This window comes from Variovorax sp. GW821-FHT10C12, assembly GCF_059415405.1.
In genome coordinates, this window is the sequence record NZ_JBWKNE010000001.1 from 1,438,269 (window position 1) to 1,495,303 (window position 57,035).

48 protein-coding genes (1 of these 48 only partly in view) are annotated in these 57,035 nt (G+C 67.9%); 16 read left to right on the top strand and 32 right to left on the bottom strand.

From position 1 onward, the window contains the following. Positions 1-262: the 5' portion of a pyridoxamine 5'-phosphate oxidase family protein gene (locus tag AC07OH_RS06820; RefSeq protein WP_495300067.1), read on the bottom strand. 350 nt of this gene lie to the left of the window's left edge; only the first 262 of its 612 coding nucleotides appear in the window; the start codon lies at positions 260-262; the stop codon falls past the left edge of the window. Then, positions 259-1,434 carry an MFS transporter gene (locus AC07OH_RS06825; RefSeq protein ID WP_495300068.1) on the bottom strand — a complete coding sequence of 392 codons (1,176 nt, stop codon included), beginning with the start codon at positions 1,432-1,434 and terminating at the stop codon, positions 259-261. The genes AC07OH_RS06820 and AC07OH_RS06825 overlap by 4 nt, the downstream gene beginning before the upstream one ends. A gap of 78 nt (positions 1,435-1,512) precedes the next feature. On the opposite strand from AC07OH_RS06825, the gene AC07OH_RS06830 reads away from it, so the two are divergent. Together AC07OH_RS06830 and AC07OH_RS06835 are read left to right on the top strand one after the other, a co-directional pair. Continuing rightward, positions 1,513-2,394, top strand: coding sequence for a LysR substrate-binding domain-containing protein (locus AC07OH_RS06830; RefSeq protein ID WP_495300069.1), 882 nt, complete (start codon positions 1,513-1,515; stop codon positions 2,392-2,394). 78 nt (positions 2,395-2,472) lie between these two features. Next, positions 2,473-3,693 (top strand): MFS transporter, encoded by a 1,221-nt coding sequence (locus tag AC07OH_RS06835; RefSeq protein WP_495300070.1) that lies wholly within the window; start codon positions 2,473-2,475, stop codon positions 3,691-3,693. A gap of 10 nt (positions 3,694-3,703) precedes the next feature. Here the strand turns inward: AC07OH_RS06835 and AC07OH_RS06840 are convergent, their stop codons facing one another. Further along, on the bottom strand, positions 3,704-4,261 hold the full coding sequence (locus AC07OH_RS06840) for a methylated-DNA--[protein]-cysteine S-methyltransferase (RefSeq protein ID WP_495300965.1): 558 nt from the start codon (positions 4,259-4,261) through the stop codon (positions 3,704-3,706). A gap of 252 nt (positions 4,262-4,513) precedes the next feature. On the opposite strand from AC07OH_RS06840, the gene AC07OH_RS06845 reads away from it, so the two are divergent. Genes AC07OH_RS06845 through AC07OH_RS06870 form a run of 6 tightly spaced genes read left to right on the top strand, consistent with a single transcriptional unit; the run spans position 4,514 to position 11,689 of the window. Next, positions 4,514-5,116: a GspH/FimT family pseudopilin gene (locus AC07OH_RS06845; RefSeq protein ID WP_082817992.1), complete on the top strand. Its 603-nt coding sequence runs from the start codon at positions 4,514-4,516 to the stop codon at positions 5,114-5,116. After that, positions 5,113-5,718, top strand: a complete 606-nt coding sequence (gene pilV, locus AC07OH_RS06850) for a type IV pilus modification protein PilV (RefSeq protein ID WP_495300071.1) — start codon at positions 5,113-5,115, stop codon at positions 5,716-5,718. Before AC07OH_RS06845 ends, pilV begins: the two co-directional genes overlap by 4 nt. A gap of 11 nt (positions 5,719-5,729) precedes the next feature. After that, on the top strand, positions 5,730-6,722 hold the full coding sequence (locus AC07OH_RS06855; protein ID WP_495300072.1) for a PilW family protein: 993 nt from the start codon (positions 5,730-5,732) through the stop codon (positions 6,720-6,722). Beyond that, positions 6,719-7,324, top strand: a complete 606-nt coding sequence (locus AC07OH_RS06860) for a PilX N-terminal domain-containing pilus assembly protein (RefSeq protein WP_495300073.1) — start codon at positions 6,719-6,721, stop codon at positions 7,322-7,324. Before AC07OH_RS06855 ends, AC07OH_RS06860 begins: the two co-directional genes overlap by 4 nt. Positions 7,325-7,328: 4 nt before the next feature. After that, complete coding sequence (locus tag AC07OH_RS06865; protein WP_495300074.1) at positions 7,329-7,832, top strand: type IV pilin protein; 504 nt, start codon at positions 7,329-7,331, stop codon at positions 7,830-7,832. Positions 7,833-7,879: 47 nt separating this feature from the next. Then, positions 7,880-11,689: a pilus assembly protein gene (locus AC07OH_RS06870; RefSeq protein ID WP_495300075.1), complete on the top strand. Its 3,810-nt coding sequence runs from the start codon at positions 7,880-7,882 to the stop codon at positions 11,687-11,689. A 24-nt stretch (positions 11,690-11,713) separates the two neighbouring features. Here AC07OH_RS06870 and AC07OH_RS06875 read toward each other — a convergent pair whose 3' ends face one another. Then, positions 11,714-14,770, bottom strand: coding sequence for an FAD-binding and (Fe-S)-binding domain-containing protein (locus AC07OH_RS06875; RefSeq protein WP_495300076.1), 3,057 nt, complete (start codon positions 14,768-14,770; stop codon positions 11,714-11,716). Positions 14,771-14,779: 9 nt separating this feature from the next. Beyond that, complete coding sequence (locus tag AC07OH_RS06880; protein WP_495300077.1) at positions 14,780-15,487, bottom strand: GntR family transcriptional regulator; 708 nt, start codon at positions 15,485-15,487, stop codon at positions 14,780-14,782. A gap of 121 nt (positions 15,488-15,608) precedes the next feature. Between AC07OH_RS06880 and AC07OH_RS06885 the strand changes: the two genes are divergently transcribed. The 3 genes from AC07OH_RS06885 (at position 15,609) to AC07OH_RS06895 (ending at position 19,032) form a co-directional block, all read left to right on the top strand. Continuing rightward, positions 15,609-16,853 (top strand): pyridoxal-phosphate-dependent aminotransferase family protein, encoded by a 1,245-nt coding sequence (locus AC07OH_RS06885; protein ID WP_495300078.1) that lies wholly within the window; start codon positions 15,609-15,611, stop codon positions 16,851-16,853. Positions 16,854-16,986: 133 nt separating this feature from the next. Continuing rightward, positions 16,987-17,964 (top strand): Bug family tripartite tricarboxylate transporter substrate binding protein, encoded by a 978-nt coding sequence (locus AC07OH_RS06890; RefSeq protein WP_159276971.1) that lies wholly within the window; start codon positions 16,987-16,989, stop codon positions 17,962-17,964. Positions 17,965-18,267: 303 nt separating this feature from the next. Then, a complete protein-coding gene (locus tag AC07OH_RS06895; RefSeq protein ID WP_495300079.1) occupies positions 18,268-19,032 on the top strand; it encodes a fumarylacetoacetate hydrolase family protein in 765 nt (254 codons plus the stop codon). Here AC07OH_RS06895 and AC07OH_RS06900 read toward each other — a convergent pair. Next, positions 18,981-19,943: a LysR family transcriptional regulator gene (locus AC07OH_RS06900; protein ID WP_307590229.1), complete on the bottom strand. Its 963-nt coding sequence runs from the start codon at positions 19,941-19,943 to the stop codon at positions 18,981-18,983. The two genes, AC07OH_RS06895 and AC07OH_RS06900, sit on opposite strands and share 52 nt — an antisense overlap. 90 nt (positions 19,944-20,033) lie before the next feature. Here AC07OH_RS06900 and AC07OH_RS06905 point away from each other — a divergent pair, with 90 nt between their 5' ends. After that, on the top strand, positions 20,034-21,230 hold the full coding sequence (locus AC07OH_RS06905; protein ID WP_495300080.1) for an MFS transporter: 1,197 nt from the start codon (positions 20,034-20,036) through the stop codon (positions 21,228-21,230). Here AC07OH_RS06905 and AC07OH_RS06910 read toward each other — a convergent pair. Beyond that, on the bottom strand, positions 21,194-22,033 hold the full coding sequence (locus tag AC07OH_RS06910; protein ID WP_495300081.1) for a dienelactone hydrolase family protein: 840 nt from the start codon (positions 22,031-22,033) through the stop codon (positions 21,194-21,196). The two genes, AC07OH_RS06905 and AC07OH_RS06910, sit on opposite strands and share 37 nt — an antisense overlap. 156 nt (positions 22,034-22,189) lie before the next feature. Here AC07OH_RS06910 and AC07OH_RS06915 point away from each other — a divergent pair, with 156 nt between their 5' ends. Beyond that, positions 22,190-23,170 carry a GlxA family transcriptional regulator gene (locus tag AC07OH_RS06915; RefSeq protein WP_495300082.1) on the top strand — a complete coding sequence of 327 codons (981 nt, stop codon included), beginning with the start codon at positions 22,190-22,192 and terminating at the stop codon, positions 23,168-23,170. 27 nt (positions 23,171-23,197) lie between these two features. Then, a complete protein-coding gene (locus AC07OH_RS06920) occupies positions 23,198-23,725 on the top strand; it encodes a GNAT family N-acetyltransferase (protein ID WP_495300083.1) in 528 nt (175 codons plus the stop codon). A gap of 12 nt (positions 23,726-23,737) precedes the next feature. Here AC07OH_RS06920 and AC07OH_RS06925 read toward each other — a convergent pair whose 3' ends face one another. Continuing rightward, complete coding sequence (locus tag AC07OH_RS06925; protein ID WP_495300084.1) at positions 23,738-24,379, bottom strand: ABC transporter ATP-binding protein; 642 nt, start codon at positions 24,377-24,379, stop codon at positions 23,738-23,740. Between the two features lie 83 nt (positions 24,380-24,462). Here AC07OH_RS06925 and AC07OH_RS06930 point away from each other — a divergent pair, with 83 nt between their 5' ends. Continuing rightward, the gene (locus tag AC07OH_RS06930; RefSeq protein ID WP_495300085.1) at positions 24,463-28,962 is read left to right on the top strand and encodes a Mur ligase family protein; all 4,500 of its coding nucleotides are present in this window, start codon (positions 24,463-24,465) and stop codon (positions 28,960-28,962) included. A gap of 2 nt (positions 28,963-28,964) precedes the next feature. On the opposite strand, the gene AC07OH_RS06935 is transcribed toward AC07OH_RS06930, so the two are convergent. Further along, on the bottom strand, positions 28,965-29,513 hold the full coding sequence (locus AC07OH_RS06935; protein ID WP_495300086.1) for a hypothetical protein: 549 nt from the start codon (positions 29,511-29,513) through the stop codon (positions 28,965-28,967). After that, a complete protein-coding gene (locus AC07OH_RS06940; RefSeq protein WP_495300087.1) occupies positions 29,510-30,412 on the bottom strand; it encodes a LysR substrate-binding domain-containing protein in 903 nt (300 codons plus the stop codon). The genes AC07OH_RS06935 and AC07OH_RS06940 overlap by 4 nt, the downstream gene beginning before the upstream one ends. Before the next feature lie 134 nt (positions 30,413-30,546). On the opposite strand from AC07OH_RS06940, the gene AC07OH_RS06945 reads away from it, so the two are divergent. Beyond that, positions 30,547-31,233, top strand: a complete 687-nt coding sequence (locus AC07OH_RS06945) for an FMN-dependent NADH-azoreductase (protein ID WP_495300088.1) — start codon at positions 30,547-30,549, stop codon at positions 31,231-31,233. Between the two features lie 33 nt (positions 31,234-31,266). On the opposite strand, the gene AC07OH_RS06950 is transcribed toward AC07OH_RS06945, so the two are convergent. The 22 genes from AC07OH_RS06950 to AC07OH_RS07055 form a co-directional block, all read right to left on the bottom strand. After that, positions 31,267-32,172 carry an SDR family oxidoreductase gene (locus AC07OH_RS06950; RefSeq protein ID WP_062471360.1) on the bottom strand — a complete coding sequence of 302 codons (906 nt, stop codon included), beginning with the start codon at positions 32,170-32,172 and terminating at the stop codon, positions 31,267-31,269. A gap of 117 nt (positions 32,173-32,289) precedes the next feature. Then, entirely contained in the window at positions 32,290-33,228 is a 939-nt protein-coding gene (locus tag AC07OH_RS06955) for a glutathione S-transferase family protein (RefSeq protein ID WP_495300089.1), read from the bottom strand. Between the two features lie 32 nt (positions 33,229-33,260). After that, a complete protein-coding gene (locus AC07OH_RS06960) occupies positions 33,261-34,901 on the bottom strand; it encodes an isovaleryl-CoA dehydrogenase (RefSeq protein WP_495300090.1) in 1,641 nt (546 codons plus the stop codon). A 31-nt stretch (positions 34,902-34,932) separates the two neighbouring features. Then, complete coding sequence (locus AC07OH_RS06965; RefSeq protein ID WP_492677075.1) at positions 34,933-35,949, bottom strand: NADP-dependent oxidoreductase; 1,017 nt, start codon at positions 35,947-35,949, stop codon at positions 34,933-34,935. A 24-nt stretch (positions 35,950-35,973) separates the two neighbouring features. After that, a complete protein-coding gene (locus AC07OH_RS06970; RefSeq protein WP_082817985.1) occupies positions 35,974-36,444 on the bottom strand; it encodes a PaaI family thioesterase in 471 nt (156 codons plus the stop codon). A gap of 1 nt (position 36,445) precedes the next feature. Further along, positions 36,446-37,246, bottom strand: coding sequence for an SDR family oxidoreductase (locus tag AC07OH_RS06975; RefSeq protein ID WP_159276960.1), 801 nt, complete (start codon positions 37,244-37,246; stop codon positions 36,446-36,448). A 70-nt stretch (positions 37,247-37,316) separates the two neighbouring features. Then, the gene (locus AC07OH_RS06980) at positions 37,317-38,714 is read right to left on the bottom strand and encodes a DUF2252 domain-containing protein (protein WP_495300091.1); all 1,398 of its coding nucleotides are present in this window, start codon (positions 38,712-38,714) and stop codon (positions 37,317-37,319) included. Continuing rightward, positions 38,704-39,006 carry a Dabb family protein gene (locus AC07OH_RS06985; RefSeq protein ID WP_495300092.1) on the bottom strand — a complete coding sequence of 101 codons (303 nt, stop codon included), beginning with the start codon at positions 39,004-39,006 and terminating at the stop codon, positions 38,704-38,706. Before AC07OH_RS06985 ends, AC07OH_RS06980 begins: the two co-directional genes overlap by 11 nt. A gap of 21 nt (positions 39,007-39,027) precedes the next feature. Continuing rightward, entirely contained in the window at positions 39,028-39,267 is a 240-nt protein-coding gene (locus AC07OH_RS06990; RefSeq protein WP_489056765.1) for a hypothetical protein, read from the bottom strand. Between the two features lie 2 nt (positions 39,268-39,269). Then, a complete protein-coding gene (locus tag AC07OH_RS06995) occupies positions 39,270-41,123 on the bottom strand; it encodes an acyl-CoA dehydrogenase (protein ID WP_495300093.1) in 1,854 nt (617 codons plus the stop codon). Between the two features lie 18 nt (positions 41,124-41,141). Next, positions 41,142-41,621 carry a PaaI family thioesterase gene (locus tag AC07OH_RS07000; protein ID WP_390343895.1) on the bottom strand — a complete coding sequence of 160 codons (480 nt, stop codon included), beginning with the start codon at positions 41,619-41,621 and terminating at the stop codon, positions 41,142-41,144. Between the two features lie 2 nt (positions 41,622-41,623). Beyond that, positions 41,624-42,799 carry an acetyl-CoA C-acyltransferase gene (locus AC07OH_RS07005; RefSeq protein WP_070060672.1) on the bottom strand — a complete coding sequence of 392 codons (1,176 nt, stop codon included), beginning with the start codon at positions 42,797-42,799 and terminating at the stop codon, positions 41,624-41,626. Between the two features lie 43 nt (positions 42,800-42,842). After that, complete coding sequence (locus AC07OH_RS07010) at positions 42,843-44,318, bottom strand: M20 family peptidase (RefSeq protein ID WP_495300094.1); 1,476 nt, start codon at positions 44,316-44,318, stop codon at positions 42,843-42,845. Positions 44,319-44,346: 28 nt separating this feature from the next. Beyond that, a complete protein-coding gene (locus AC07OH_RS07015) occupies positions 44,347-46,449 on the bottom strand; it encodes a 3-hydroxyacyl-CoA dehydrogenase NAD-binding domain-containing protein (RefSeq protein ID WP_495300095.1) in 2,103 nt (700 codons plus the stop codon). Between the two features lie 237 nt (positions 46,450-46,686). Continuing rightward, positions 46,687-47,382, bottom strand: a complete 696-nt coding sequence (locus AC07OH_RS07020; protein ID WP_495300096.1) for an ABC transporter ATP-binding protein — start codon at positions 47,380-47,382, stop codon at positions 46,687-46,689. 1 nt (position 47,383) lies between these two features. Further along, positions 47,384-48,160 carry an ABC transporter ATP-binding protein gene (locus AC07OH_RS07025; RefSeq protein ID WP_070060676.1) on the bottom strand — a complete coding sequence of 259 codons (777 nt, stop codon included), beginning with the start codon at positions 48,158-48,160 and terminating at the stop codon, positions 47,384-47,386. Further along, positions 48,161-49,486: a branched-chain amino acid ABC transporter permease gene (locus AC07OH_RS07030; protein ID WP_495300097.1), complete on the bottom strand. Its 1,326-nt coding sequence runs from the start codon at positions 49,484-49,486 to the stop codon at positions 48,161-48,163. Between the two features lie 4 nt (positions 49,487-49,490). After that, complete coding sequence (locus tag AC07OH_RS07035) at positions 49,491-50,444, bottom strand: branched-chain amino acid ABC transporter permease (protein ID WP_062471309.1); 954 nt, start codon at positions 50,442-50,444, stop codon at positions 49,491-49,493. Between the two features lie 83 nt (positions 50,445-50,527). Beyond that, the gene (locus tag AC07OH_RS07040; RefSeq protein ID WP_139701582.1) at positions 50,528-51,769 is read right to left on the bottom strand and encodes a branched-chain amino acid ABC transporter substrate-binding protein; all 1,242 of its coding nucleotides are present in this window, start codon (positions 51,767-51,769) and stop codon (positions 50,528-50,530) included. A 201-nt stretch (positions 51,770-51,970) separates the two neighbouring features. Further along, positions 51,971-53,200: a branched-chain amino acid ABC transporter substrate-binding protein gene (locus tag AC07OH_RS07045; protein ID WP_495300098.1), complete on the bottom strand. Its 1,230-nt coding sequence runs from the start codon at positions 53,198-53,200 to the stop codon at positions 51,971-51,973. Positions 53,201-53,341: 141 nt separating this feature from the next. Continuing rightward, positions 53,342-54,985 carry a 3-(methylthio)propionyl-CoA ligase gene (locus AC07OH_RS07050; protein ID WP_495300099.1) on the bottom strand — a complete coding sequence of 548 codons (1,644 nt, stop codon included), beginning with the start codon at positions 54,983-54,985 and terminating at the stop codon, positions 53,342-53,344. 114 nt (positions 54,986-55,099) lie between these two features. Continuing rightward, a complete protein-coding gene (locus AC07OH_RS07055; RefSeq protein WP_495300100.1) occupies positions 55,100-56,986 on the bottom strand; it encodes a CocE/NonD family hydrolase in 1,887 nt (628 codons plus the stop codon). Between the last annotated feature and the right edge of the window lie 49 nt (positions 56,987-57,035).

Sequence of the window (57,035 nt, forward strand, 5' to 3'; positions counted from 1 at the left end):
GCAGGCTGTCGATGCGGTTGTTGCCACGCCGCTCGGGCAGCAGCAAGGTCCTCTCGTCCTGCACCGCGACGAAGCCCGGGGCGTCGCCGCGCGGCGAGGCGTCGAGCCCGCCGGGGCCGGTGGTCGCGAGCACCGCGAACGGCGATGCGGCGATCAGCGCCTGGTAGCTCGGGTGCAGGTACGGCACTTCCTTCTTGAGCGAGGCCTCGCCCGGCTGGCCGAACAGGGCTTCGAGTTGCGCGACGGTGTCGATGGTGGTCATGGGGCGATGTTCTCCTGGATCGGGGTGGGTGGCGATGCGCGTCGGACACAGGCGAGCGCCGCGATCGCCAGCAACAGCGCGGCACTGCCGTAGATCCACGGTGGCGAGGCAATGGGCAGCAGCACGCCGGCCAGCAAGGGCCCGGCGCCCGCGCCGATGTCGCGCCAGACCGCGCGGGCCGCGAGCGCCCGCACGCGCTCCGGTCCGGGCGTGCGACGCGCCACGATGGGTGGCAACAGCGGCAGCTGCAGCGCGCGCAGCACCACGATCAGCGCCGCGCAGCTCCACAGCCAGCCCAGGCCGAAGCCCACGAGCGCGAGCGACGTCACCAGCGACAGGCTCACGAGCAGGCGCTCGGCACCGAAGTGCTCCGCCATGCGCCCGCCCACCGGCCCAAGGAAGATTTCCGCGAGGTAGCGCAGCGCCATCAGCACGCCGGCCACGATCACCGCGCCGCCGGGCAGCAGGTCCTTGCCGAGGTACGACAGGCCCACGATGAACAGGCCATCGAGTGCCAGCCCTTCCATGAACGACCAGCCGTCCAGCGCGTTTGGCCGCTGGAAGCGCCGTGTCGGCGCAGCACTGTGATGCGGCTTCGATGGCAGCCGCCGGGTGACGCACAGCGCGAGCAACGACACCACCGCCAGCACGCCGAAGATCGCGCGCGGCCCGACCGTGTACGCCAGCAGCGCACCAAGCGGCAGCGCGAGCACCGGCCCGGTCGCGATGAAGGCGCGCGAACGCCCGCTGCGCCGTGCGGCACCGATCGGGTCGGCCGTGGCCAGCGCCTGCGTCGACAGGTTGAGCGCCGCGAAGCACAGGCCCCAGGTCAACCGCAGCGGCAACAGCGCCCAGAAACCCGAGAGCGTGGCGTAGCCCAGCCCGCAGCAGGCGGCGGCCACCACGGCCAGCGTGCAACTGGCCCGGTCGCCGTGGCGCGCATAGAAACGCGCCACCCAGCCGTAGCCCGCGATGCGCACCAGCCGGTTGGCCGCCAGCAACAGGCCGACCTCGGCCAGCGAGACGCCGAACTGCGACGCGTACATGGGCAGCAGCAGGTACAGCACCACGTCGGCCGGCAGCGAGAGGCCGAGCGCCATCGCGGCGTGGCGGGAATCCAAGTCGGTGGAACGGACGGGAACGGCGGGAGAAAGCGGTGGTGCAGCGGACATCGAGCCCGTATCGTGCCCGCTCGCGACGCCCGCCGACAAACGACATTCCCGCGCGGCATGCGTGAGAAAATCGCACGCATGCCGCTTCGCGAACCGCCCCTTCATGCCGTGCGTGCCTTCGTGGCGGCGGCCCGCCACCTGAGCTTCACGCGCGCCGCGGTCGAACTGCATGTGACGCACAGCGCGGTGAGCCGGCAGATCAAGAGCCTCGAAGCCTGCCTGGGCGTGGCACTGTTCGAACGCCGCATCCGGCAGGTCACGCTGACGCCCGAGGGCCAGCAGTTCTTCTCGGAGACCGAACCCGCGCTCGCGCAGATCCACGCGGCGGCCCGCGCGCTGCAGCTGCAGGGCCCGGCGCGCGCGGTGCGCATCAACGTGCGGCCCTCGTTCGCCGTGCGCTGGCTGATTCCCCGGTTGCCGTCGTTCGTGGAACGCCATCCCGATATCGAGCCGCAGGTCGTCACCAGCACCGTCATGCCCGAGCAGGCCACGGACAGCTTCGACATCGCCGTGCGCCGCGGCCTCGAGGGCTGGCCGTCGTCGATCCAGGTACGCCCTTTCCTCGAAGACGAAGTGCTGGTGGTCGGCGCGCCCGCGCTCTTCAAGGCGCAGCCGCTGCCCGACCTGCGCGCCCTCGCCTCGCATGTGCTGCTGTCGGCGCGCACGCGCAAGGACGACTGGGACAACTGGAAGAAGCAGGTCGGCGCACCGCGCGCGCGGCCGGCCGGGCGGCTGCAATTCGATCACCTGCACTTCGTGCTGCAGGCTGCCGTCGACGGACTGGGCATCGCGCTCGCGCCGACCTCGCTGGTGGCGCACGACCTGGCCTCGGGCCGGCTGCAGTCGCCGTTGCCTGGGATGCGGATGACGCTGGAGCGTTACTACTACGGGCTCGCGCCTGACGCGGCACCCGAGGCGGTGTGCGTGGCCGAGTGGTTCGAACAGATGAACGCAGGCTGAGGCTTCCACGTCCGCAAACGGCCAGCGGCGAAGGGGCGCGGCCCCGAGGATGCGGTCTTTCTCTTCGTGCCACGCCCCATGCCCTCGCCGCTTCCCCGTTCCTTCTCCCACCTCGCCTGGGCCAATCTCGCAGCCCAATCCGCCGAACAACTGAGCCTCGCGGCCGTGCCGCTGGTGGCCGTGCTCGCGCTCGGCGCCGGGCCGGGCGAGATCGGCTTCCTGGCGGCGGTACAGACGCTGCCCTTCCTGCTGGTCTCGCTGCCGATGGGCCTGCTCGCGGACCGCATGTCACGCCGTCGCTTGATGGTGTGGGCCGAGGGGCTGCGTGCGGTGTCGCTGCTGGCCTTGCTCGGCATGGTGCTGTCGTCGACGCTGGGCATCGGCGGGCTGGCCGTGCTCGGCTTCCTCGGCGCGGTCGGCACCGTGGGCTTCAGCGTCGCGGCGCCCGCGCTGGTGCCGGCCCTCGTGCCGCGCGACGCGCTGGCGCGCGCCAACGGGCGGCTGGAGCTGGCGCGCAGTGCCGCCTTCACGGCCGGGCCCGCGCTCGCAGGCGCGCTGGTCGCGTGGGCCGGTGCGTCGTCGGCTTTCGTGCTGGCGGCGGTGCTGTCGGTGGCGGCCGTGGGCCTGCTGCTGCGTCTGCACGAAGCGCCTCGCCCCGCGGCTCCGTCGCGCCATCCGCTGCGCGACGTGCACGACGGCGCGCGCTTCGTCTGGCAGCACGCTTTCCTGCGGCCGATGCTGATGACCGGCGCGGTCTTCAACATCTCGTGGTTCGTGCTGCAGGCGGGCTATGTGCCTTATGCCGTGCGCGTGCTGGGCCTCGGCGCGCAGGCCGTGGGCTTCACGCTCGCGATGTACGGCGCAGGCATGGTGGTCGGCGCGCTGCTGACTTCGCGCGTGACGGCGCGGCTGCCGTTCGGTCGCGCGATCCAGGTCGGGCCGGCGGTGGCGGTCGCTGCCGCCGCGACGATGGCGGCCACGCTCGTCGTGCCGACCGCCTCGCTGGCCGCGTTCTCGTTCTTCCTGTTCGGCGCGGGGCCGATGGTCTGGGTCATCACCTCGACCACGCTGCGCCAGAGCGTGACAGCCTCGGCGATGCTGGGTCGGGTGTCGGCGGTGTTCCTCACGGTGAACGCGGGCGCGCGCCCTGTGGGCGCGGCGCTCGGCGGCCTGGTCGGCGCCTTGTGGGGCGAGCCGGCCTGTCTGCTGCTGGCGCTCGCGGGCTTCGTGCTGCAGGCCGCGATCATCTTCGGTTCACGCATCGCAGGACTGCAGCAGTTGCCCGTGCCGGCGGCCTGAACGTTCAGGCTCAGAACAGCGAGCGCGTCCCGCTGGGCGTGGCGCCTTCGATGTCGAGCATGCGCAGCTTGGTCAACGCACCGCCGCCCGCCGAGAAGCCGCCCGGCTTGTTGCCCGCAGCCAGCACGCGGTGGCACGGCACGACCGGCGCGAAGGGGTTGTGGCCCATGGCCTGACCGACCGCGCGCGACAGGCCCTTGTCGCCGAGTTCTTCGGCCACCTCGCCGTAGGTGCGCGTCTGCCCCGGCGGAATGCGCCGCGCGATCGCATAGACGCGCTGATGGAATTCGGACACGCCGCGCATGTCGAGTTCGATGTCGCACAGGTCGTCGGTCGCGCCTTCGAGCAGCGCCTGCACACCCGCGATGGCGTGCTGCGCGCGCTGCGTTGGCGGGGCTTCCTCCAGATCAGGAAAGCGCCGATGCATGCGCGCACGCGTCGCGGCCTCGCCCCGCTCTTCGGGCAGCTGCACACCAACCAGCCCCTGCGGCCCCCAGGCCAGTGCGCAAACGCCGATGGCGGTCGGGAACAAGGCAAAGCCGGAATCGGAAGGGGATGCGGCAGTCATCGAAGCATTGTGATTCAAGGTTGAAAACCGAGGCGCGAGCACGGGCGCGAAGCCCACTTCCGCAGAAGAGAAAAAGTACCAGCCAAACACCCCGAAATACCAGACTTTCACTCGGCGCTTCGAGGCATTTCCGCTCATCCTTTCGAACGCACCGAACGTCGGCAAGCCGTTGTCGGACATGTACATCGCCCCCTAGTCTCGCGCCCAGAAGTTGTCGGCTGAAATTCCAAAACAACAGGGAGAGACATGCACATGAGGCCACGCGATTCTTCGCGGCCCGCGCGGCTGCGCGACCAGCGCGGACTGACCGCCATCGAGCTGATGGTCACGCTGGCGATCCTCGCGATCCTGATCGGCATCGCGGCGCCTTCGATGACGCGCTTCATCGTGCAATGGCGGCTGTCCAACGCCGTCAATGCCGTGACCGGTTCGCTGCGCATCGCGCGCACTGAAGCCATCGCCCGCGCAAGAGCCGTCGTCGTCTGCCAGTTGCGCGCTGGCACCGCGGTCGACTGCGAAACCGGCTCGGGCGGCAACGATCTAGCGGCCGGCTGGATCGTCTTCGTCAACAACGACCGCGACGGCGACTTCTCCTATTCCGAATCGACAGACGAGGTGCTGCTGCGGCAGGACGCACTGCCCGGCATCGCGAAGATCGCCCTCGGCAAAGCAGGCCGCTTCGTCTTCCTGCCCAACGGGCTGGTGAGTTCGGGAAGCAACAGCATCACGGTCGATGCCCCCGGCTTCGAAAAGTCCAGCACCACCCCATGGGCACGCAAGACGCTGTGCATCAGCAAGCCCGGGCGTATCCGCTACGCCGCGGATGGCGAAGACTGTTCGGGCAACGACGAATGAAGCGCCCTACACAACGCGGTGCCACCCTCCTCGAGGTGCTGGTCGCCATCGTCATCCTGGCCATCGGCCTGTTCGGCATGGCGGGGCTCACCTCGGCAGCCCTCAAGTACAACCAGTTCTCGCGCATGCGCGCCACCGGCCTGAGCCTGGTCACCGACTACGCGGAGCGCGCCCGCGCCAACCTCGCCGGCTTTGCCGGCTACGCCCACACCAAGGCCTACAACGCCAGTGCGCGCGCGGCGGCCTCCAAAGATCCGACGTCCCCGCGCGCTGCCTGCCTCGTCGACACGTCCAACCCCGCCAGCCCGCTCAACACCTGCGGCGCAGCCATCGCCACGTATGACCAGTCGCAGTGGCTCACCAACGTTGCAAACCGACTGCCGGGCGGCACGGCCTACGTCAGCACGGAGCTGCCCGACGTTGCATCGGGCGTGAACGGCCTGCCCGCCACGCGTGTGCTGAACATCTGGCTGATCTGGAGCGCCATCGAGGAAGGCGCCGGCTTCGGACGGAAGGAGCAATTGCAGCAACCCTGCCCCGCCGGCGCCAACATTGCGACCGGCGCTTCGGTGAACTGCATGTACTTCCGAATCACGCTATGAGCACTGCCCCCATGGTTCCTCGCCGCATGCGCCATCCGGCCCGCGGCTTCACGCTGATCGAACTGATGGTCGCGTTGACGATCGGGCTGGTGATCCTGGCCGCGGCCCGGTCTGTCTTCGCGACCTCCAGCCGCAGCAGCCAGCTGTCGGAGCTCGAGACGCAATTGAACGAGGACGGCATCCTCGCGCTCAACCTGGTCCAGCAGCAGCTCAAGCAGGCCGGCTATTCGCAGCAGCGCATCCCGAGCAGCGGCGCCACGGTGATGGGCAACTACGCCGGCCCTGCCGTGCGCGGCTGCGACGGCGGATTCACCGATGCCGGAGCCGCCTTCGACAAGCTTGCGTGCACCAAGGGCGACGGCAGCGACGCCATCGCCATCCGCTACGAAGCCACCATCGACAACACCATGCCCCAGCTCACCGACCCGACGCTGGCGACGAACTGCCTGGGCAACGCCATCAACCCCTTGACGCCTTCGCAGGTGGCGCCGCCCCCCACGCCGGCCCCCGGCATGCCGCTGCCGGGGGCCTACGCGCTGGCCGACAACCGCTACCTGGTGACCGGCTCAGGCATGGCACCCATGCTGTCCTGCCGCGGCATGGAGAAGCGCAACACCGGCAACGCCATCGGCTCGTCGCAACCGCTGCTCGCCAACGTCGAACACATGCAGATTCTTTACGGAGTGGCCAGCCGCCCCAGTGCGGAACTCGCGGCCACCTACGACCCGCTGCGCCACCAGATCGTCGACTACCTCGATGCCACCCATGTCGACGAACTGCCCGTCACCGGCACGCTGTCCGACAACACCGAAGACCGTTGGGGCCGTGTGCTGAGCGTGCGCGTGTGCCTGCTCATGCGCAGCGAACGGCCCGTGCGCGACGTGCCCGAAGGCGGCATGGCCTACAAGCAATGCGACAACACCGATGCGACCGGCACCGACGGCTACCTGCGCAGGACCTACACCACCACCGTCCTGCTACGCAACCGGGTGATCGCGCCATGAACACGAAGCCATTCCCTTCTGTGCACCACATCGCCGGCGCGAGCGAACGCGGCGTGGTCCTGATCGTCACGCTCGTCCTCGTCGTGATCCTGTCGCTGGTCGGCACCTTCGCGATCCGCAATGCCACGCAGAGCGAGCGCAGCGTGAACGGCATCCGATCGGCCGAAGTGGCCCGCGAAGCCGCCGAGACCGCGCTGCGCTTTTGCGAGCAGGTGGCCATCTTCGACGGCGACGACAAGGACTACACCGACTACGCCTCTGTCGGCATGCGCGCCCGGATCATCACGACCCCCATCGGCTCGGAGTTCGACGAAACCGCGGCATGGCGCAAGAAGGCCAGCTGGGTAGGCAACAGCGCGATCGTCGTTCCGAAGGCGTATGTCAACAAGAAGCCCACCGGCACCACGGTCGACGCCACGCCCCTGGAGATCGAACCGCGCTGCCTCATCCAGAAGATCGCCACCACCTCGACGCCCAAGCTGACCGGCTACCTGATCACCGCCCGGGGCTTCGCCAACAACGCTCGGTTCGAGAAGTCAACCGGCGTCGCCACCCAGGGCGCGGAAGCATGGCTGCAGTCCGTGCTGACACGCGACAAATGACTTCATGACCTTCATCGCCATGACACACCTGCCTTCCGGTTCCTCTCGCTCCCGCCGCGGCTTCACGCTGATCGAAGTCATGGTCGTCGTCGCGATCATTGCCATCCTCGCGGCCGTCGCGCTGCCGAACTACCAGGAGTACGTGCGCCGCTCCAAGCGCGCGGAAGCCCAGGGCATCCTGATGGAAGCCGCACAGTTCATGCAGCGCTACTACTCGGCCAACGACCGCTACACCGCTGTCGCAGGCGATGCCGGCGAGGAGACCGAGCAGAAGAAAGGCGCAGAGAGCCTGCTGCCCAAGGCTTTGCAGCAGTCGCCGAAGTCCGGCGCCGCCAACTACACCATCGCCGTCTTCGCGCGCGACACCCCGCCCAGCTACATCCTCAAGGCCACCCGCACCGGCAGCATGACCGGCGACCGCTGCGGCACGCTGACCCTGAGCGGGCTGGGCGTGAAGGACATGGACGACGAGGTCACGGGACTGCTGACGAAGGAGTGCTGGAGATGAATCTCACGCCTCCTCGGCGCCCCACTTTCAACCGCAGAGAAAACCGCATGACCGCCACGCGCCCGTTTCTTGTTCCGGCACCCGCCAAGGCCGCACGCACGCTGCGAACTTTCATCAGTCTCGCTGCCGCTTGGGGTGCGGCGCTCCTTCCTGTCGGCGACGCACTCGCCGCCACGACACCCAGCCAGGCCCCGCTCTACAACGCCGTGCCGGGCGCCAAGCCCAACCTGATGTTCGTGCTGGACAACTCCAGATCGATGACGTTTGAATATCAGGAGGGCTACTCGATCCCGGACAATTGCAAGGGCACGGAGGGGGCGGTTTGCGACGGAAAATATGGCTGGCACGCCATGCGGTCGAGCAGCGTGAACACGCAGTACTACAACCCTGCCGTTACCTATGCGGCCCGGGTTGCGGCCAATGGCGCGAAGCAGAGCTACTCAGTCTTCTTCATCAGCAACCAATCCGGCAAGACGCTTCCCGCACACGTGAAGTACGGCACAGCGACGGAGGCCACTGGGAAAATCTTTTCCTACGTTCATTGCAAGAACAACGACTGCTCCATTGCCGACAACAGGAAACTGACCAACCTCGCCTATCCACTCACGAACCAGCCCGTTGAACTGCCTGGCGGACACAAGCGAACAGACTGCGGAGAAAGCGCCACGCGGTGCAGCCAGGAAGCCGAGCTCAAGAACATCCTGAATTGGCACGAGTGGTATCGCACTCGTGCACTCGCCGTCAGTACCGCGCTGGGCCAGGCGATGCAGAGCTACGAAAACAAGTTCAGGGTGGGGTACGTGCAATACAACGAGGGCGCGGACGCCGCGAAGAACATCGTGAGCGGTGTCAACTACTTCAGGGACGAACCGTCCGGTACCGGAAAGAAGTGGAAAACCGATTTCTACGAATGGATCTATGGCATCGCGCTGACCGGAGGAACGCCGAGTCACAACGCCCTGGTGCTCGCCGCCAACTACTACGCAGGCAACGCAACGCAGTCCATCACGTCCGCCCCGCTGAGCAGCCCCTGGAAAAACGACCCCAACGACCCGAAGAGCGGTGAACTGAGCTGCCGGCGCGCCTACAGCATCGTGCTGTCCGACGGGGCCTGGAATGCGGGCACCGCGAAAGAGGCCGATAAGCGCTATACCGAAATCCAGGGGGGGAATTTCGACGGCAAGCCGTCCGGAAATGCCGCCGCATTCCGCTACGAACCGAAGGGCGCACCGGGCCAGGACAGCACGGATCCGGTCACGAAGCTGAACGCCAGAAGCCTCTACGTTCCTTACGGCGACGCCAGCTCCAGCAGCGCCAGCAGCAACGGCTTCGCCGATCTGACCGCTCGCTATTTCTGGCACACCGACTTCGCCAAGACCCTGCCCAACGACATTCCCCCGATGGGCGGCCAGCACAACCCCACGTTCTGGCAGAACATGACGACGTTCACCATCGGCTGGGGCCTGACGCCGTCCGGTGATGCAGGCAGGACCGGAGGGCTGACCTGGCAGCAAATCGAAAGCTACAACAATGATTGGCTCTCTGGCAATCCGGCAAAAAAACCCAGCTGGCCCACCGATGACCTGAACGATGGCGACAAGACGACCGATGCGCAACGCGTGGACGACTTCATCCGCGCCGGGTTCACCGGCGGCGGCCGTTCCTACAGCGTCTACTCGGGCGACGACGTGCGCCGGGCGCTCGACAACGCACTGAGCAGCATGGTCGGGTCCGGCAACGACGCAGGCGTGGCCGTGTCGGGCAACAGCAACGAGTTCCAGACGCTGCAAGGCCAGTACAAGTACACGACCGAATACCAGACCGCGGACAACAGCGGCGACATCAAGGCCTTCGAGCTGAATGCCGACGGCGACTACAACGCGGTCGACAAAGCCGGCAAGCCGATCCCGGCCTGGTCCGCCAATGCCAGGATACCGGCCGCCGACAAGCGAGCGATCTTCGCGTTGTCGAACTACGATCCCGCGACGCCCGCCACTGCCCTGCGCATGGCACTGACCCACGGCACGAGACTGGACAAGCTGCCGGATGATTTCCGGACCCTGCTCAATGCCGACAAGCAACAGGCCCCCGACGAGAGCTTTGTCCGCTACCTGTTGGGCAGCGACCCGCAGAAGGATGCTGGCGGCACGGTCTACCGGTTGCGCAAGCAGCCCATCGGCGCCTCCGTCAACTCGCCGCCGGTGTTCGTGGGTGGGCGTTTCGACATGGGCTACGGCCCCTTGAGCGCGGTGGACGGCAGGGGCACCCCCTATGCCGAGTACAAGGCGCTCAAGAGTTCAGCCCCTCCCACCATCTTTGCCGCCACCAACAACGGCAAGGTCCATGTGCTGAACGCCGCCAGGAACGACGCAGGAGGCATCGAGCTGGCCGCCTTCATGCCCAAGGGCGCCATGGCGTCGCAGATCGACCTGGCCAATCCGAACTTCCGCTTCCGCTACACACTCGACGGCCCGCTGGTCGAGCAGGACGTGTACGACAAGAACGGCCTGACGCCAGCGGGTGGCAAGAACACATGGCGCCAGGTGGTGCTGGGCACCGGCGGGCGCGCGGGGCCGTTCATGTATGGCCTGGAATCGCCCTTGAGCCTCACCAGCCGGGCACCGACCCAGAACCACTTTCTCTGGGAGGTGAACAACCAGCACAAGGACTACGCCGATCTGGCCTACGTGACCAACAATCCCGTCGCGGGTCAACTGGACGACGGCGCCTGGGTCATGCTCACAGGCAGCGGCCACTACCCCGAAACTGGCAAGCAGGTCGGGCTGTACGTGGTGGAGGCCCTGACTGGCAAGCTCAAGAAATTCATCGGGCTTCCGACGGAATTTGGCAATGCCGCCACCGGCGGCAACCGCGGCCTGGGCGGAGTGGTCGCCGTGCGGGACACCACCCGCCGCATCGTCGCCGCCTACGCCGGCGACGCGAGCGGCAACCTGTGGCGTTTCGACTTGCGCAGCGCAAAGCTCGGACCTTCCGCCAAGGGCCAGCTGCTGTTCACCACGCAAGGCGGCAAGACGCAGCCGATCTACGCCGCACCGGCATGGCAGGTCCACCCCGGCGATGGAAGCACCTGCACGTACAGCGCCACCACGCAGTGCGGCGCCATCGTGGTCGTGGGCACAGGCATCCTGCTCGACGAGGAAGACCTCGCAACGCCCGCCAGGAAGCAGGCCATCTACGGCATCTGGGACCCGACGCCCATCGGCGGCGACGCCAGGGCCGACGCTCGCAAGGTCGAACTCGCAGACCTCGTGGAGCAAACCATCGACAAGGCCTCGGCAAAGGTCGGCTTGCTCAACGAGCGCGACAAGAACTTCTACCAGGTCAGCAGCAACGCCGTGGACTGGAAAACCAAGAAGGGATGGCTGCTGAACCTCGGCCTGATTCCCTACCCCGGGGCCATGGAGAACGGCGAGCGCGTGGTGGGCGACCTGAGCAACCTGGGCAGCAGCGTGATCGTCACGTCCTTCCTGCCCGAAGACAAGAACCTGGGCATCGAGTCCTGCACGGCCACCGGCAGCCTGCCGAACAACACCTACGTGCTGGACGCGCTGACGGGCAAGAACAAGTACTCCTTCGACGTCGATGCCAACGGCAGCTTCGATTTCTATTCCGTCGTCTCGAACCCTGCCGGCGGCTTCACGCGCGGCAACGTGACCTCGCGCAACATGGTCGGCCAGCCCAACGAAGGTCGCCCCGACGGCAAGCCCGAAGTCAATTGCACCAATGAAGCGGGCTTCCTGACCGGCGTGGGCGACACGCAGAAGATCGGCGACGGCTGCGGGGTGTCCCGCACCTGGCGCCGCAGCTGGCGCCAGGTGGTCTCGCCACCCTTCTGAACTCCAAAGAGAACCGCAGCCGCCTCAGAGCATCATGTGCCGCGCCAGCAGCACCGCCACATGCACCGCCTCGCGCTGCGCGCCGTCGCCGATCTGGTGCCTGCAGCTCGTGCCGTCCGCCACCACGATCGCATCGGGCTTGGCACGGATGGTCGGCAGCAGGCTCGCTTCGGCCATCTGCATCGACACCTCGAAGTGGCTGGCCTCGTAGCCGAAGCTGCCGGCCATGCCGCAGCATGAGCTCTCGATGAGCTCGGGCTCGGCGCCCGGAATCAGCTTCAGCACCTCCATGATCGGGCTCACCGCGCCGAAGGCCTTCTGGTGGCAGTGGCCGTGCAGCAGGATCGGCGCGGTGGCCGGCTTCAGCGCGAGTTCGAAGCGGCCGGCCTTGCGTTCGCGGGCGATGAACTCTTCGAACAGCAGCGCCTGCTTCGCGACGGCCTGCGCCTTGTCGCCGAAGCCCATCACCAGCGTTTCGTCGCGCAGCGTAAGCAGGCACGAGGGCTCGAGCCCGACGATGGGAACGCCGGCCTGCGCCAGCGGCAGCAGCGCGTCGATCAGCGCCCCGGCGCGAATCTTGGCTTCGTCCACCATGCCGCTGGCCAGGAAGGTCCGGCCGCAGCAGTGGTGCCCGCCGCCCTTCTCCACCGTGTGCAGCGCATAACCCGCGGCGTGCAGCACGCGCGCCGCCGCGAAGACGTTCTCGCTTTCGAAGGTGCCGTTGAAGGTGTCGACGAACAGCACGGCGACCTTCTCGCCGCGCGCTGCCGCAGCCAGCACCGAGGCCTGATCGGAAAACAGGCCGGCCGCCACCGCGTCCTTCGCACGCCAGAAGGTGTCGGTGCGCCATTCGGGCAGTGAGCGCTTGGCCGAAAAGCCCAGCATCTTCTCGCCCAGCCATGCCGCGCCCGGCACGCGGTTGCGCAGGTTCAGCAGCCACGGCATGCGGCTGGCGCGGTGCGCGTAATCGGGCATGTAGGCGACCAGCTTGTCTTTCAGCGTGTGGCCGTGGCGCTTCTTGTAGTGGTCGAGAAACTCGACCTTCATCTTCGCCATGTCGACGCCCGTCGGGCAATCGCGCTTGCAGCCCTTGCAGCCGACGCACAGGTCCATGGTCTCGTGCATGGCCTCGCTGGTGAAGGCGTCGGCGCCGAGCTGGCCCGACAGCGCCAGCCGCAGCGTGTTGGCACGGCCGCGTGTCAGGTGCTGCTCGTCGCGCGTCACGCGGTAGCTGGGGCACATGGTGCCGGCGTCGAACTTGCGGCAGTGGCCGTTGTTGTTGCACATCTCCACGGCCTTGGCGAGGCCGCCGGTGCTGTCGCCGCCCGTGCCCGGTGCGGTGGTCACCTCGGTCACGGGGTCGGCATTGACGTTCCAGCCCGACCAGTCGAGCACGGGCTTCAATTCGATGCGGCGGTACGGCCTGGGCGCCGTCGGCGGCGCAAAGCGGAACAGCGCGCCGTCGTCCATGCGCGGCGGGTCGATGATCTTGCCGGGGTTGAACAGGCCGATCGGATCGAGCTGCTGCTTGATCGCGCGAAAGGCCTCGTTGATCGCCGACCCGAACTGCCATTCGATCCATTCGCCGCGGCACAGCCCGTCGCCGTGCTCGCCGCTGAAGGCGCCCTTGTACTTGCGCACCAGCGCGCTGGCCTCTTCGGCGATGGCGCGCATCTTGGCCGCGCCGTCGGCGCGCATGTCGAGAATGGGCCGCACGTGCAGCGTGCCGACCGAGGCATGCGCGTACCAGGTGCCGCGGCTGCCGTACTTGGCGAACACCTCGGTCAGCGCGTCGGTGTATTCGGCCAGGTGTTCGAGCGGCACGGCGCAGTCCTCGATGAAGCTCACGGGTTTGCCGTCGCCCTTGAGGCTCATCATGATGTTGAGGCCGGCCTTGCGCACTTCCCACAGGTTCTTCTGCCGGCCGTCGTCGGGCATCTCGACCACGCTGCCGGGCAGGCCGAGGTCGCCCATCAGCTCGATCAGCCGCTTCAGTTGCGGCAGCAACGCGGCCTTGTCGGCGCCCGAGAACTCGACCAGCAGGACGGCGGCGGGCTTGCCGATCAGCGCCGTTTCCACGGTCGGCTTGAATGCGGGGTTGGCCAGGCTCAGCTCGATCATCGTGCGGTCGACCAGCTCCACCGCGGTCGGCCCGAGCTTCACGATGTGCTGCGCCGCGTCCATGGCCGCATGGAAGGTCGGGAAGTTCACGATGCCCAGCACCTTGGCGCGCGGCAGCGGCGCCAGCTTGAGCTTCAGGCTGCGCGTGTAGGCCAGCGTGCCTTCGGCGCCAATCAGCAGGTGCGCCAGGTTCACGCTGCCGTCGGCCGTGTACGGCTTCTCGCTCTGGTTGTCGAAGATGTCGAGGTTGTAGCCCGCCACGCGACGCATCACCTTGGGCCAGTGCTGCGCCATGGCATCGCGGTGCGCTTGCGCCAGCCCGTGCACGAATTGCGCAATGCCCGCCGCGCGTGCGCCCAGCATGCCCAGCGGCCCGAACTCGACCAGCTCGCCACTCGACAGCCACGCGCTCGCGCCCAGCACGTTGTGCACCATGTTGCCGTAGGCGATGGAGCGCGAACCGCAGGAGTTGTTGCCCGCCATGCCGCCCAGCGTGGCCTGCGCGCTGGTCGATACGTCGACCGGGTACCAGAGCCCGTGCGGCTTGAGCTGCGCGTTCAGGTGGTCGAGCACCAGGCCCGGCTCAACCGTGGCGGTGCCCTCTTCCACGTTCACCTCGAGCACCTTGCGAAAGTGCTTGCTGTTGTCGATGACCAGCGCCGCGCCCGTGGTCTGGCCGCACTGGCTGGTGCCGCCGCCGCGCGCCAGCACCGGCACCTTCAGGTCGCGCGCGATGTCGATGGCGGTGGCGATGTCGCGCTCGTTCGTGGGCACGAAGGCGCCGACCGGCGTGATCTGGTAGATCGACGCGTCGGTGGCGTAGCGCCCACGCGAGCCGTCGTCGAACAGCACCTCGCCCTGCGTGTCGGTGCGCAGCCGGCGCGCCAGCAGTTCGCAGGTGTCGTTGGGCGGAAGGACGGTTCCGGCTGGCTGCATGTGGCTGGCGGGGTCGATGCGCATGGTGGGGTGTCAGCTCGCTTTGTTGGTTGTGCTCTTGGCTTGTGGATAGATCTGCCCGGCGCGCAGCAGCTCCAGCACGGTGTCGCGCTTGCGCAGCACGTGCGCCGTGAGCACCTTGCGCATGGCCTGCGCGTCGCGCGCGGCCAGCGCCTGCACCATCTGCTCGTGCTCCTCGACCGCGTGCTTCCACTTGGTCTCGTCCTGGTTGGTGCGAAAGCGCAGCGACTGCACGCGGGCGTTGATCGAGCGATAGGTGTTCGACAGCACCGGGTTCGCCGCCGCGTCGTTGATGGCCGTGTGGATGCGCGCGTTCAGGCGGTAGTAGCCCGACAGGTCGCGCCGCGCGAAGCAGGCCATCATTTCGTAGTGCAGCGCGCGCACCTCGGCCAACTCCTCGTCGGTGATGCGCTTGGCCGCCAGCTCGCCCGACATGCCCTCGAGCATCGCCAGCACCTCGAAGGTGTTGAGCACGTCGGCCTCGGTGAGCTTCACCGCCACCGCGCCGCGGTTGGGCAGCAGGTCGACCAGCCCCTCGGCCGCCAGCAACTTGATGGCCTCGCGCAGCGGCGTGCGCGACACGTTCAGCTGCAGGCACAGCTCGCGTTCGTTGAGCTTGGCGCCGGGCGCGATGCGCCCCTCCACCAGCATGGTGCGCAGGCGCGCCGCCACCTGGTCATGCAAGGCCAGCCTGGAGATTTCGATGATTTCAGCAGTCATGTGGGGTTCCCTTGTTTGCATTTTGAATGCAAAAAATAGCCGAAACAACCCAGGTTTGTAGGTATAAACCAGCATACATAAATGCATTTTGAATGCAAAACTGAGCGCACAAGGAGAGCCCATGCTGCAACTCGACATCCACCCCACCGGCCGTCACTTCCTCCAGATTCCCGGCCCCAGCCCGGTCCCCGACCGCATCCTGCGGGCCATGAGCCTGCCCACCATCGACCACCGCGGGCCCGAGTTCGGCACGCTGGGCCTGAAGGTGCTCGGCGGCATCAAGGAGATCTTCAAGACGAAGCACCCGGTCGCCATCTACCCCGCGTCGGGCACTGGTGCATGGGAAGCCGCGCTCGCCAACACCCTCAGCCCCGGCGACCACGTGCTCATGTACGAGACCGGCCACTTCGCCTCGCTGTGGCAGAAGATGGCCACGCGCCTGGGCCTGTCGACCGAGTTCCTGGCCTACACCGGCACCGACGCCCACCTGCCGAATGCGCCCAGCTGGCGCCGCGGCGTGCAGGCCGAGCTCATCGAGGCGCGCCTGCGCAAGGACACGGAGAAGAAGATCAAGGCCGTGTGCGTGGTGCACAACGAGACCTCCACCGGCGTCACCTCCGACATCGCCTCGGTGCGCAAGGCCATCGACGCGGCGGGCCACCCCGCGCTGCTCATGGTCGACAGCATCTCGGGCCTGGCCAGCGCCGACTACCGTCATGACGAATGGGGTGTCGACGTGTGCGTGAGCGGCTCGCAGAAGGGCCTGATGCTGCCGCCCGGCATCAGCTTCAACGCGCTGTCGCCGCGCGCCCTCGAAACGGCCAAGCACGCCAAGCTGCCCAAGGCCTTCTGGGCCTGGGACGAGATCGTCGAGATGAACAAGGATGGCTACTGGCCCTACACGCCGAACACCAACCTGCTGTACGGCCTCTCGGAGTCGCTCGACATGATCCTCGGCGAAGGCCTGGACAACGTGTTCGCGCGCCACCAGCGCTGGGCCGCCGGCGTGCGCGCGGCGGTCAACACCTGGGGCCTGCCGATCCAGTGCGCCGACCCGTCCGTGTACTCGCCCGTGCTCACCGGCGTGATCACGCCCGAGGGTGTCGATGCCGACGCCGTGCGCCGCCTGATCCACCAGCGTTTCGACCTGTCATTGGGCACTGGCCTGGGCAAGCTCAAGGGCCGCATGTTCCGCATGGGCCACCTGGGCGACAGCAACGACCTCACGCTCGTGGCCATGGTCGCGGGTGTCGAGATGGGCATGAAGCTCAGCGGCATCAAGCTGGCGGGCAGCGGCGTGCAGGCGGCGATGGACTATTTCGCGAGCCACCAGGCCGCACCGGTCGCCCTGAAAAAAGCCGCCTGAGCGCCACGCTCCGAACCTCCTACCGGCCGCAGCGCATCGCTCGAACGATGCGGCGGCCCACCACCACCCTGCCGGGCCCGCGCAAGCGGCTCCCGGCACGCATCGGATTCCCCAACCGACGGAGACAAAGAAGATGCAAAGACGTTCCCTGATCCAGGCCGCCGCCGGCGCGGCCGCCACGCTGGGCGTGCCCCGGCTGTTCGCGCAGGAGTGGCCCACCGGCCCCGTGCGCATCGTGGTGGGCTTTCCACCCGGCGGCGGCACCGACGCGCTCGCGCGCGTGGTCGCGCAGAAACTCACGATCATGTGGGGCCAGCAGGTCATCGTCGAGAACAAGGCCGGCGTCGCCGGCGTGCTCGCGGCCGACTACGTGGCGCAGCAGCCCAGCGACGGCAGCACCCTGCTCATGGCCCATATCAACAGCCACGCGCTCGCGCCCAGCCTGCAGCCCAAGCTGCGCTACAACGTGGAGCGCGACTTCGTGCCGATCGTGCTCGTGGGCGTCACGCCCAACCTGCTCATCGCCAACCCGGGCCAGAAGGCCCTCAGCGTGAAAGACATCGTCGCCGCCTGCAAGGCCGCGCCCGGCACCGTGAGCTTCGGCTCCGCCGGCGCGGGCTCGGCCCAGCACCTGGCGCTGGAGATGTTCAAGCTGCAGGGCGGCGTCGATGCGCTGCATGTGCCGTACAAGGGCAGCGGCCCGCTGCTGGCCGATCTGATGGGCGGGCAGATCCAGTACAGCTTCGAGACCATGACCGCCGCCACCCCGCACGTGAAGAACGGCCGGGTGCTCGCCGTGGCCCAGACGCGCACCAAGCGCGCCAAGGGCCATCCGAACGTGCCGACGATGCAGGAGCAAGGCTTTGCCGGCTTCGAGGCCACCACCTGGTACGGCCTGGCCGGCCCCGGCAAGCTGCCCCCGGCCATCGCGCAGAAAGTGAACCGCGACGTCAACACCGTGCTCGCGATGCCCGATGTGCAGGAACGGCTCGACACCTACGGCGCAGAAGACGGCGGTGGTTCGCAGGACAAGTTCAAGCAGTTCATCAGCACCGAGATCGCCAAGTGGGCGAAGGTCGTCAAGGACGGCAAGGTGCAGGTTGAGACTTGACGGTCGTTGTTCAGGGCGACGCTCACGCCGACGGGGCACCTTGCTCCGCGAATGTCCCCCGCCCTTCGGGCTCCTCCTTGATTTCGCTGCGCAAGGCACCCCATCAGCGTGATCGTTTTCAGAGCACCGGTTGATCGGCCGCAAACGCAGAGCGTGCCCTCGTGCGCAGGGCACTGGGTGCTCCCCGCAGCGAAATCAAGGAGGAGCCGAAGGCGGGGGACATTCGCGGAGGGGAGTACCCGGTGTCCTGTGCCCGCGCCCCCGAACGAACCGAACCCCAAGAGAAACTGAGAAGATCCAAAAATGACCCCGGACCAAAAAGCCCTCACCGAAGCCCTCATCGCCGCACGCCAGGCCAACCGCACGCTCGACGCCACCCCCTGGACCGACGCCCTGCCAGACGCAACTCAAGCGTATGAAGTGCAAGACGCCGTAGCAGCAGCCCTCGGCTGGTTCGACGGTGTCCCGAAGACCTGGAAGTCCGGTGGCGGCTCCCGCAGCGCCACGCTCACACACGCCCCGCTGCCCCCGCTCGGCGTGCGCCAAAGCCCCGCCAACTTCAGCGACCTCACATTCCACACCCCCGGCATCGAGGCAGAAATTGCATTGAGACTCGGCCAGGACGTCACACCCGCCCAAGCCGCCGCACTCGACCACGACAACTCGGCAGCCCTCATCGACGCCATGGCCGTCTCCGTCGAAATCGTCGATGCCCGCTGGCAAGACCTCGCTGCCACGCCCGCCCTGCTGCGCCTGGCCGATTCGCAAGTCCACGGCGCACTCGTGCTCGGCGACTGGCAACCGTACGCCGCCGTCGACTGGGCCTCGCAGCGCTGCGAAACGAAGATCAGCGACGCAGAAACGGTGGTGCGCGAAGGCACGCATCCGCTGGCCGATCCGGCGTGGCTGCTGCCGATCTGGCTGCGCCACCTCACGCGCCACGGCCAGACCGTGCCCGCCGGCACCGTCGTCACCACCGGCTCGTGGGTCGGCGTGCTGCCCTGCCGCCGCGGCGATCAGGTGACGGCCGAATTCCCCGGCATCGGCGCCGTGCGCTTGAGCGTGTAACGCCCGCCGCCCACGCCCGAACACGCCACCAGGAAGTCGAGCACCGCCCGCACCCGCGCGGGCAGCGTGCCGGCCTTGCCGATGTACACCGCGTGGATCGGCTCGATCTCGCCCGGGTTGAACTCCTCGAGCAGCGGCACCAGCCGGCCGGCATCGATGTCGTGCTGGATGTGATACAGCGACAAGCGCGCCACGCCCGCCCCCGCGATCGCCAGCTGCCGCAGCGTTTCGCCGTCGCCCGCGCGCACCGGCCCCGCCACCGGCAACATCACCATGCGGCCATCGACGCGCAACGGCCAGTCGGGCGTGTTGCGCCGGTAGCTCCAGCCCAGCCGGTTGTGCGCCTCCAGCTCCTGCGGCGTGCGCGGCGTGCCGTACGTCGCCAGGTAGTCCGGCGCGGCCACGATGGCCTGGCTGGTTTCGCCTAAGCGCCGCGCCACCAGGTCGGACGACGGCAACTGCCCCCAGCGGATCGCAATGTCGGCGCGCTCGTCCATCAGGTCGACGATGCGATCGGTCAGCGCAATGTCGAGCGTGATCTGCGGATGCATCTCGAGCAGGCGCGGCACCAGCGGCACCAGCTTGTGGTGCCCGAAGGACACGCTGGCGTTGATGCTCACCCGCCCGCGCGGCGCAGCACCGGCCGCGGCGCACCGCTCGGCCTCGTCCATGTCGGCCAGCACGCGCGTGCTGCGCTCGTAGAAATGCAGCCCTTCGGGCGTGAGCTGCAGCTTGCGCGTGGAACGGTGCACCAACTGGATGCCCAGGCGCAGCTCGAGCCGCGCCACCAGCTTGCTGACGGCCGAGGGCGTCATGTCCAGCAGCCGCGCCGCCGCCGAGAAACCGCCCGCCTCCACCACCTGCACGAAGGCCTCCATTTCGCCGGAGCGGTTGACGTCGATGCGCGGCATGGGCTTCCTTTGCTGTGACTTGAATTCACAAGTGCATGTACTGGCGGCATTCTAGTCATCGAGGCCGATCGTCCGCACAGTACAGGCATCATGCCCATCGCTCTTCTTGCCCTCACCGCCGGTGCCTTCGGAATAGGCACCACCGAATTCGTCATCATGGGCCTGCTCCTGCAGGTGTCGACGGACCTTCACGTTTCCATCACGGCCGCCGGCCTGCTGATCTCGGGCTACGCGCTCGGCGTCGCGGTCGGCGCGCCCGTGCTCACCATCGCCACCCGCAAGCTGCCGCGCAAGACCGTGCTGCTCGCGCTGATGGCGATCTTCACGCTCGGCAATCTCGCCTGTGCGCTCGCGCCCAACTACGAGATGCTGATGGCCGCGCGCGTCATCACCTCGCTGGCGCACGGCACCTTCTTCGGCGTCGGCTCGGTGGTCGCCACCGGCCTCGTGGCGCCCGAGCGCCGCGCCTCGGCCATCGCGATCATGTTCACCGGCCTCACCGCCGCCACGCTGCTGGGCGTGCCGGCCGGCGCATGGCTGGGCCTGCAGCTGGGCTGGCGCTCGACCTTCTGGGCGGTGACCCTGATCGGCGTGCTGGCCTTCGTGGTGCTCGCAGCCTTCGTGCCCCGCATGAAGGGCGAGGCCAAGCCGGCACCGCTGCGCGAAGAGATCGCCGTGCTCGTCCGCCCGCAGGTGCTGCTGGGCCTGGCGATGACGGTGCTCGGCTTTGCCGGCGTGTTCGTGGTCTACACCTACATCCAGCCGCTGCTGACGCAGGTCACCGGCCTGTCGGAATCGGCCGTGTCGCCGGTCCTGTTGGTGTTCGGCGGCGGCCTGGCCGTCGGCAACATCCTGGGCGGCAAGCTGGCCGACCGCGCGCCGATGGCCGCCGTGCTCGGCACGCTGGTGGCGCTGGCCGTGGTGCTCGGTGCGATGCAGTTCACCATCGGCACGCCGTTCACCGCCGTGGTCTTCGTCGGCCTGCTCGGCGTGGCCTCGTTCGCCACCGTGGCGCCGATGCAGCTGCGCGTGCTCGAGAAGGCTTCGGGCGCGGGCCAGAACCTCGCCTCGAGCCTGAACATCGCGGCCTTCAACCTCGGCAACGCGCTCGGTGCCTGGGTCGGCGGCGTGACCATCGACCACGGCCCGGGGCTGCGCGCGCTGGGCTGGGTGGCCGCGCTGCTCACGCTCGTGGGCCTGGCGATCGCGCTGTGGAGCCGCGCGCTCGACCGCCGCGCACAGAAGACCGGTCAGTTGCCGGCCGACGGCGCCTCGGTACGGGCCTGATCCTGCACCCCAAGGCGGCGCGCGAAGAACGAAAGGATCTCGTCGCGCGCCGCAAGGGTCGGCTGGCCGGCCTCGTCGATCAGGTGCGCCGTCACCACGCTGTGCGGGCTTGCGACCACCTGCGAGAAGAACGACGGCAGGTCGCGCGTGTTGGCCGCGCTGTCGGGCAGCACGCGGGCCACGAAGCGATCGCCCAGCGCGTCGGCATAGGCCGCGAAACGCTGGGCCCGGCAGAAGCGGTCGCCCTCGAAGCGGTAGGCCATCACGGTCAGGTCGTCGCGCTCCAGGCGCTGGCGCACCTGGGCGATCTCTTCCGGCGAGATCTCGATGCCGCCGGGGTTGTCCAGCGGCAGCGACGGCTGCGACAGCACCGGCGCCAGCACGGCAGGCTCCAGCATCATGGTGAGCGCGAAGTTGCCGGTGAAGCACATGCCGATCGCGCCCACGCCCGGCCCGCCGCATTCCGCGTGCGCCAGCCGCGCGAGCGCGCGCAACCACTGCGTCACCGGGCTCGAGGCATTGCCCGCGAAGGCGCGGAACTCGGCGCTCACGCAGGCGCGCTGGAACACGGCCTTGCCCTCTTCCGCATCCGGCACCGCACCGTCGCGGCCGAACATCGACGGCATGTAGACCGTGAAGCCGGCGTCGCGCACCCAGCGGGCGAAACGCGCCACGTGCGGGCTGATGCCGGGCATCTCGGTCATCACGATCACGGCCGGGCCGGTGCCGGCGACGTAGACCGCCTTGGTGGCGCCGTCGAGCGCGATCTCGCGGCGGGTGAAGTCGTCGAGCGGGTCGGTCATGGCAAGGCCTCCCGGGCGTGCAGGTGAGCGCCGTGAGGCACAAGGGCAAGGATGTGGGACACGAAGGCACTTTCGGTGTTGCGACGATGCCCATTGCACCCGAGCATGCACTAGACTGCCAGTGTCCATTCAGACGCCTATCGGGCGTTTTCTGCCATGCACGACTTCACCGTTCTCGTTCTTCCGGGCAGCTTCGCCACCAGCACCGCCGTCACGCTCGACGTGCTGGCGGCCGCCTCCACGCTCGCGCCGCGCCACCAGATGCCCCGCCCCACCTGGCGCGTGGTATCGCCCGATGGCGGCAGCGTGCCGCTGAGCAACGGCCTGCAGATCGACACCCTCGCCATGCCCCGCCGCGCGCGCGCCGACGGCTCGACCTGGATCGTGCCCGGCCTCGGCGTCGACAAGCCGGCCGACCTCGCACTGCGCCTGACCGACGACCACGCCCGCGCCGCCATCGATGCGGTGCGGCGCCATGCCGCGCGCGGCGGTGCGGTCGCGGCCTCGTGCTCGGCGGTGTTCCTGCTGCAGGCAGCCGGCCTGCTGGCGCAGCGCCGCGTCACCACCTCGTGGTGGCTGGCGCCCGAGCTGCGCCGGCTCGAACCGGCCTGCCATGTCGACGCCGACCGCATGGTCTGCGCCGACGGGCCGGTGAGCACGGCGGGCGCGGCCTTTGCGCAGTCGGACCTCATGCTGCACCTGCTGCGCACGCGCTTCGGCCCCGCGCTGGCCGAGGCCGTGAGCAAGGTGCTGCTGATCGACGGCCGCCAGGCGCAGGCCCCGTTCGTCGTGCCCTCGATGCTGTCCAACGGCAACGAGCTGGTCGCGCGCCTCACGCGGCGCATCGAGGCCGCGCTGCCCACGCCGCCCAGCGTGGCCGCGCTGGCCGAAGAGTTCGCGATGTCGCAGCGCACGCTGGCCCGGCGCGTGCGCGCCGCCACCGGCCTGGGGGCGCTGGCGTTGGTGCAGAGCGTGCGGCTGAACCGCGCGCGCCTGCTCATCGAAAGCAGCCGCATGACCATCGAGCAGGTCGCGGCGCAGGTCGGCTACGAAGACGCCACGGCGCTGCGGCGGCTGATGCGCAAGTCGGCCGGTGCACCGCCGAGCCGGTTCCGGTCGGCGCTGCAGGCGGCGTGAGGCGCTTGCAGCAGAATGCGCCGCACCATGAACCGTCCGCCTGTCACCCTCCGCCCCGCCACCGCAGCCGACGCGCACACCCTTGCCGCGCTCGCGATCCAGGTCTGGCTCGACACCTACGCCACCGACGGCGTGAACGACGTGCTCGGGCGCTACGTGCTCTCGACCTTCACGCCGGCCGCGTTCGCCGCGTGGTCGGAATCGCCCCATGTCGCGTTGCGCGTGGCGCAGGTCGGCGACCAGCTCGTGGGCTATGCGCTGCTGCAGTTCGGCGCCGCGCAGCCGCTGGTGCCGGGCTGCGACACCGAACTGCGCACACTCTATGTGCAGTCACCGTTCGCGCGCAGCGGCGTCGGGTCGATGCTGCTGCGCGAAGCCCGCAGCGCCGCCCACGCACGCACGGGCAGCGACGGCCTGTGGCTCGCGGTGTACGCGAAGAACCCGCGCGCGGTCGCGTTCTACGAGAAGCAGGGGCTGACGGCGATGGGGCTCACGCAGTTCATGCTCGGCGGAAAGCCGCACGACAACCACGTGATGGCCACGCCGCCCCGTTGAGCGCGCAGCTGATCAGGCCAGCGGCAGCTCGATGCAGGCGGCCAGCGGCACTTCCGTGATGCGCTCGCTGCTCGCCACGACCACCGCCCGCCCTGGCTGCGCAACGCGCCGCCCGATCGCCTGCCACAGGCCGTGGATCGAACGCGCATCGAGCGCACCCACCGGGTCGTCCAGCAGCACCACGGGCCGCCCCGACGCGAGCGCGGCAGCCAGCCCGACCTTGCGGCGCGAGCCGGTCGACAGCATGAACATCTGCTTTTCCAGATGCGGCGTGAGCGAGAACGCATCGACGAGCCGCTGCCACTCGGCCTTGTCGAAACCCGCATCGCCCTCGCCCAGCAAGGCCGTGCAGGCCTGCACGCTGAGCGCGTCGAAGGCTTCCGATGCCGGCTCGCAGAAGAAGACCTGCCGCCGGTAGGCCGCGGGTTCGGCGTCGAGCGCCACGCCGGCCGCGCGCAGCTGCCCGGCCGATGCGGGCTGCTGCCCCGCCAGCACGCGCAGCAAGGTCGACTTGCCGCTGCCGGTGTCGCCGTACAGCAGCGTGACGCCCTCGCCGATGGCGGCGGACCAGCGGTCGGCCAACGCGGGCTGGTCGGGGTACGCGAAGCGCAGGTTCTGGATCTCGAGGAGAGAGGGAGCTATGGAAAGCCTCATGCGGAATATGTATCTGTAACGCTAGACTGAACGCCATTTGTAACCGCACCCGCCGCGAGTCGGGCAGGACAGGACACAACGCCGTGAGTCTCTCCGATCTTCTGGGCAGCGCCTGGCAGGGCCTGCACGCCGCATCGAACCCCGACGAAACGCACGCCGCCGAAGGCCTCGAGGACTACCTCGTCTTCTTCGCCTGGGGCGACGGCACGACGCAGGCACGGGTGCTGTCCGGACGCGGCAAGGACCTCGAAGCCGCCTGGGCACAAGGCACGCGGGCGCTCGAGGCACAGGCCACCGGCGTGCCGCGCGACCTGCGCGTCGACTGGGTTCGCCGCCTGCGTCCGCTGCGCTGGGCCGCGTTCAAGGACGGCCTAGGTGTCCCCGCCGCCGAAGGCCTGGCCTTCGATGCGCGATGCGAGTCTGCCCTTCTTGCCCCGCAGGTCGACAGCCAGCGCCGCCGCCTCCTCAACGCCCCCACCGACGACGACACCACCGTGTGGGCCTTCCAGACCCGCGCGGTGCATGTGGACGCCAGCGGCGTGCACGTCCTCGCCGCCGATGGCCATCGCGAACTGCAGCCCATCGACGTGGCCTTGCTGCGCCGCCTCGTCGCCGCCAGCGCCGACCATCTCGCCGCACGCGTGCAAGCAGACGGCGCGCTCGCGCCGAGCACGCCCGATGGCGACACCCCCCGCGCCGCCGACCACGCCCACGCCGTGCACGCGCTGCTGGAGGCCTGGGACCCGGCGCAGGCCGAGACCCGGCAGGCCGCGATCCACCGCGCGCTCATGCGGCTGACGCGCACACTGATCCGGCCCGCCGCACTGCCCAACGGCACGCACGTCGCCTGCCTCGTGGAGCCCGGCAGCAGCGACACCTCGCTGGGCGCCAACGCCGCCTGCATCGGCGCGCTGGTGCGCTACACCGAGCTCAGCCGCGACCGGCGCTACCTGCCCCTGCTCGACCAGCTCGCGCGCACCGTGCTGCACATGCAGGACCCGATCTCCGGCCGCTTCGCCCACGCGCTGCACCACCCGTCGATGGCGGAGAAGGCCGAAGCGCCCGGCGATGCGCGCGAGGACGACCAGGCCGTCGTCGCGTTGCTGCGTCTGTACGCGCTGACCGGCAACCGCCGCTGGTTCGGTGCCGTCGAAAAGGCCTTCGAGCACTTCGTCGCCGTCGGCTACGCCAACGCACAAGACCACGCGCTGTGCCGCGCTACCAGTGCGCTCGTGCGCTACCGGCCCGAGCCGCGCCACTTCCAGTTCGGCCTGCAGAACCTGAACGCTTCGCTCGACTTCGCGCTCGCACAGACCACCGCCGTGGCGGCCCTGCCGGCCCAGCTGGCGGCCGGCGCCGAACTGGTCGCGCGGCTCGACGCCAACCCCGCCCAGCAGCCGCTGCTCGACGGGCTTGATCGCGCCGCGCTGCACCGCGCGCTGCTGCACAGCATGCAGCGCCTCGCCGACAGCCACACCGGGCCCGAGCGCGCGATGTTCTTCGCGCAGCCGGCGGCCGTCGAGGGCAGCTTCTTCGGCGACACCGCGCAGGCGCTCGGCGATGCCGTCGCCTGGCTGAAGCTGCTGCAGTCGCCGGCCGGCGTGCCCTTGCACGACGCGGCGCTGGCCGAGGCCGTGCGCGCCGCCGCGCGGCAGCCGCTGGCCGACGCGGTGCTCGATGCCGTGCCGCGCGATGTCCGCTTCACCCACCCGCTCACGCTGGGCCCGCTGCGCCTGCTCGGCGCGCGCGTGCGCCCGCGCGAGATGACCGGCCCCGGCCCGCTCACCGTCGAGACGTGGTGGCAAGCCGACGCGCCCGTCGACACCGACTGGCGCCTGGACATCGGCACGCGCCCCGCCACCTGCGTCACCGCGCCGGCCTGGGGCCTGTCGAGCGGCCACGCGCCCTGCCAGGGCCGCCACCCCGTCAGCCGCTGGGAACCGGGCAAGGTCTACCGCGACGTCCACACGCTGCGACCGCCGCTGGCCACGCGGCTGTACGACGTCGACATGCAGATGGAAGCCGGGCTGATCGGTCCTGACGGTCGTCGTGTGGAGCGCCTGCGCATGCCGCGCTTCTTCGACTTCGTCGTGCAGGAAGGCAAGGCATCGCCCGCGCCGATGTGGCGCTATCCGCCGGTGCCGCGCTACCGCGTCGTCGCGCCCGCGTCGCTGCCGCCCGACCAGCCGGGCGAGCCGCGGCAGACCTGGAACGCCGCGCAGATCGAAGCCGTGACGGGCGGCACCTGGCATGTGGCCCCGCCGCCGGGCTGGTTAATTCGCTCGCTCACGCGCGGCGAAGGCCACACGCCGCTGGTGCCGTCGCCCACGATGTTCGTCGCCTCCGACTACTGGACTCTGGCGACCCACGAGCGCTTCGGCGACAACGAGAGCGAGCGCAACTGGGACTGGTCGGAGTCGGTCGCGCGCATGCAGCCCACGCTGGCCGGCGCGGTGCTGCGCAAGCCCGTGCCGGGCCTGGCGCCCGACTTTCCGGTGCTGCTGGTCGACGACCCGATCCAGGCGCTGGTCGAGCTGGGCATCGCCGCGCGCGAGCGGCTGCAGGGCAAGGTCATCGGCATCACGGGCAGCGCGGGCAAGACCTCGGTGTGCCACATGCTCGACCACGCTTTCGCGCCCACGCACACCCGCTTCGCGACCATCGACAACTACAACTCGCGCGTGGGCATGCTGTCGATGCTGGCCAACACGCCCGCGCAGACCGACCTGGTGATCCTGGAGGTGGCCGTCAGCGCGATCAACGCGGTCGACTACCAGAACATCAAGCGCGTGCGGCCCGACCTGGCCGTGCTCACGAACATCACGGCCTCGCACCTGGGCGAAGGCGAGACCGTGATGGACGTCGCACGGCGCAAGGCCAATATCTTCGAAGGCATGCAGCCCGGCGCCTGGGCCGTGATCTGCACCGACACCGACCATTTCGACTACCTCGTAGAGCGTGCGCGGGCGCGTGAGCTGCGCGTGCTGACCTACGGCAGCGCCGCATCGGCCGACTTCCGTCTCGACGCGCACGACCCGGCCACCGGCCACGTCCGCGCCAGCCGCCCCCACAGCGACGGCCAGCGCTTCGAATACACGCTCGGCGCCAAGGGCCGCCACATGGCCGTCAACAGCCTCGTGTGCTTCGCCGTGGCGCATGCGCTGTCGCTCGACAGCGGGCGCGTGCCGGAGCAGTTGGCGTCGTTCGCCGCCGTGAAGGGGCGCGGCCAGGAGCTGTCGTTCACGCTCGGCCACAGGCGCTTTCGCGTCATCGACGAGTCGTACAACGCGAACCCGCTGTCGATGACGGCGGCGCTGGCCTCGCTGGCCGAGCAGCCCGAGGAACAAGGCCGCAAGCTGCTCGTGCTCGGCGACATGAAGGAGCTGGGCGACGACACGCAGCGCCACCACGATGCGCTCGTCGAGCCCATCGTCCAGTGCCATCCGGCGCGCGTGCTCCTGCTGGGTGAGTGCATGACGCGGCTGCGCGAGCGCCTCGCCGCCGCCTTGCCGCAGGGCGCCACCGTGCAGGCCTTCGACACGCTGGAGGCGCTGGAGCGCGCACTGCTCGAACAGGTCGCCACCGACGACACCGTGCTCTTCAAGAGCTCCAACGGCACGGGGCTGTGGCAGATCGTGCGCAACATGACCGAGCTGCAGGAAGAAGAAAAGGAAAAGGAGCAGCAACAACAGGCACGCCGCGCGCGCGAACGCGCGGCAGCGGCGGCTGCTGCTGCCGCGGCAATGCCGAAACCGCCCGTGCTTCCCCCCATGCCCCAGCCGCCCGCCGTCGTGATCCGGCGCGCCGGTTCGCCGACGGAGAGCGCGCAGCCCACGCCGAGCTGGGTGCTGTACGACTTCACGCACGACCGGCTGCTGACCCATCAGCCTTCAGAACACAGCTTTGTGCCCGCCTCGCTGTCGAAGCTGGTCACCGCCGCGCTGGTCGAGCAGAAGCTGCGCGACGACCGGCTCGACCGCCATGCCGAAGCCGTGCAGGTGCCCGTCGACCCCGTGCCCGCGCGCGACGATCCGTCTGCCGCGCTGTATGCGGCCGATGCGCCGCCGCTGCCCCTGCATCGCCTGCTCGAAGCGGCGCTGGTCGTGTCGTCCAACAAGGCGGCGCTCACGCTCGCGTCGTGGCACAGCGGCGACTTCGACAGCTTCGTCGCGGCGATGAACCGCCAGGCGCAGGCCTGGGGCATGCACGACACGCACTTCGCCTGCCCCGCCGGCCTGGTGCGCACGGCGCGCACCACCGCGGTCGACATGCTCACGATGGCGCGCCATGTGCTGCGCGACTTTCCGGCGCTGCTCGAGATGGCTGGCAAAGACCGGCTCGACGGCCTTGACACCGAGGCCCCGAGCACCAACCTGCTGCTGGGCCGCATGCCCGGCGTGGACGGCCTGAAGACCGGCTCGCTGCCGGGCCTGGGCGCACACCTGATCGCCACCGCGCAGCGCGACCAGCGCCGGCTGGTGTCGGTCGTGCTCGGCGCGCCGGATCGCCAGACCTGTGCGCGGCTGTCGGCGTTGCTGTTGCAGCGTGGGTTCGAGACGCCGGCGGCGCCTGGGCTGCATTGAAATCAGCGCCGCAGCGTCAGGCGAACCTCGTGTTCCATCCGATGCAGACAGGCCTGAGCGAACGCCAAACGAACCACGGTCGACTCGGGCGCCGTGGTCAGGAACAGATAGCCCGGCCCCACCCGCGTTGGCATCAAGGTCATCCGTCCATCGCGGATTTCGTGCATGACCATGATGTCCCCAGGGTTCTCGCCGACCTTGCCCAGCGCCGCCAGATCGTCGCGCGTGATGCAGACCACGGACGTGTCGAACTCCGCCAGCATCTTCGTTCGATAGTGAGGCGGTGAGCCGTACAAGGCCGACACCGACGCGAAGCTGATGGTGCTCCCCGGCGAAGGCTTCAGGCGTGCGAAGCGATGCGTCAAGGACGCCATGTCGCCCTCGAGTTCCAACCTCAGCCGCCGGGTTCGTTCTGGCAACGGGGTTTCGGTGTCCACCAGAAAGCGGCGATAGCTCTCGACCACCGACGCGGCATCTTTCGGCGTCGTGGCGCATCCGGCCATCGACAGCAATGTCACGGCGGCCAGCGGCAGCAGGAAAGGGAATTTCATGTCACCGTGCCCAGCGGCTGCAATCCCTTCACCCACTCGAACACCGCCGCCACGTTCGGATCGTCGCGCCGCGCCTGCGGGCACACGAGGTAGAACGGCGAGCCCTGCAGCACCGGCCCGAAGGGCTGCACGAGGTTGCCCGCGCGCAGCTCGTCGGCGATGAGCGCCAGGCCCATCAGCGCCACGCCCTGCCCCTGCAGCGCGGCCGAGACGGTGTGGGTCTCGTCGGAGAACGCGGGGCCGGCCGTCACGTCCAGGCCGGGCACCTGGGCCACGTGCTGCCATGCGGCCCAGGTGCCGGGCTGGGTCTTGCTGTTCGGCACCGCGAAATGCAGCAGCGTGTGCTTCACGAGGTCGGCCGGGCGGCGCAGCTTGAGCGCGGGGCTGCAGGCTGGTGCGAAGACGGTGTCGAACAGCTTCTCGGCCACGAGGCCCGGCCACTGGCCCTTGCCGTAGCGGATGGCGACATCGGCCGTGAGGCCGTCGAGCGGCACCGCGTCGTGCGAGGCGTGGATGCGCAGGTCGAGCCGGGGGTGCGCCGCGCGCAGCGCCCCCACGCGCGGCAGCAGCCAGCGCGCGGCCACGGCGGGTGTGGTCGACAGCGTGATGGCGCTGCGCTCGGGCGGCGCCCGCAGGCGCGCCACGGCCTGCGCCATGGCAGCGAACGAATCGCTCAGCACCGCCTGCAGTTCGCGGCCCTGCGGCGTCAGCACGAGCTGGCGCGGCTGGCGCACGAACAGCGCCACGCCCAGCGACTCTTCGAGCTGGCGCACCTGGTGGCTGATGGCGGTGGGCGTGACCGACAGCTCGTTCGCCGCGAGCTTGGCGCTGCAATGGCGCGCGGCGGCCTCGAAGGCGCGCAGCGAGGCCAGCGGAGGCAGGGAATGCAGGAGGGCCATGGCGTGCTGATAGATGAATTGAATTTTCTGCAGAGAGAAAAATTCGTCGTTTGTCCGGCCACGGATGCTTCGATAGATTGGGAACCGTGTCAAGCAGACAGCTGAATTCCCTTCACCCAACCGAGGACCACGCCATGACCACCACCACCCTGCTCCATATCGATGCCAGCCCCCGTTCCGGCCGTTCAGGCTCGGTCGTCCACGGCTCGCATTCGCGGCGCCTGAGCCACCACTTCGTCAGCACCTGGCAGGCGGCCCGTCCGCAGGACGAGGTGATCTACCGCGACTTCGGCACCGCGCCGCCGCAGGCGGTCACCGGCGACTGGATCCACAGCGCCTACACGCCCGCCGAAGCGCGCGAGCCCTGGATGCACGAGGTGCTGGCCGAGAGCGACACCTTCATTGCCGAGCTGCGCCGCGCCGACGTGATCGTGATGGGCACGCCCATGTACAACTACAGCGCCCCGGCCACCGTGAAGGCGTGGATCGACAACATCGTGCGCGTCGGCGAGACCTTCGACATGGACCCGAGCCTGGACGACCCCTACGTGCCGCTGCTGGCCGAGCGCCCGCGCCGCACCGTGCTGCTCACCGCGCATGGCAGCAGCGGCTTCAGGCCCGGCGGCATGCAGGCGCATCTGAATTTCCTGGTGCCGGGGGTGAAGGCCGCGCTGGGCCTGGTCGGGCTGCGCGAGGTGCACGACATTGCGGTCGAGCACGCGGAAGACCAGGGCGACCTGCTGGAGCGGTCGATGGCCGAGGCGCTGTCGGGCATCGAGCAATTGGTGCGCGACCTGCAGGCGAAGGTGCAGGCCGGCTGAAGGCGGCCCGCGAGGGGCCGCCTCAGGAAGAGATCAGGCGGAACGCAGCTGCTCGCGCAGCTTCTGCCCGATCTCGGGGCGCTCCAGGAACGGGTCGGCCGGGTTGGTGATCGACACGATGTTCTCCATGCGGCTCTTCACGTTGCCCAGCGCCTTGGGGTGGCTGAACACGTAGAACTGGTTGTCGCTGATGGCTTCGAACACCTTGTGCGCCACCTCGGCGGCCGTGATCTTGCCGCTGCTCACCGCCTTGTTGCTCATGGCCTGGCCGATGAGCTGGCTCTTGGTGAGCTCGGTGTCCTTCGGTGCGTTCGGGCGGTTGCGCTCGCTGCTCGTGATGCCGGTGGGCACGAAGTACGGGCACAGCAGGCTGGCGCCGATCTGGTCGGTGACCAGGTTCAGGTCTTGGTACATGGTTTCGGTCAGGCTCACGACGGCGGCCTTGGCCGCGTTGTAGATGCCCATGTTGGGCGGCGTGAGCAGGCCGGCCATGCTGGCGGTGTTGGTGATGTGGCCGCGGTAGCTCGGGTCCTTGGCGGCGGCCTCGAGCATCATGGGCGTGAACAGGCGCACGCCGTGGATCACGCCCCACAGGTCGACGCCCAGCACCCATTCCCAGTCGGCCACGGTGTTTTCCCACACCAGGCCGCCGGCGCCCACGCCGGCGTTGTTGAACACGAAGTGCGGTGCGCCGAAGCGTTCCTTGACGGCCGCGGCCAGCGCTTCCATCTGGGCCGCGTCGGACACGTCGACCTTGCGCGCCAGCACCTGGACGCCCAGGGCTTCCATTTCTGCCTTGGCCTTGTCGAGTGCGTCCTGCTGCACGTCGACCAGCACGAGGTTCATGCCGCGGGCGGCCCCGATGCGCGCGCATTCGAGGCCGAAGCCCGAGCCTGCGCCGGTGAGTACGGCGGTCTTGCCCTTGAAGTCCTGGATCATTTGCCGGTGTCCTTCTTGCTGAATGTGTCTGACGTTGAAACGGAAGCCGCTATTGAAATACGGAACCGCCGCGCGCGCAGTCACGAAGGTGCCCGTCGCACGCGGATCTTTCGGTCATCAGGCCTCTGCTTTCTTCAACACATAGCCGATGCGCGGAAAGTGCACATGCACCCTGCCCGTGCGCTCACTGTTGCGCTCCAGCGTGTAGTGCGTGCGCGTGGCGGCCACCAGGATGCCCGGCGTCTCTTCGAGGCCGAAGCTCTCGGCACGCAAGGTGACGGCGCTGCCCAGGGGAATGCCGTGGTCGTCCTGGAAGGTGCTGTCGGTCAGCAGCGTGTGCGGCGTGGCGGCCTTGGCGACGGCGATGGCCTCGTCGCTGGAGAACTTCGACGACGTGCCGTGGCCGATGGCCGCCATGCGGTCCATCCAGTCGACCACCGCGGGCGTCAGATCGAGGATGCCCTTCACCGCTTCGATGCGGCGCGTGTACCAGAGCGGGTGGTAGGCCGAGAAGTCGGCAATGCTGGGCACTTCGCCCAGCAGGAAGGGCTTGTCGTCGAGCATGTCCGACAGGCGGCGCAGGTACGACTTGTAGGCGCTGGTGGCGTCGGCCGGGCGCAGGCGCGTCATGTTGCCGGCGCTCATCTTGCCGCGGTCTTCGCCGAAGGCCTTGATGGCTTCAGGCGGCGCCTTGGCGAACACCTCGGCGGCGCCCCTGGGCTGCAGGTTCCAGGCCATGGCGGCCCAGAACAGCGAGGTGTCGGCCCATTGCGCGAGGATGCGCGACATGCCCTTCTCGGGCTCGGGGTAGAGCGTGGGCTCGGGCTGCAGGTGCTCCAGCACGTCGGCGATGAGCGCGCTGTCGCAGTACATGTCGGCGCCGATTTGCAGGAACGGCGTCTTGCGGTAGCCGCCGGTGAGCACCTCCACGTCGGGCTTGGGCATGATCGGCGGAATGAAGACCGACTTCCACGGCAGCTTCTTGGCGCCGAGGATCAGGCGCACCTTCTCCGAGAACGGCGAGGTGGTGTAGTGGTGAAGGATGAGGTCGGCCATGGTGTCTTTCGTGGAGGTGTTCTTGTCGGGGTTCAGCGCGGCTGCGCCCGCTGGATGATCGAATCGAAATCGGTGCCCGCGCCCAGCGTGCCGAAGGCCTGGCCCCAGTCGCCGCCCAGGCGCGAGGCGCAGAAGGCATCGGCCACGGCGGCGGGCGCGGTCTGCACCAGCAAGGCGGCCTGCACGGCCAGCGCCACGTCTTGTGCCAGGCGGCGTGCCTCGGTCTCGGAGGCCATGGCCTCGATGCGTGCGGGCAAGGCGTCGGCCAGGCGGTCGAGGGCGGCCTGCTGGCCGCGCGCGGGGGCCAGCTCGTGCGCCAGCGCGGCCACGGCGTCGCCCTTGCGCAGGCCGCGCAGCAGGTCGAGCGCCATGATGTTGCCGGCGCCCTCCCAGATGGAGTTGAGCGGCATCTCGCGGTAGATGCGCGCGAGGATGCCCTCGCCGCCCTCTTCCACGTAGCCGTTGCCGCCCAGGCACTCCATGGCCTCCTGCGCGAAGTGGCTGCCGCGCTTGCAGATCCAGAACTTGGCGACCGGCGTGAGCAGGCGCGCCATCAGGTTCTCGTGCGCGTCAGTCTGGCGGTCGAAGGCCCGCGCGAGGCGAATGGCCAGGGCGGTGGCGGCCTCGCTTTCGAGCGCGAGGTCGGCCAGCACGTTCTTCATGAGCGGCTGTTCGACCAGCGGCTTGCCGAAGGCCTGGCGCTGCGCCGTGTGGTTCAGCGCGATGCCCAGCGCCTGGCGCATGAGGCCGCTGGTGCCGAGCGAGCAGTCGAGCCGCGTCATCGTGCCCATCTCGAGGATCTGCGGAATGCCGCGTCCCTCCTCGCCCACCAGCCAGGCGCTGGCACCGTGGAACTCGACCTCGGAGCTGGCGTTGGCCTTGTTGCCGAGCTTGTCCTTCAGCCGCTGGATGTGGATGGCGTTGCGTGTGCCATCGGGCAACACGCGCGGCAGGAAGAAGCACGACAGCCCGGCCGGCGCCTGCGCGAGGATGAGGAAGGCGTCGCACATCGGCGCCGAGAAGAACCACTTGTGGCCCGTGATCGCGTAGCGCTCGCCCCAGGCGTCGCTGCCGTCGCGCACGGCCTGCGTGGTGTTGGCCCGCACGTCGGAGCCGCCCTGCTTCTCGGTCATGCCCATGCCCATGGTCACGCCAGGCTTGTCGTGCAGCGGCTTGAGCGCGGGGTCGTACCAGAGGCTGGCGAGCTTCGGGCCCCAGTCGGCATGCACGCCCGCGTTGTCGCGCAACGCGGGCGTGACGGCGTAGGTCATCGAGATCGGGCACAGGATGGACGGCTCCAGCTCGGTGAAGAGCATGAAGCCCGCCGCGCGCAGCACGTGCGGCGAGGCGGACGTGCCGGTCCACGGCGTGCCGTGCAGGCCCACGCCGACCGCGGCGGTCATCAACGCGTGGTAGCTCGGATGGAACTCCACCTCGTCGATGCGACGGCCGAAGCGGTCGTGCGTGTGGAGTTCGGGCGTGTGGATGTTGGCCAGCCGCGCATGCGTCTGCATGGCGGCCGAGCCGAGGGTGGCGCCCAGCTCGTGCAGCTGCGTGGTCTGCAGCGCGGGCGCGTTGAACTTCAGCGCATCGCGCAGGGGGCGGTGGGTGTCGAAGAGGTTGTAGTCGACCAGCGGCGTGGGCTGGTTGAAGACCTCGTGCGTCGTGTCCATAACCGGCCTCCTTGCCGTGCGTTTCAAGCCATCAGATGAGCTTCACCAGTTGCTTGCCGAAATTCTTGCCCTTGAGCAAACCCAGGAAGGCCTCAGGGGCGGATTCGATGCCCTGCGCGATCGACTCGCGCGGCTTGAGCTTGCCCGTGCCCACCAGCGTGCCGAGTTCGGTCAGCGCCTCGGGCCACACTTCCATGTGCTCGCTGACGATGAAGCCCTCGATCTTCAGGCGGTTGATGAGGATCAGCGCCGGGTTCGCCAGCGGCAGCGGCTGGCCGTCGTAGCCCGCGATCATTCCGCACAGCGCCACGCGCGCGAACGCGTTGGTGCGCAGCAGCACGGCGTCGAAGATGTAGCCGCCGACGTTCTCGAAGTAGCCGTCGATGCCGTTCGGGCAGGCTTCCTTGAGCGCGGCGCTCATGGTCTTCACGTCGGGGTGCTGGCGGTAGTCGATGCAGGCGTCGAAGCCGAGCTCGTCGGTCACGTACTTGCACTTGTCGGGGCCGCCCGCGATGCCGACCACGCGGCAGCCGCGCGCCTTGGCCAGCGCGCCGAAGGCGCTGCCCACGGCGCCGCTGGCGGCGGTGATGACCACGGTTTCACCGGCCTTGGGCGCGATGATCTTCACGAGGCCGTACCAGGCCGTCACGCCGGGCATGCCCACGGCGCCGAGGTAGTGCGACAGCGGCACGTGCGTGGTGTCGACCTTCTTGAGCGCGCCGGGCTGCGAGGCATCGACCACGCTGTATTCCTGCCAGCCGCCGAAGCCGACGACCTTGTCGCCCACGGCGTACTTGGGGTGCTTGCTCTCGACCACTTCGCCGACCGTGCCGCCCTGGAACACCTGGCCCACGGGTTGCGGCTGCGCGTAGCTCTTCGAGTCGTTCATGCGCCCACGCATGTACGGGTCGAGGCTCATGTAGTGGTGGCGCACCAGCACCTGGTTGTCGGCGAGTGCGGGCGTCTCGACAGTCACCAGCTTGAAGTTGCTGGCCGTGGCTTCGCCCTCGGGGCGGTTGTCGAGGTGGATCTGCTTGTTCGTGGGCATGGAAGTCTCCGGGGGAATGGGGTGTCAGTCGGTCGATGGCGGACGCATGGCGTTCGCGCTCGCAGGGCCGGTCGGCAGCCGGCGCTTCACGTACTTGAAGGTGCCGGTGGCATGGGCGCACACGCGCTCCTGCTCGTCGTAGATCTTGGCTTCGGTGAAAGCCAGCGTCGCGGTGCGGTGCAGCAGCGTGCCGCGCGCGTGCAGCGGGCCGACCGACGGCTGCATGAAGCTGGTCTTCATCTCGATGGTGACCACGCCGGTCTCGGGCGCCACGCTGCGCGCGGCGGCCGCCATGGCGATGTCGAGCAGCGTCATGCAGGCGCCGCCGTGCGTCACGTCGAAGGTGTTCAGGTGCTCGGGCTTGGCGGTGTAGATGATCTCGGACTGGCCGTCCTCGAACTTCGTGAGCTCGAAGCCGAGGTGGCGCGCGAACGGAATCTGGCTCGTGTACGAGCGGATGTTGATGTCGCTGGATTTTTCAGGCGAATCGGACATGTCAGGCCGCACCCAGCACCACGCTCACGCCGCCGTCCACCGCGACCCACTGGCCGGTGATGTGCTTGCCGGCGTCGCTCGCGTACAGCAGCGTCAGGCCCTTCAGGTCTTCGTCGTCGCCCAGGCGGCCCAGCGGTGCCGAGGCGGCCATGTGCTCTTCGCCCAGGGTCTTGATCAGGCCGGCCGCCATCTTCGTCATGAAGAAGCCCGGGCAGATCGCGTTGACGTTGATGTTGTACTTGCCCCATTCGGCGGCCAGCGTCTTCGTGAAGCCGATCACCGCGGTCTTCGAGGTGTTGTAGGCCAGCGTCTGCATGCCGGGCGGGTTGCCGTTCAGGCCCGCGATCGAGGCGATGTTGATGATGCGCCCGCGCTTCTTCGGGATCATGTAGCCGTTGGCAACCTGCTGCGCCAGGATGAAGTAGCCGCGCACGTTGAGGTTCATCACCTTGTCCCAGGCCTCGACCGGGTGGCTCTCGGCCGGCGAACCCCAGCTGGCGCCGGCGTTGTTGATGAGGATGTCGATGCCGCCCATGCGCTGCAGGGTCTCGTCGGCCAGGCGGCGGGTGTCTTCTTCCTTGGAGCAGTCGGCGGCGATCCAGCGCGCGTCGATGCCGGCGGCCTGCAGCTCGGCGGCGGCCTGCTCCAGGTCGTCGGCCTTGCGCGAGCTCAGCATGATCTTCGCGCCAGCTTCGCCCAGCGCATGGGCCATCTGCAGGCCCAGGCCGCGCGAGCCGCCGGTGATGAGGGCGGTCTGGCCCGTGAGGTCGAACAGCTGTTGGGTGGTGCGGGGCTTCGTCATGTCGGTGTCTCCGGTGTGGATGATGAAAGAAGAGGGTTGCGTTGGCTGTGAAGGCGGTGGCTTCGGGCCGTCAGGACGCGGTGTCGTCGGCCTCGACGGCGGCGGCCTTGCCGGCGGCCACGGCTTTTTTCAGTCGGCGCCAGTCGGCCTGGTTCACGTCGGCATAGCCTTCGGCGAAATCGGCGAGCGCCGTGTTGAAGCTCTTGGCGCGCCCCAGGTAGCCGTCGATGGCCCAGGCGTCGCCGCCCTTGGCATGCGCGCGGGCCAGGCTGTAGCCGCAGGCCTCGGCGAACTCGAGCAGGTCGACCGGCTTGAAGTCCTCGAGCTTGTAGGAGGCCTTCATGTCGCGCAGCTGCCGCACGTAGAAGCCGCGCCCGCCCGGTCCCTGGGCCCAGCCCAGGAAGACGTCGCTGGCGGCCTGTGCGAGCCGCTGGCCCTGCACCACGCGCTGGCCCGGCGACGCCGTGTCCGGTGCCGCGCCCAGCGGGGCTTCGAGCACCGACTCGCCGGCCTCCTTGCACTGCAGGAACAGCGGGTGCGCGCGGTCGGCCACGAACAGCAGCAGGAAGCAGCGCCGGCCGACCGAGCCGACGCCGGGCGTGAGCACCGCGACATCGTGCAGCTCGTAGCGGTCGAACAGCCGCTGGCGCTCGGGCGGCAGGCTGGCGCGGTACTGCGCCAGGAAGGCCGGCAGTCCGGCGCGGAAGCGCTTGATTTCACGCGCCGTCGCGCGGGCGTCGTGGTACACGAACGGCGGCTGGTCGCGGATCATGAGGCGGCCGTCGACCGTCTCGGTCGCGCTGTCGGCGAACACGCGCGAGGTGCTGCGGCGCGCCTTCTTGATGACCGCGAGCTCGGTCGCGTCTTCGGCGCCGAGCTTCAGCAGGGTTTGCGAGGTGAGCCGCGCGTACCAGGCCTCCAGCGTGTCCATGCGCGCGAAGGCCCGCATGCGGTCGCGGTAGGCCTCGGCCAGCTGCTGCACGGCCTCGCGCCCGATGCGCGGCTTGAAACCCCGGTCGCGTGCGGCCACCACGAACGAGGTGGCCAGCCGGCGCACGTCCCAGTCGAAGGGCCCTTGCAGGGTTTCGTCGAAATCGTTGATGTCGAAGACCAGCGCGCGCTCGGGGCTGGCAAAGAAGCCGAAGTTCGCGAGGTGTGCATCGCCGCACAGCTGCGTCGCGATGCCACTGTGCGGCAGCCTGGCGAGGTCGTTCGCCATCAGGCTGGCGGCACCGCGGTAGAACGTGAAGGGGCTGACCAGCATGCGGCCGTGGCGCACCGGCACCAGCTCGGGCACGCGGCCGTGGTTGGACGCCTTCAGCCAGCCGAGCGGATCGCGGTCGGTGGCGTCGGGCCGGGGCACCTGCGCCCACTGGCCAAGCGCACAGCGCTGGCGCTGCGCACGGCCGAACGCCCGCCGTTCGGCCGGTGAGGCCGTGGCGTCGGGCGCGTGGGGTTCAGAGCTCATAGTCCATGCACTGGCGGGCTTCTCGGACGGCGCTGATGAAGGGCTTGAGCGCCACGTGCTGGGGATGGTCCGCATAGGCCGCCAGCGCGGCGGCGTCGGTGAATTCCGAATTGAGGATCAGGTCGTAGGTGGCCTCGAGCCCGGGCTGGGCAATGACCACCTCGAAACGGTGCGTGCCGGGCGAGAGCGTCGCGCAGGCGTCGAGCAGCGCCTTGGCCTTGAGCAGGTTGGTCGCCTTGTCGGCGCCCTCGGCGTGCTCCTTGAACTTCCACATCACGATGTGCTTGAGCATGGTCGGTCCTTGCCTTGTTTCTTACTTGAGCCGCGAACGCACGTAGATGAGCACGACGCCCACCGCGGCGACCACGGCGCCGGGCACGGCCATCGACCAGCCCAGCGCGGGCTCGGTGCGGCCCGTGGCCACCCCCAGGATCACGAGAAACAGGCCGCCGTAGATCAGGATCCAGATCCACTTCTCGAGCCGCGCATGCGGCTTGGGAGGTTTCGGCGGTTGGGCGGCGGGCGGGGGTGAGTTCGGGGCGGCGTTGGCCATTGTCAGAAAGCGTCCTCGGGCAAAGCGGTACAGGTCGGGTCACGGGTTTCGACCACCTGGAGCCAGGCACCGATTTTCGGCAGCTCGTAGTGGAAGAAATAGTCCGTGGCGCCGATCTTGCCAGCTGTTACCGCCCTCGCCTTCTGTGCGTCGATTTCCAGGGCCCGCAGCGCCACGTCGAGCCAGAGCCAGGCCAGCACGGTGTGGCCGAAGGCCTGCATGTAGGGCACGGCGTTGGCCAGCGCGTCGGCCGGGTCGCCGGTGGACCAGGCAGCTTCCGTGGCGCTGCCGATGCGCTGCAGCGCGGCACCCAGCGCCTTGGCATGCGCCGCCAGCGCCGGCACCTTGGCCGCGCGGCCGATGGTCTCGGTGACGCGCCCAGCCAGCAGCTGCAGGCCGCGGCCCTTTTCCATCAGCACCTTGCGGCCCAACAGGTCGGCCGCCTGGATGCCGTGCGTGCCCTCGTGGATCATGTTCAGGCGGTTGTCGCGCCAGTACTGCTCCACCGGGAAATCGCGCGTGTAGCCGTAGCCGCCGTGCACCTGGATCGCCAGCGAATTGGCCTCCAGGCACCACTCGCTGGGCCAGCTCTTGGCGATGGGCGTGAGCACCTCCAGCAGCAGACGAGCGTCGTCGGCCGTCTGCGCATCGCCGGTCTTCTGCGTGTCGACCAGGCGGGCGCAGTACAGCTCCAGCGCCAGCGCGCCCTCGCAGTACGCCTTCTGGGCGAGCAGCATGCGGCGCACGTCGGCGTGCTCGATGATGCGCACCTGCGGCGCGGCCGAGTCCTTGACCACGGCGGCGCCGGCGGCTTCTGGCTTCTTCACCAGCCGCCCCTGCGGGCGGCTCTTGGCGTAGTCGAGCGAGGCGTAGTAGCCGGCCATGCCGAGCATGGTGGCGGCGGTGCCGACGCCGATGCGGGCCTCGTTCATCATGTGGAACATGCAGTGCAGGCCCTTGCCGGGCGCGCCGACCAGGTAGCCCACCGCGCCAGCCTTGCCGCCGACCGGGTACTTGCCCTCGCCGAAATTCAATAGCGTGTTGGTGGTACCGCGCCAGCCGAGCTTGTGGTTCAGGCCGGCCAGCGCCACGTCGTTGCGCTCGCCGGTGAGCTCGCCCTGCGTGTCCACCATGCGCTTGGGCACGATGAACAGCGAAATGCCGCGCGTGCCCGGAATGAGCTTGCCGTTTTCGTCGGGAATCTTGGCCAGCACGATGTGCACGATGTTCTCGGTCAGCTCGTGGTCGCCGGCCGAGATCCACATCTTGTTGCCCGTGAGCCGGTAGCGCGGGCCCAGCGGGTCGTCTTGATAGTCGGCGCCGTCGGGCACGGCGCGCGTGGCCACGTCGCTCAGCGACGAGCCGGCCTGCGGCTCCGACAGGCACATGGTGCCGGCCCAGCGGCCCGAAAATTCATTCTTGGCAAACACCTCTTTCTGCATCTCGGTGCCGTGCACCATGAGCAGGTTGGCGTTGCCGCTGGTGAGCATGTTCGAGCCGATGCTCACCGAGGCCATCGCGAAGAAGCTGTTGGCCGCGGCCTGCACCGTGTACGGCAGCTGCATGCCGCCGATCTCGTAGTCCTGGGCGGCGCTCAGCATGCCGGACTCGACGAAGGCCTTGTGCGCGTCGTGCGTGGCCTGCGGCAGGATGACCTTCTCGCCGTCGAAATGCGGCTCCTGCGTGTCGACGGTGCGGTTGAACGGCGCGTACTTTTCGCGCGCGATGCGCTCGCAGGTGTCGAGCACGGCGTCGAAGGTCTCGCGCGAGTGGTCGGCAAAACGCTCGCTCTGATTGAGCTTCTCGGCGTCGAGCCAGTCGTAGAGCAGAAAGTCGAGGGTGGGACGCAGGCTCATGGTGATGTCTTCTTCAGGCTACGACTTCGCGGGTGACGAAGTCTTCTTCGGGGAATCGGGCAGCGTGGCGATGGTGCCCTGCGCCAGCGCGCAGAGCTTCTCGGTGCCGTCGTCGGCCACCGCCACCACCTCGCAGGTGCACACGGCCTGCGAGCTGCCGGTGTGCACGGCCCGGGCGCGCGCAATCAGCCGCTGGCCGATGGCGGGCCGCACGTAATTGATCTTGAATTCGGAGGTCACGACCGGCACGCGCAAGGCGCTGCCGCCGGCAAAGGTGAGCGCGTTGTCGGCCATGTAGCTCACGATGCCGCCATGGGCGAAACCGTGCTGCTGCTTCAGCTGCGCGCCGAGCGGCAGCTGGAGCTCGGCATGGCCCGGCGCGAGCGCATGCAGCTCGGCGCCGATCAGCACGCTGAAGGGCTGCGCGGCCAGCACGCTGCGCCCGTAGGCCAAGACGGCTTCGGGCGAGACCTCCTGGTCATTGCCCAAGCCGGACATGGTTACAGGACCTCGAACACGCCCGCAGCGCCCATGCCGCCGCCGATGCACATCGTGACCACGACCTTCTTGGCGCCGCGGCGCTTGCCTTCGATGAGCGCGTGGCCCGTGAGGCGCTGGCCGCTCACGCCGTAGGGGTGGCCCACGGCGATGGCGCCGCCGTTGACGTTCAGGCGGTCGCCCGGAATGCCCAGCTTGTCGCGGCAGTAGATGACCTGCACGGCGAAGGCTTCGTTCAGCTCCCACAGGTCGATGTCGTTGACCGTGAGGCCCAGGCGCTTGAGCACCTTGGGAATGGCGAAGACCGGGCCGATGCCCATTTCGTCGGGCTCGCAGCCGGCCACGGCGAAGCCGAGGAAACGGCCCAGGGGCTTCAGGCCCTTCTGTTGTGCGTACTTCTCGTCGACCACCACGCAGGCGCCGCCGCCGTCGGAGAACTGGCTGGCGTTGCCGGCCGAGATCAGGCCACCGGGCATGGCCGAGCGGATGCCGCTGATGCCTTCCTTGGTGGTGCCGGGGCGGATGCCTTCGTCGTTCTCGATCGTGACTTCCTTGGTGCGCAGGCCCATCACGGGGTCGGCCACGCCGGCCAGCACGGTGATGGGGGCGATTTCAGCCTTGAAGAGACCGGCTTCGAGCGCGGCGGTGGCGCGCTGCTGGCTCTGTGCGCCGTACTCGTCCATGGCGTCGCGGCCGATGTTGTAGCGCTTGGCGACCTGCTCGGCGGTCTGCAGCATGTTCCAGTAGATCTCGGGCTTGTGCTTCACGAGCCACGGGTCGGCCAGCATGTGCGTGTTGGCTTCGTTCTGCACGCACGAGATGCTCTCGACGCCGCCGGCCACGTACACGTCGCCCTCGCCCGCGATGATGCGCTGGGCGGCGGTGGCGATGGTCTGCAGGCCCGACGAGCAGAAACGGTTGATGGTCATGCCCGAGGTGGTGACCGGCAGGCCGGCGCGCAGTGCGATCTGGCGCGCGATGTTGGAGCCGGTGGCGCCTTCAGGCGTGGCGCAACCCATGATGACGTCGTCGACCGAGGCCGGGTCGATGCCGGCGCGCTGCACCGCGTGCTGCACGGCATGGCCGCCCAGCGTGGCGCCGTGGGTCATGTTGAAGGCACCCTTCCAGCTCTTCGCGAGCGGCGTGCGGGCGGTGGAAACGATGACGGCGCTGGTCATGGTGAGGTCCTTTGAAGATGGAAGGGAAAAGAGGGTGTGGTCGTCATTGCGCCGGAGCAGCGTTGGTGTTGCTCAGGAGCTGGTGATAGAAGCCGATCATCTCGCCGTAGTTCGAGATGGCCAGGCGTTCGTTGTTGCCATGGAAGCGCGCCAGGTCTTCGCTCTTCACGCGGAACGGCGAGAAGCGGAAGACAGCGTCGCTCACGAGGCTGAAGTGGCGCGAATCGGTGGCGGCGGTCATGAGGCCGGGCGCCACCACGGCATCGGGGAAGCTCTGGCGCACCGCCTGCTGGATCGCGCGGTAGCCGGTGCTGTCGGTGGGCGACACGGGCGACGGCTCCGAGTTGCCGGGGTACTGCTTGATCTTGATGTCGTCGTTGGCCAGCGTCTTGCGCAGGTGCGCCTCGACGCTCGCGATGCTGTCGCCCGGCAGGATGCGGAAGTTGACGGCCGCCTCGGCGCGGCCGGGCAGCACGTTGTCCTTGTTGCCGGCGCGCACGATGGTCAGCGCCGTGGTCGTGCGCAGCATGGCGTTGCTGCTCGGGCTCTTCTCGAGCTGGCCGCGCACCAGCGACTCGGTGAGCCACAGGTTGGACAGCATCACGCGATTGACGCCGCTCATCTCGGGCGCGAGCGCACCGAACATCTGGTCGGCCACGCCCTGGATGCCGCCGGGCATCGGGTTGGCTTCGAGCCGGGCCAATGCGGCGCTCATGCTGCCGATGGCGCTGTGTTGCGGCGGCATCGACGAATGGCCGGGGGCGGTGTCGAGCGACAGGAAGAAGGTGCCGTAGCCCTTCTCGGCCAGGCCGATGAGCGCCGCGGGCTTCGAGAGACCGGGCAGCACGCCGTCGAGCACCAGCAGACCTTCGTCGAGCACCCAGTCCAGGCGTACATTGCGCGACTTGAGCAGTTCGGCGATGGGCAGCGCGCCGCGCAGGCCGCTCACCTCTTCGTCGTCGCCCATCACCAGGTAGACGGTCTGCTTCGGCTTGAAGCCGGCGCCGATGAGCAGCTCGATGGCTTCCATCTGCGCGAAAAGATTGCTCTTGTTGTCGAGCGTGCCGCGGCCCCAGACGAAACCGTCCTTGATCTCGCCGGCGAAGGGGTCGACCGTCCAGGCTTTTTCAGTGCCGGGGGCGATGGGCACCATGTCCTGGTGCGCCATCAGTGCGATGGGCTTGGCGGACGGGTCTGTGCCGGCCCATGTGTAGAGCAGTGCCTTGTTGCCCACGACTTCCTTCTTCAGGGTGGCGTGGACCTTGGGGTACTGCTGTTCGAGGTAAGCGTGGAGCTTGTCGAACTCGGCCGCGTTGGCGGCCGAGTCGTCCATGCTCGACACCGTGCGGAACGTGATCGCCGTAGACAGCCGCTTGGCTGCTGCCTGCAGATCGATGTCCAGCTTGGGTGCGGGCGCCACCGCGAGTTGCTGCGATGGCGTGGTCCAGGTCTTGACCGCCACGGCCGCCACGAGTGCCAGGAGCACCAGCAGCAGCCCGAGGAAGATGCGTTTCAACATGGGCGGTCTTGATCTGGGTTCAGTCGTCTCAGCTGAAGGACTTGCCTTCGGCCACCAGCTTCTGGATCAGCGGTGCGGGCTGCCAGAACTCGGCGTCGTCGCGCGGGTTCTGCGCAAAGCGCTTCATCGTCTCGGCCACGTTGTACAGGCCGACCTGCGAGGCGTAGTGCATCGGGCCACCGCGGTAGATCGGGAAGCCGTAGCCGGTCAGGTACACCATGTCGATGTCGCCCGACTTGGAGGCAATGCCGTCTTCCAGGATGCGCGCGCCTTCGTTGACCAAGGCGAACACCAGGCGCTGCACGATTTCCGTGTCGGAGATCTTGCGCGGCGTGATGCCCAGTTCCTTGCGGTGGTCCTCGATCATTTTGTTGACGAGTTCCGACGGAATGGCGTCGCGCTTGCCGGCCTGGTAGTCGTACCACCCTGCCCCGGTCTTCTGGCCGAAGCGGCCCAGTTCGCACAGCTTGTCGGCCGTGCGGCTGTACTTCATGTCGGCGCGCTCGACGGCGCGGCGCTTGCGGATCGCCCAGCCGATGTCGTTGCCGGCCAGGTCGCCCATGCGGAACGGGCCCATGGCGAAGCCGAACTTCTCGATGGCCTTGTCGACCTGCTGCGGCGTGGCGCCTTCGTCCAGCAGGAAGCCGGCCTGGCGGCTGTACTGCTCGATCATGCGGTTGCCGATGAAGCCGTCGCACACGCCCGACACGACGGAGGTCTTCTTGATCTTCTTGCCGATGGCCATCACGGTGGCCAGCACGTCCTTGGACGTGGCCTTGCCGCGCACCACTTCGAGCAGCTTCATCACGTTGGCCGGGCTGAAGAAGTGCATGCCGACCACGTCCTGCGGACGGTCGGTGAACGAGGCGATCTTGTCGACGTCGAGCGTCGAGGTGTTCGAGGCCAGGATGGCGCCCTTCTTGGCGACGCGGTCGAGTTCCTTGAAGACCTTTTCCTTGACGCCGATTTCTTCGAACACCGCTTCGATGATGAGGTCGGCGTCCTTGAGTTCGTCGTAGCTCAGCGTGGTGCTCAGAAGCGCCATGCGCTGCTCGTACTTGTCCTGCTTGAGCTTGCCCTTCTTGACCTGGGCTTCGTAGTTCTTCTTGATGGTGGCAATGCCGCGGTCGAGCGCCTCTTGCTTCATCTCGAGGATCTTGACGGGGATGCCCGCGTTCAGGAAGTTCATCGAGATGCCGCCGCCCATGGTGCCGGCGCCGATAACGCCCACAGCCTTGATCTCGCGCTTGGGCGTGTCTTCGGGCACGTCAGGAATCTTGCTCGCGGCACGCTCGGCCATGAACAGGTGGCGCAGGGCCAGCGATTCGGGCGTGAACATCAGCGCGGTGAAGAGACGCCGCTCTTCGGCCATGCCGTCGTCGAACTTCATCTTGGTCGCGGCCTGCACGGCGTCGACGCACTTCAGCGGCGCGGGGTAGTTCTTCGACATGCCGCCGACCATGTTCTTGGCGAACTGGAAGTAGGCATCGCCTTGCGGGTGCTTGCACGGCAGGTTGCGCACCAACGGCAGCTCGCCGCCCTTGGCAGCGACCGACTTGGCGAACTCGACGGCTTCGTCGAACACCGATTCGGCCGAGGCGGCCAGCTTGTCGAACAGCTTCTGGCCCGGCAGGCTGGCGAGCAGCTCGCTCTTCACGGGCTCGCCGCTGACGATCATGTTCAGGGCGGTTTCCACGCCGATCACGCGCGGCAGGCGCTGCGTGCCACCGGCACCCGGCAACAGGCCGAGCTTGACTTCAGGCAGTGCCACGCTGGTGCCCGGTGCGGCCACGCGGTAGTGGCAGCCGAGCGCCAGCTCGAGGCCGCCGCCCATGCACACGGAGTGGATGGCTGCGACGATGGGCTTGGGCGAGGCTTCGAGCGAGAGGATCACGCTCAGCAGGTTGGGCTCTTGCAGCGCCTTGGGCGTGCCGAATTCCTTGATGTCCGCACCGCCCGAGAACGCCTTGCCGGCGCCGGTGATGACGATGGCCTTGACGGCGCTGTCGGCATTGGCCTTGGACAGGCCGTCGGTGATGCCGATGCGTGTCGAGAAGCCGAGACCGTTGACCGGCGGGTTGGTCAGGGTGATCACGGCGACATCGCCGAGCACTTTGTATTCAGCCGTCATGCTGCGTTCCTTGGTGTGTGAAGAAAAAGAAGAAAAAGCACGAGTGTTCTTTTTCGAGGATTCTAGGCGTTTTGCGCGACGCAACAATGGCACGCAGTCGCTGTCGAGACAAGGCCCTCAAGAGAGGGCCGGACTTTCCAGGAACACCGCGGAACCGGCTTTGCCGGGCCGCAGGTGTTGCCCCCCTGCAAGGGGGTTGGCGTAGCGACACGAAGTGCGCGAAGCCTGGGGGTTTGCTTAAACCTCCAGCCACTCCCTGCGGGTATTGCCGTCTGCGCGCAGGCTGTCGGGCGTCCCGTCGAACACGATGCTGCCGTGACCCATGACGAGCGCGCGGTCCGAAATCTGCATCGCGATGGTGAGCTTCTGCTCGATGAGGAGCACCGAGATGCCCTTGTCCTTCAGCGTGCGCAGGTACTGCCCCACCAGCTCGACGATCTTGGGCGCAAGGCCTTCGGTCGGCTCGTCGATGATGATCAGGTCGGGGTCGCCCATGAGCGTGCGGCACAGCGTGAGCATCTGCTGCTCGCCGCCCGAGAGCACGCCGGCCTCAGTGTGCTGGCGCTCCTTCAGGCGCGGGAACATGCCGTACATGTCGTCGAACGACCAGCGGCTGCCCTTGCCCGAGCCCTTCTGCCCCAAGAGCAGGTTCTGGTGCACCGTGAGCTTGGGGAAGATGTCGCGGTTCTCGGGCACATAGCCGATGCCCATGTGCGCGATCTCGTAGGCCTTGCGACGCAGGATGTCGCTGCCCTTCCACTGCAGCGTGCCCTCGGCATGCACCAGGCCCATGATGGCCTTGGCGGTGGTCGAACGGCCCGAGCCGTTGCGACCCAGCAGGGCCACGATTTCGCCCGGGCGGACGTCGAAGGAAACGCCATGCAGCACATGGCTCTTGCCGTAGTAGGCGTGGATGTCGTGAAGCTTCAGCATGTCAGTGTCCCGCCCCTTGTGCATCGGCGACCGACGACCCGAGATACGCCTCTTGAACCCGCGCGTTGGCGCGCACGGCGGCGGGCGTGTCGAAGGCGATGACCTCGCCATACACGACCACCGCGATCTTGTCGGCCAGCCCGAAGACCACGCCCATGTCGTGCTCCACCGTCAACAGCGTCTTGCCGACGGTGACGTGCTTGATGAGCGAGATGAAGTGCGAGGTCTCGGTCTTGCTCATGCCGGCCGTGGGCTCGTCCAGCAGGATCACGCCGGCGCCGCCGGCAATCGTCACGCCGATCTCGAGCGCGCGCTGCTCGGCATAGGTGAGGTTCACCGCATGCACGTCGCGCTTGCGCTCCAGGCCGATCTGCTTGATGAGCTCTTCGGTGCGCGCGTTGGCGTCGTCCAGGTTCGAGAGAAAGCGCAGGAAGGTGTACTTGTAGCCCAGGCTCCACAGCACGCCGCAGCGCAGGTTCTCGAAGACGCTGAGCTTCGGGAAGATGTTGGTGATCTGGAAGCTGCGCGACAGCCCCAGGCGGTTGATTTCAAAGGGCTTCTTGCCGTCGATGCGCTGGCCGTTGAGCAGCACCTCGCCGCTGGTGGGCGTGAGCCGCCCGCTGATCAGGTTGAACAGCGTCGACTTGCCCGCGCCGTTCGGCCCGATCACGGCGATGCGTTCGCCGGCCTTCACCGCCAGGTCCACGCCGCGGATGATTTCGGTCTTGCCGAAATTCTTGCGCAGCGCCTTCAGTTCCAATGCGTATTGCGCGCTCATTTACGCCGCCTCCCGACGTTTGATTTCTGCTTCGATCTCTTCCTGCGCCTGGCCCCAGACCCGCACGAAGCGGCGCCGTGCCACCTCGAGCAGGCCCAGGCCCACGGCCAGGATCGCGATGGCGCCCAGCCAGCTGGTCACGCCCGCCGTGTTCAGCATGGTGCCGAAGAACTTCAGGTCCGGGCCCATCGCCGCGTTGAGCTGGATGTGATAGATCATCTCGATCAGCGCGGCAGCGCCGACCACCACCGGCACCAGGGCCACGGCGAGCGCGGCGTACAGGCCCCAGAAGCGGTTGAACTTGCCGAACTTGGCCACGCGCAGGTTCATCATGACCAGGCTGGCGATGCCGCCGGGGGCGAACATCACCATGAACACGAACACCAGGCCGAAGTACAGCTGCCAGGCCTTCGACAGTTCGGACAGCAGGATCGAGGCGAACACCAGCAGCACCGCACCGATGATCGGGCCGAAGAAGAACACCGCGCCGCCCAGGAAGGTGAACAGCAGGTAGCCGCCCGAGCGGATGGCGTTCAGGCTGTCGGCCGCGTTCACGATCTCGAAGTTGATCGAGGCCAGGCCGCCGCCGATGCCGGCGAAGAAGCCCGCAATGATGAACGCGAAGTAGCGCACGCGCTGCGTGTTGTAGCCGATGAACTCCACGCGCTCCGGGTTGTCGCGCACCGCGTTCAGCATGCGGCCCAGCGGCGTGCCGGTGAAGGCATACATGAGCGCGGTGCACACGAAGCAGTACACGGCGATCAGGTAGTACACCTGGATCTGCGAGCCGAAGTTGAAGCCGAAGAAGGTCGGGCCGTACACGCGGTCGGTGGTGATGCCGCCCTCGCCGCCGAAGAAGCTGGGGAACATCAGCGCCATCGAGGCCACGAGCTCGCCGATGCCCATGGTGATCATGGCAAAGGTGGTGCCCGACTTCTTGGTGGTCACGAAGCCCAGCAGGATGGCGAAGAACATCCCCGCCAGACCGCCGACGAGCGGAATGAGCACCAGCGGAATCGTCGGGCCGCCCTTGGTCGCCAGGTTCATCGCGTGGATGGCGATGAACGAGCCCAGGCCGGTGTACACGGCATGGCCGAAGCTCAGCATGCCGCCCTGCCCCAGCAGGATGTTGTAGCTCAGGCAGATGATGATCAGGTAGCCCATCTGCGAGAGCATCGTCAGCGCCAGGCTGCTCTTGAACAGCAGCGGCGAGATGATCAGCACCAGCGCGAACAGCGCCCAGATCAGGTAGCGCCCGATGTTCCAGGGCTTGAAGCGGTAGTACCGCGTCGGGGTCGTCGGGGAAGTGGTGGTTGCGGTGGTCATGGTGTCAGTCCTCCCGGGTGCCCAGAAGACCCTTCGGGCGGAAGATGAGGATCAGCACGAGGAACAGGTACGGCAGGATCGGCGCGACCTGCGAGATCGTGAGCTTGAGCAGCTCGTAGCCGAAGGTCTGGTCGGTCACGGCCACGCCCAGGGCCTGCAGCGCGGTGGCCAGCGAGTGGTCCAGCGCAACGGCGAAGGTCTGGATGATGCCGATCAGCAGCGACGCCAGGAAGGCGCCGGCCAGCGAGCCCATGCCGCCGACCACCACCACCACGAAGATGATGGTGCCGACCGAACCGGCCATGGCCGGCTCCGTGACATAGGTGTTGCCGCCGATCACGCCCGCCAGGCCGGCCAGCGCGGCACCGCCGCCGAACACCAGCATGAACACGCGCGGCACGTTGTGGCCCAGCGCCTCGACCATGTCGGGGTGCTTCAGCGCCGCCTGGATCACCAGGCCGATGCGGGTGCGCGTGAGCAGCAGCCACACGGACACCAGCATCAGCATCGCCACCAGCATGATGAAGGAGCGCGACTTGGGGAACTGCGTGCCGTACAGCGAGAACAGCGGCCCCTGCAGCGCCTCGGGCAGGCCGTAGGGCACCGTGGAGCGACCCCAGACCAGCTGGACCAGCTCGAGGATGAGGTACGAAAGACCGAAGGTCACCAGCAGCTCGGGCACGTGGCCGAACTTGTGGACCCGGCGCAGGCTGTAGCGCTCGAAGGCCGCGCCCAGTGCGCCCACCAGCAGCGGCGAGAGAAAGAGCGCGGGCCAGAAGCCGACGATGCCTGACAGGGTGTAGGCGAAATAGGCGCCCAGCATGTAGAAGCTGGCGTGTGCAAAGTTGAGCACACCCATCATGCTGAAGATCAGCGTAAGGCCAGAGCTCAGCATGAACAACAGCAGGCCGTAGCTGACGCCGTTGAGCAGTGAGATGACGAAGAATTCGACGTTCATCGGTCTTCCGTGTCGGTTGAAAAAGAAAGAGGCCCGAGTGTTGAAGTCGGGCCTCGACCGGTCAGTGAGCGATCAGACGGCGATCAGGAGGCGCCGCCGGGTCGCTTCATCTGGCACGAGGTGGGCGTGCTCGAGACGTAGGGCTCGTAGTACTTGACCGGTGCCAGCGTGTAGCCGGTGTTCTCCGGGCTGTACGGGCTCTTCGCGTCGGCCTTCTGCCAGCGCGTGATCCACAGGCCCTGCTGCAACTGGTGGTCGGACTTGCGCATCTCGACGTCACCGTTGAAGCTCTTGAACTTCATGCCTTCCATGGCGGCGGCCACCTTGACGGGGTCGGTCGACTTGGTGCGCACGAAGGCTTCGGCGAGCATCGCGTACACGGTGTACGGCGACGTCGTGTACAGGTCTTCGTTGAAGCGCTTCTTGAACTCGTTCATCATCGGCGCGATCGGGCCCGGCGCGTTGTAGTGGCTGTAGCCCACCATGTAGACCTTGCCGTCCGAGGCCGCGCCCATGGCGGTCGGCGTGCCGTTGGTCACGGCGTAGTAGGTGTAGAACTTGACGTTCAGGCCTGCGTCGTTGGCCGACTTGATGAGCAGCGCGAGGTCGGAGCCCCAGTTGCCGGTGATGACGGTGTCGGCGCCCGAGGCCTTGATCTTGGCGATGTAGGGCGCGAAGTCGCGCACCTGGGCCAGCGGGTGCAGGTCGTCGCCGACGATCTGCACGTCGGGGCGCTTGGTCTTGAGGTTGTCCTTGGCGTACTTCGCGACCTGCTGGCCGTGCGAGTAGTTCTGGTTGATCAGGTACACCTTCTTGATGTCGGCCTGGTCCTTCATGAAGGTGGTCAGGGCTTCCATCTTCATGGAGGTGTCGGCATCGAGGCGGAAGTGCCAGTAGCTGCACTTGCTGTTGGTCAGGTCGGGATCGACGGCCGCGTAGTTGAAGTACACGACTTCCTTGCCCGGGTTGCGGGCGTTGTGCTTTTCGAGCGCGTCCATGATGGCCAGCGCCGGGCCGGAGCCGTTGCCCTGCACCACGTAGCGCGCGCCCTGGTCCATGGCCGAGCGCAGCGCGGCGGTGGTTTCCTGCGGGCTGAGCTTGTTGTCGATGCCGATGACCTCGAACTTCACGCCGGCCACGTTCTTCTTGTTGAATTCTTCGGCCAGGAACTGGAAGGTCTTGAGCTGGTTGGTACCGACGGCCGCCATCAGGCCCGACAGCGGGTCCAGCCACGCGATCTTGACGGTCTCACCCTTCTGGGCAAATGCACCGGCGGCAGTTGCCGCGAGCACGGCGGCGGTAGCGATCTTCAGAGCGAACTTCAATCTATATCTCCTGGTCAAACCGATATCAAAAACGCTGCACAAGCGTACAAGTCTTTGCCACCCCACCCCTCAGGGAATGCCCGTAAGGAAGGGGCTGCAAAGGCACGTATCTATCGCGCAGGCGACAGTGCATTTCCTTCTTTTGCTACCCGGCGGTAGGTATCTTCTACCGATGGGTAGGAAATGCGTTCACAAAGACGCCTAGGGGCGCTTCATCTGGCAGGTCGTGGGCGTGCTCGCCACATACGACTCGTAATACTTCACGGGGACGTTGGTGTAGCCGGTGTTCTCGGCGTCGTAGGGGTACTTGGCGCTGGCCTTCTCCCAGCGCGAGATGTACAGCCCCTGCTGCAACTGGTGGTCGGCCTTGCGCATCTCGACCTCGCCGTTGAAGCTCTTGATCTTCATGCCTTCGAGCGCCGCGGCCACCTTGACGGGGTCGGTCGACTTGGTCTGCACGAAGGCGGCATCGAGCAATGCGAAGGTGTGATAGATCGAGGACTGCGTCAGGTCGTCGTTCATCTTCTTCTTGTAGCCGGTCAGCAGCCGCTGGATCTCGCCGCCCATGTTGTAGTGGGCATAGGCCACGGTGTAGACCTTGCCGGCCGAGGTGGCGCCCATGGCCGTGGGCGTGCCGGCGCCCGGCGCGTAGTACGTGAGGAACTTGACGTCCAGTCCCGAGTCGTTCGCCGCCTTGATGAGCAGCGAGAGGTCGGAGCCCCAGTTGCCGGTGATGACGGTGTCGGCGCCCGAAGCCTTGATCTTGGCGATGTAGGGCGAGAAATCGCGCACCTGCGCGAGCGGGTGCAGGTCGTCGCCCACGATCTGGATGTCGGGGCGCTTGACCTTCAGGTCTTCCTTGGCGAACTTGGACACCTGCTGGCCGTGGGAGTAGTTCTGGCCCAGGATGTAGACCTTCTTGATGTCGGCCTGGTCCTTCATCCAGGTGGTCAGCGCCTCCATCTTCATGGAGGTGTCGGCATCGAGGCGGAAGTGCCAGTAGCTGCACTTGCTGTTGGTGAGGTCGGGGTCGACCGCCGCGTAGTTCAGGTACAGCAGTTCCTTGCCGGGATTGCGCGCATTGTTCTTCTCGACAGCGTCGATGATCGCGAGCGCCGGGCCCGAGCCGTTGCCCTGGGTGATGTAGCGCGCGCCCTGGTCCTGCGCCGAGCGCAGCGCCGCAGTGGTCTCCTGCGGGCTCAGCTTGTTGTCGATCGCGATGATCTCGAACTTCACGCCCGAGGCATTCTTCTTGTTGAACTCGTCAGCCAGGTACTGGGTGGTCTTGAGCTGGTTGGTGCCCACGGCCGCCATGAGGCCCGACAGCGGGTCGAGCCAGGCGATCTTGACGGTCTCGCCCTTCTGGGCGAAGGACGCTGAAACGCTCACCAGCATGGCACAGGCTGCCACTGACTTGATACCGAAGTGCATGAAGAGTCTCCTGAGTGAAAGAGGCGGGACGCCAGCGTACAAGCGCCCTTTTCTTCGCCGCACAGGGAATGCCCGGAAGGAAAGCCGCCGGGGCGGCCTTCCTATCGCGTGCGCGACAGTGCGGGTGGGCTTTGCCGTGCTTCAGAGGCCCGGCAGCTTGTAGTCCTTGAGCAGTTCGCGAAGCTTGGTCTTGAGAATCTTGCCGGTGGCGCCGATCGGAATGGCCTCGACGAACACCACGTCGTCGGGGATCTGCCACTTGGCGGTCTTGCCCTCGTAGAACTTCAGCAGCTCCTCGCGGGTGACTTCGGCGCCGGGCTTCTTCACGACGGCGATGATCGGGCGCTCGTCCCACTTGGGATGGAACACGCCGATGCAGGCCGCCATGGCGATGGCCGGGTGCGCGACGGCGATGTTCTCGATGTCGATGGAGCTGATCCACTCGCCGCCGGACTTGATCACGTCCTTGCTGCGGTCGGTGATCTGCAGGTAGCCCTCGGCGTCGATGGTGGCCACGTCGCCGGTGGGGAACCAGCCCCGGCCCGCGGCATCGGCCACCAGCGGGTTGCCGCCCTCGCCCTTGTAGTACTCCTTGACGACCCAGGGGCCCTTGACCAACAGGTCGCCGTAGGCCTTGCCGTCCCAGGGCAGCTCGTCGCCGTTGCCGTCGACGATCTTCATGTCGACGCCGAAGATGGCGCGGCCCTGCTTCATGCGGATCTGCAGCTGCGCGTCGGCGGGCAGCGACAGGTGCTTGTTCTTCAGCGTGCACAGCGTGCCCAGCGGGCTCATCTCGGTCATGCCCCAGGCATGCAGCACCTCGACGTTGTAGTTCTCCTGGAACGCCGTGATCATGGCCGGCGGGCAGGCCGAGCCGCCGATGACGGTGCGGTTCAGCTTGCTGAACTTCAGGCCGTTGGTCTGCATGTGGCCCAGCATCATCTGCCACACGGTGGGCACGCCCGCCGCGAAGGTCACGCCTTCGGCTTCGATCAGCTCGTACACCGACTTGCCGTCGAGCGACGGGCCCGGGAACACCAGCTTGCAGCCCACCAGCGCGGCCGAGTACGGAATGCCCCAGGCGTTGACGTGGAACATCGGCACCACCGGCAGCACCGAGTCTTGCGCCGAGATGCGCATGACATCGGGCAGCGCGGCAGCGTAGGCATGCAGCATGGTCGAACGGTGGCTGTACAGCGCGGCCTTCGGGTTGCCCGTGGTGCCGCTCGTGTAGCACATGCTCGAGGCCGAGTTCTCGTCGAAGCTGGGCCAGTCGTACGCGGTGGGCTGCGTGCCCATCCAGGCCTCGTAGCTCACGAGGTTGGGCACGCCGCTGTCGGCCGGCAGCTTGTCGGCGTCACACAGTGCAACCCATTTCCGGATCGTGGGACAACGCGCATGCACCGCCTGCACCAGCGGCAGGAAGCTCAGGTCGAAGCACAGGATCTGGTCTTCGGCATGGTTGGCGATCCACGCGATCTGGTCGGGGTGCAGGCGCGGGTTGATGGTGTGCAGCACGCGGCCGCTGCCGCTCACACCGTAGTACAGCTCCAGGTGGCGGTAGCCGTTCCAGGCCAGGGTGGCGATGCGGTCGCTGAACAGCAATTGCTCGCCGTCCAGCGCGTTGGCCACCTGCCTGGCGCGCGATGCGATGTCGCTCCAGGTGCAGCGGTGGATATCACCCTCGACACGGCGCGAGACGATCTCGCCGTCGCCGTTGTGGCGCTCGACGAACTCGATCAGCGACGAGATCAAAAGCGGTTGGTCTTGCATCAAACCCAGCATCTACGGACTCCTATGTGAAATGACTTCAAAAAGCGTTGCGAACGAGAGATTCACGCAAGCTTCGGCCACTTGCACAATGACACAAACCCGCACTGCATGATTGAACGAAGCGGCTCAAGTGGGCGCCTTCGGACCGGTGCCCGCGGGCACCGTCACCACGTTGGCGCGGCACGGCTGGCGCAGCGTCTTGCCGCACTCGGGCCGGTCGGCCGCATGCGGGTAGGCGACATAACCCAGCACGATGCTCGACGCGTTCGCGCCCTGGTGCCACAGCGTGTTGGTCGAAGGCCTCGTGTCGTTGCCGAACAGCCAGAAGCCGGTCTGCGACGGCGAGTCCACCGTCACGCGGATGCTGGAGCCGGCGCGAAAGACGTGGGCGAACTTCTGGATCTCGATGCGCACCAGGTTGGGCTGGCCGGACTGCAGCGGTGCTTCCTTCGGTTGGGTGAAATCGCCGAAGGGGCGCAGCTCGGTGGAGCGACTGGTGTCGAGCGCCCGCTTGGAGGCGCGCAGCCAGCCGCGCTGCACGAACATCTCCTTGCCGTCGGGGCGCACTTCCGACACCGTGACCTGCAGGTCGGTGCTGTCGGCGGTGGCGCTCAGGTACAGGTCGGCCGAGCCTTCCCCGTAGAAGCTCAGGTCCTCGGGCAAGGCGGCGGTGGTGAAGGTGAGCTGGCCGTCCTTCTCGGCATCGGCCACGGCCTGCCAGCCTTCGGCGGCCGGGTTGTTCACCACCGGGCTTTTCGCCGGATACCGGTAGTCGGACGAGGCCGCGCCGGCGGTCGGCTTGGCATCGCCGAGCCCGCCGCCCGGCTGCAGCCACAGGCGCATCGGCTTGACCTTGACCGGCAGGCGGTCGAACTCGGCCACGGCCGTCTGCTTCAGCTTGGCGGCGCCGTTGATCGCCTTCTGGTCGGTCTGCTGCATTTCCTGCAGCAGGCGCACGTGCGGCTCCTTCTCGAAACCGTTGTCCTCGCCCTTCACGAAATGGGCGAGAAAGCGCTTCAGCGTGCCGTCGATGTAGTCGGAGGTGACGTTGGTGTGGTGGTCGCCGTTGGAGCTGATGAGCCACATCTTTTCGGGCGCCATGGTGTCTTCGTAGTAGCCCGAGCGCGGACCGATCTGCTCGTCCTGCCACGACTGGGTGCCCAGCGCGGGAATGTCGATCTTGCCGGTCTCGTAGAACGCGCTGCGCTTCACGTAGAGGCCGTCGGCATACGGGTTCTCGAGCCACTTGGTCAGGTCGAGATCGGGGCGCTTGAGCTTCTCGATGTTGTCGGCCACGGTCTTGGCGCATTCCGTGTCGCCGTCGAGCTTGGCGGCCAGCGCGGCCGCGCGGTTCCAGGTGGCCGGGAAGCCGCCCCACCACTGCGCGGGAAAGCCGACGTTCTTGATGCCGCCCGGGTAGCCCACGTCGCGGTACGGGTCGGTCACGTTCTTGCTGGGCGTGATCGCCAGCAGGCCCTTGGGCCGGTGCGCCGCCACCCACAGCTGGTTGTAGCCCGAGTACGAGTAGCCGATCATGCCGATCTTGCCGTTCGACCATGGCTGCTTGCCAGCCCATTCGAGGGCGAAGGCACCGGCCGCGCCGGTGCTGGCGTCGAAGACCTGGTCGTCGCCCGTCGAGCAGCCGGTGCCCGGCAGATTGAGGCCCATCACCGCATAGCCCTCGGCCAGCCAGCGCTGGCCGATGTTCGGGGCCGAGCCCGAACTGTAGCCGTCGTACTCGACCAGCAGCGGATAGGTGGCGTTGCCTCCGCTGGGCAGCAGCAGCGAGTAGCGCATCCTGTTGCCGTCGGGGAGCGTGATGTAGCCCCACTTGCGGACCGGGCCCGTCTCGGGCGTGACCGGCGGCTGCGCGGGTGGCGTTTCGGCGGCGGGCGGGAAGAAGCTGAACCCGCTGCTGCCCGACGAGCCGCCGCCGCAGGCCGCAAGGCCCGCCACGGTGGCAAGCAGCGACGCGGCAAGGTGCCATCGGCGGGGGTGCGTGGAAATTCTCAAGGTGTTGTCTCCGTTATCGTTTTTGGTTGATGGCATGCGTTGCCCGGGC

Excerpts from the sequence above, each read along its gene's own strand:
- AC07OH_RS06825 (WP_495300068.1), bottom strand. The coding sequence starts at position 1,434 with ATGTCCGCTGCACCACCGCTTTCTCCCGCCGTTCCCGTCCGTTCCACC.
- AC07OH_RS06830 (WP_495300069.1), top strand. The coding sequence starts at position 1,513 with ATGCCGCTTCGCGAACCGCCCCTTCATGCCGTGCGTGCCTTCGTGGCG.
- AC07OH_RS06835 (WP_495300070.1), top strand. The coding sequence starts at position 2,473 with ATGCCCTCGCCGCTTCCCCGTTCCTTCTCCCACCTCGCCTGGGCCAAT.
- AC07OH_RS06840 (WP_495300965.1), bottom strand. The coding sequence starts at position 4,261 with ATGACTGCCGCATCCCCTTCCGATTCCGGCTTTGCCTTGTTCCCGACC.
- AC07OH_RS06845 (WP_082817992.1), top strand. The coding sequence starts at position 4,514 with ATGAGGCCACGCGATTCTTCGCGGCCCGCGCGGCTGCGCGACCAGCGC.
- pilV (WP_495300071.1), top strand. The coding sequence starts at position 5,113 with ATGAAGCGCCCTACACAACGCGGTGCCACCCTCCTCGAGGTGCTGGTC.
- AC07OH_RS06855 (WP_495300072.1), top strand. The coding sequence starts at position 5,730 with ATGGTTCCTCGCCGCATGCGCCATCCGGCCCGCGGCTTCACGCTGATC.
- AC07OH_RS06860 (WP_495300073.1), top strand. The coding sequence starts at position 6,719 with ATGAACACGAAGCCATTCCCTTCTGTGCACCACATCGCCGGCGCGAGC.
- AC07OH_RS06865 (WP_495300074.1), top strand. The coding sequence starts at position 7,329 with ATGACCTTCATCGCCATGACACACCTGCCTTCCGGTTCCTCTCGCTCC.
- AC07OH_RS06870 (WP_495300075.1), top strand. The coding sequence starts at position 7,880 with ATGACCGCCACGCGCCCGTTTCTTGTTCCGGCACCCGCCAAGGCCGCA.
- AC07OH_RS06875 (WP_495300076.1), bottom strand. The coding sequence starts at position 14,770 with ATGCGCATCGACCCCGCCAGCCACATGCAGCCAGCCGGAACCGTCCTT.
- AC07OH_RS06880 (WP_495300077.1), bottom strand. The coding sequence starts at position 15,487 with ATGACTGCTGAAATCATCGAAATCTCCAGGCTGGCCTTGCATGACCAG.
- AC07OH_RS06885 (WP_495300078.1), top strand. The coding sequence starts at position 15,609 with ATGCTGCAACTCGACATCCACCCCACCGGCCGTCACTTCCTCCAGATT.
- AC07OH_RS06890 (WP_159276971.1), top strand. The coding sequence starts at position 16,987 with ATGCAAAGACGTTCCCTGATCCAGGCCGCCGCCGGCGCGGCCGCCACG.
- AC07OH_RS06895 (WP_495300079.1), top strand. The coding sequence starts at position 18,268 with ATGACCCCGGACCAAAAAGCCCTCACCGAAGCCCTCATCGCCGCACGC.
- AC07OH_RS06900 (WP_307590229.1), bottom strand. The coding sequence starts at position 19,943 with ATGCCGCGCATCGACGTCAACCGCTCCGGCGAAATGGAGGCCTTCGTG.
- AC07OH_RS06905 (WP_495300080.1), top strand. The coding sequence starts at position 20,034 with ATGCCCATCGCTCTTCTTGCCCTCACCGCCGGTGCCTTCGGAATAGGC.
- AC07OH_RS06910 (WP_495300081.1), bottom strand. The coding sequence starts at position 22,033 with ATGACCGACCCGCTCGACGACTTCACCCGCCGCGAGATCGCGCTCGAC.
- AC07OH_RS06915 (WP_495300082.1), top strand. The coding sequence starts at position 22,190 with ATGCACGACTTCACCGTTCTCGTTCTTCCGGGCAGCTTCGCCACCAGC.
- AC07OH_RS06920 (WP_495300083.1), top strand. The coding sequence starts at position 23,198 with ATGAACCGTCCGCCTGTCACCCTCCGCCCCGCCACCGCAGCCGACGCG.
- AC07OH_RS06925 (WP_495300084.1), bottom strand. The coding sequence starts at position 24,379 with ATGAGGCTTTCCATAGCTCCCTCTCTCCTCGAGATCCAGAACCTGCGC.
- AC07OH_RS06935 (WP_495300086.1), bottom strand. The coding sequence starts at position 29,513 with ATGAAATTCCCTTTCCTGCTGCCGCTGGCCGCCGTGACATTGCTGTCG.
- AC07OH_RS06940 (WP_495300087.1), bottom strand. The coding sequence starts at position 30,412 with ATGGCCCTCCTGCATTCCCTGCCTCCGCTGGCCTCGCTGCGCGCCTTC.
- AC07OH_RS06945 (WP_495300088.1), top strand. The coding sequence starts at position 30,547 with ATGACCACCACCACCCTGCTCCATATCGATGCCAGCCCCCGTTCCGGC.
- AC07OH_RS06950 (WP_062471360.1), bottom strand. The coding sequence starts at position 32,172 with ATGATCCAGGACTTCAAGGGCAAGACCGCCGTACTCACCGGCGCAGGC.
- AC07OH_RS06955 (WP_495300089.1), bottom strand. The coding sequence starts at position 33,228 with ATGGCCGACCTCATCCTTCACCACTACACCACCTCGCCGTTCTCGGAG.
- AC07OH_RS06960 (WP_495300090.1), bottom strand. The coding sequence starts at position 34,901 with ATGGACACGACGCACGAGGTCTTCAACCAGCCCACGCCGCTGGTCGAC.
- AC07OH_RS06965 (WP_492677075.1), bottom strand. The coding sequence starts at position 35,949 with ATGCCCACGAACAAGCAGATCCACCTCGACAACCGCCCCGAGGGCGAA.
- AC07OH_RS06970 (WP_082817985.1), bottom strand. The coding sequence starts at position 36,444 with ATGTCCGATTCGCCTGAAAAATCCAGCGACATCAACATCCGCTCGTAC.
- AC07OH_RS06975 (WP_159276960.1), bottom strand. The coding sequence starts at position 37,246 with ATGACGAAGCCCCGCACCACCCAACAGCTGTTCGACCTCACGGGCCAG.
- AC07OH_RS06980 (WP_495300091.1), bottom strand. The coding sequence starts at position 38,714 with ATGAGCTCTGAACCCCACGCGCCCGACGCCACGGCCTCACCGGCCGAA.
- AC07OH_RS06985 (WP_495300092.1), bottom strand. The coding sequence starts at position 39,006 with ATGCTCAAGCACATCGTGATGTGGAAGTTCAAGGAGCACGCCGAGGGC.
- AC07OH_RS06990 (WP_489056765.1), bottom strand. The coding sequence starts at position 39,267 with ATGGCCAACGCCGCCCCGAACTCACCCCCGCCCGCCGCCCAACCGCCG.
- AC07OH_RS06995 (WP_495300093.1), bottom strand. The coding sequence starts at position 41,123 with ATGAGCCTGCGTCCCACCCTCGACTTTCTGCTCTACGACTGGCTCGAC.
- AC07OH_RS07000 (WP_390343895.1), bottom strand. The coding sequence starts at position 41,621 with ATGTCCGGCTTGGGCAATGACCAGGAGGTCTCGCCCGAAGCCGTCTTG.
- AC07OH_RS07005 (WP_070060672.1), bottom strand. The coding sequence starts at position 42,799 with ATGACCAGCGCCGTCATCGTTTCCACCGCCCGCACGCCGCTCGCGAAG.
- AC07OH_RS07010 (WP_495300094.1), bottom strand. The coding sequence starts at position 44,318 with ATGTTGAAACGCATCTTCCTCGGGCTGCTGCTGGTGCTCCTGGCACTC.
- AC07OH_RS07015 (WP_495300095.1), bottom strand. The coding sequence starts at position 46,449 with ATGACGGCTGAATACAAAGTGCTCGGCGATGTCGCCGTGATCACCCTG.
- AC07OH_RS07020 (WP_495300096.1), bottom strand. The coding sequence starts at position 47,382 with ATGCTGAAGCTTCACGACATCCACGCCTACTACGGCAAGAGCCATGTG.
- AC07OH_RS07025 (WP_070060676.1), bottom strand. The coding sequence starts at position 48,160 with ATGAGCGCGCAATACGCATTGGAACTGAAGGCGCTGCGCAAGAATTTC.
- AC07OH_RS07030 (WP_495300097.1), bottom strand. The coding sequence starts at position 49,486 with ATGACCACCGCAACCACCACTTCCCCGACGACCCCGACGCGGTACTAC.
- AC07OH_RS07035 (WP_062471309.1), bottom strand. The coding sequence starts at position 50,444 with ATGAACGTCGAATTCTTCGTCATCTCACTGCTCAACGGCGTCAGCTAC.
- AC07OH_RS07045 (WP_495300098.1), bottom strand. The coding sequence starts at position 53,200 with ATGCACTTCGGTATCAAGTCAGTGGCAGCCTGTGCCATGCTGGTGAGC.
- AC07OH_RS07050 (WP_495300099.1), bottom strand. The coding sequence starts at position 54,985 with ATGCTGGGTTTGATGCAAGACCAACCGCTTTTGATCTCGTCGCTGATC.